The organism is Bartonella sp. CL25QHWL (genome assembly GCF_042195335.1).
Taxonomy (GTDB): domain Bacteria; phylum Pseudomonadota; class Alphaproteobacteria; order Rhizobiales; family Rhizobiaceae; genus Bartonella.
Genome location: NZ_JBHIOE010000012.1, coordinates 1 through 57,671, shown reverse-complemented (window position 1 = coordinate 57,671; position 57,671 = coordinate 1). Strand labels below are relative to the sequence as shown.

Annotated in this window: 32 protein-coding genes, 5 pseudogenes and 1 riboswitch (1 of these 38 running past the window's edge); of the genes and pseudogenes, 18 read left to right on the top strand and 19 right to left on the bottom strand. The window is 38.8% G+C overall.

Going from position 1 to position 57,671, the window contains the following annotated elements; translation table 11 throughout:
* The 4 genes and pseudogenes from ACFILY_RS07480 to ACFILY_RS07465 form a co-directional block, all read right to left on the bottom strand.
* A pseudogene (locus ACFILY_RS07480) lies at positions 1 to 110 on the bottom strand (integrase); its annotated part reaches 46 nt to the left of the window's first position; the annotation flags it as partial.
* Positions 111 to 655: 545 nt separating this feature from the next.
* Complete coding sequence (locus tag ACFILY_RS07475) at positions 656 to 1,315, bottom strand: methionine ABC transporter permease (protein WP_015856780.1); 660 nt, start codon at positions 1,313 to 1,315, stop codon at positions 656 to 658.
* On the bottom strand, positions 1,308 to 2,342 hold the full coding sequence (locus ACFILY_RS07470) for a methionine ABC transporter ATP-binding protein (protein WP_273791471.1): 1,035 nt from the start codon (positions 2,340 to 2,342) through the stop codon (positions 1,308 to 1,310). The genes ACFILY_RS07475 and ACFILY_RS07470 overlap by 8 nt, the downstream gene beginning before the upstream one ends.
* Before the next feature lie 69 nt (positions 2,343 to 2,411).
* Entirely contained in the window at positions 2,412 to 3,230 is an 819-nt protein-coding gene (locus tag ACFILY_RS07465) for a MetQ/NlpA family ABC transporter substrate-binding protein (RefSeq protein WP_273791470.1), read from the bottom strand.
* 503 nt (positions 3,231 to 3,733) lie between these two features.
* Here ACFILY_RS07465 and ACFILY_RS07460 point away from each other — a divergent pair.
* The gene (locus ACFILY_RS07460) at positions 3,734 to 4,372 is read left to right on the top strand and encodes an SH3 domain-containing protein (protein ID WP_273791469.1); all 639 of its coding nucleotides are present in this window, start codon (positions 3,734 to 3,736) and stop codon (positions 4,370 to 4,372) included.
* 283 nt (positions 4,373 to 4,655) lie between these two features.
* On the opposite strand, the gene ACFILY_RS07455 is transcribed toward ACFILY_RS07460, so the two are convergent.
* Together ACFILY_RS07455 and ACFILY_RS07450 are read right to left on the bottom strand one after the other, a co-directional pair.
* Complete coding sequence (locus ACFILY_RS07455; protein WP_273791468.1) at positions 4,656 to 5,687, bottom strand: aspartate-semialdehyde dehydrogenase; 1,032 nt, start codon at positions 5,685 to 5,687, stop codon at positions 4,656 to 4,658.
* Positions 5,688 to 6,864: 1,177 nt separating this feature from the next.
* Entirely contained in the window at positions 6,865 to 7,263 is a 399-nt protein-coding gene (locus ACFILY_RS07450) for a helix-turn-helix domain-containing protein (RefSeq protein ID WP_275065251.1), read from the bottom strand.
* A gap of 295 nt (positions 7,264 to 7,558) precedes the next feature.
* Here ACFILY_RS07450 and ACFILY_RS07445 point away from each other — a divergent pair, with 295 nt between their 5' ends.
* From ACFILY_RS07445 to ACFILY_RS07425, 5 genes are all read left to right on the top strand, one after another.
* Positions 7,559 to 8,740: a site-specific integrase gene (locus ACFILY_RS07445; RefSeq protein ID WP_015856774.1), complete on the top strand. Its 1,182-nt coding sequence runs from the start codon at positions 7,559 to 7,561 to the stop codon at positions 8,738 to 8,740.
* Positions 8,741 to 8,916: 176 nt separating this feature from the next.
* On the top strand, positions 8,917 to 9,117 hold the full coding sequence (locus ACFILY_RS07440) for an AlpA family transcriptional regulator (protein ID WP_015856773.1): 201 nt from the start codon (positions 8,917 to 8,919) through the stop codon (positions 9,115 to 9,117).
* Positions 9,118 to 9,216: 99 nt separating this feature from the next.
* On the top strand, positions 9,217 to 10,116 hold the full coding sequence (locus tag ACFILY_RS07435) for a toprim domain-containing protein (RefSeq protein ID WP_375637766.1): 900 nt from the start codon (positions 9,217 to 9,219) through the stop codon (positions 10,114 to 10,116).
* Positions 10,117 to 10,128: 12 nt separating this feature from the next.
* A complete protein-coding gene (locus ACFILY_RS07430) occupies positions 10,129 to 11,736 on the top strand; it encodes a YfjI family protein (RefSeq protein ID WP_375637767.1) in 1,608 nt (535 codons plus the stop codon).
* 595 nt (positions 11,737 to 12,331) lie between these two features.
* Entirely contained in the window at positions 12,332 to 17,302 is a 4,971-nt protein-coding gene (locus tag ACFILY_RS07425; RefSeq protein ID WP_375637768.1) for a DEAD/DEAH box helicase, read from the top strand.
* Positions 17,303 to 18,175: 873 nt separating this feature from the next.
* Here ACFILY_RS07425 and ACFILY_RS07420 read toward each other — a convergent pair.
* From ACFILY_RS07420 to ACFILY_RS07405, 4 genes are all read right to left on the bottom strand, one after another.
* Positions 18,176 to 20,812, bottom strand: coding sequence for a DUF6990 domain-containing protein (locus tag ACFILY_RS07420; protein ID WP_375637769.1), 2,637 nt, complete (start codon positions 20,810 to 20,812; stop codon positions 18,176 to 18,178).
* Between the two features lie 12 nt (positions 20,813 to 20,824).
* Positions 20,825 to 28,075: a DUF637 domain-containing protein gene (locus ACFILY_RS07415; protein WP_375637770.1), complete on the bottom strand. Its 7,251-nt coding sequence runs from the start codon at positions 28,073 to 28,075 to the stop codon at positions 20,825 to 20,827.
* A gap of 90 nt (positions 28,076 to 28,165) precedes the next feature.
* Positions 28,166 to 29,926 (bottom strand): ShlB/FhaC/HecB family hemolysin secretion/activation protein, encoded by a 1,761-nt coding sequence (locus ACFILY_RS07410; RefSeq protein ID WP_375637771.1) that lies wholly within the window; start codon positions 29,924 to 29,926, stop codon positions 28,166 to 28,168.
* Positions 29,919 to 30,098 (bottom strand): hypothetical protein, encoded by a 180-nt coding sequence (locus ACFILY_RS07405; protein ID WP_375631742.1) that lies wholly within the window; start codon positions 30,096 to 30,098, stop codon positions 29,919 to 29,921. The genes ACFILY_RS07410 and ACFILY_RS07405 overlap by 8 nt, the downstream gene beginning before the upstream one ends.
* A gap of 249 nt (positions 30,099 to 30,347) precedes the next feature.
* Between ACFILY_RS07405 and ACFILY_RS07400 the strand changes: the two are divergent.
* The 4 genes and pseudogenes from ACFILY_RS07400 to ACFILY_RS07385 form a co-directional block, all read left to right on the top strand.
* A pseudogene (locus ACFILY_RS07400) lies at positions 30,348 to 30,967 on the top strand (type ISP restriction/modification enzyme); the annotation flags it as partial.
* A 1,534-nt stretch (positions 30,968 to 32,501) separates the two neighbouring features.
* Positions 32,502 to 33,335: a hypothetical protein gene (locus ACFILY_RS07395; RefSeq protein ID WP_375637772.1), complete on the top strand. Its 834-nt coding sequence runs from the start codon at positions 32,502 to 32,504 to the stop codon at positions 33,333 to 33,335.
* 81 nt (positions 33,336 to 33,416) lie between these two features.
* A complete protein-coding gene (locus ACFILY_RS07390) occupies positions 33,417 to 33,995 on the top strand; it encodes a hypothetical protein (protein ID WP_375637773.1) in 579 nt (192 codons plus the stop codon).
* Positions 33,996 to 34,108: 113 nt separating this feature from the next.
* The gene (locus tag ACFILY_RS07385) at positions 34,109 to 34,888 is read left to right on the top strand and encodes a hypothetical protein (protein WP_375673303.1); all 780 of its coding nucleotides are present in this window, start codon (positions 34,109 to 34,111) and stop codon (positions 34,886 to 34,888) included.
* 2,331 nt (positions 34,889 to 37,219) lie between these two features.
* Here ACFILY_RS07385 and ACFILY_RS07380 read toward each other — a convergent pair.
* Both ACFILY_RS07380 and ACFILY_RS07375 read right to left on the bottom strand, forming a co-directional pair.
* A complete protein-coding gene (locus tag ACFILY_RS07380) occupies positions 37,220 to 37,426 on the bottom strand; it encodes a Trm112 family protein (protein ID WP_375631497.1) in 207 nt (68 codons plus the stop codon).
* 13 nt (positions 37,427 to 37,439) lie between these two features.
* Positions 37,440 to 38,102, bottom strand: coding sequence for an LON peptidase substrate-binding domain-containing protein (locus tag ACFILY_RS07375; RefSeq protein WP_273791465.1), 663 nt, complete (start codon positions 38,100 to 38,102; stop codon positions 37,440 to 37,442).
* Between the two features lie 448 nt (positions 38,103 to 38,550).
* Positions 38,551 to 38,648, top strand: a riboswitch (glycine riboswitch).
* A gap of 136 nt (positions 38,649 to 38,784) precedes the next feature.
* Here ACFILY_RS07375 and gcvT point away from each other — a divergent pair.
* From gcvT to gcvP, 3 genes are read left to right on the top strand one after another with little or no spacing between them, the layout of a single operon-like run.
* A complete protein-coding gene (gcvT, locus tag ACFILY_RS07370; protein ID WP_375631499.1) occupies positions 38,785 to 39,897 on the top strand; it encodes a glycine cleavage system aminomethyltransferase GcvT in 1,113 nt (370 codons plus the stop codon).
* Positions 39,898 to 39,903: 6 nt separating this feature from the next.
* Complete coding sequence (gene gcvH / locus ACFILY_RS07365) at positions 39,904 to 40,272, top strand: glycine cleavage system protein GcvH (protein ID WP_375631501.1); 369 nt, start codon at positions 39,904 to 39,906, stop codon at positions 40,270 to 40,272.
* 5 nt (positions 40,273 to 40,277) lie between these two features.
* A complete protein-coding gene (gene gcvP, locus ACFILY_RS07360) occupies positions 40,278 to 43,073 on the top strand; it encodes an aminomethyl-transferring glycine dehydrogenase (protein WP_375631509.1) in 2,796 nt (931 codons plus the stop codon).
* Positions 43,074 to 44,614: 1,541 nt separating this feature from the next.
* Here the strand turns inward: gcvP and alr are convergent.
* On the bottom strand, positions 44,615 to 45,730 hold the full coding sequence (gene alr / locus ACFILY_RS07355; RefSeq protein WP_375631503.1) for an alanine racemase: 1,116 nt from the start codon (positions 45,728 to 45,730) through the stop codon (positions 44,615 to 44,617).
* 803 nt (positions 45,731 to 46,533) lie between these two features.
* Here alr and ACFILY_RS07350 point away from each other — a divergent pair.
* Positions 46,534 to 47,361, top strand: a complete 828-nt coding sequence (locus tag ACFILY_RS07350) for a ferredoxin--NADP reductase (RefSeq protein WP_273791462.1) — start codon at positions 46,534 to 46,536, stop codon at positions 47,359 to 47,361.
* 19 nt (positions 47,362 to 47,380) lie between these two features.
* Positions 47,381 to 47,803, top strand: a pseudogene (locus ACFILY_RS07345) (ferredoxin--NADP reductase); the annotation flags it as partial.
* On the opposite strand, the gene eda reads toward ACFILY_RS07345, so the two are convergent.
* The gene (gene eda / locus ACFILY_RS07340) at positions 47,793 to 48,458 is read right to left on the bottom strand and encodes a bifunctional 4-hydroxy-2-oxoglutarate aldolase/2-dehydro-3-deoxy-phosphogluconate aldolase (RefSeq protein WP_273791461.1); all 666 of its coding nucleotides are present in this window, start codon (positions 48,456 to 48,458) and stop codon (positions 47,793 to 47,795) included. The pseudogene ACFILY_RS07345 and the gene eda overlap by 11 nt on opposite strands.
* Positions 48,459 to 48,573: 115 nt before the next feature.
* On the opposite strand from eda, the gene ACFILY_RS07335 reads away from it, so the two are divergent.
* The 3 genes from ACFILY_RS07335 to ACFILY_RS07325 all read left to right on the top strand — a co-directional run bounded on the left by ACFILY_RS07335 (position 48,574) and on the right by ACFILY_RS07325 (position 52,525).
* Positions 48,574 to 49,491, top strand: coding sequence for a rhodanese-related sulfurtransferase (locus tag ACFILY_RS07335; protein WP_273791460.1), 918 nt, complete (start codon positions 48,574 to 48,576; stop codon positions 49,489 to 49,491).
* A 1,241-nt stretch (positions 49,492 to 50,732) separates the two neighbouring features.
* Complete coding sequence (locus ACFILY_RS07330; RefSeq protein WP_273791459.1) at positions 50,733 to 51,866, top strand: type III PLP-dependent enzyme; 1,134 nt, start codon at positions 50,733 to 50,735, stop codon at positions 51,864 to 51,866.
* Between the two features lie 74 nt (positions 51,867 to 51,940).
* The gene (locus ACFILY_RS07325) at positions 51,941 to 52,525 is read left to right on the top strand and encodes a GNAT family N-acetyltransferase (protein WP_273791458.1); all 585 of its coding nucleotides are present in this window, start codon (positions 51,941 to 51,943) and stop codon (positions 52,523 to 52,525) included.
* A 1,141-nt stretch (positions 52,526 to 53,666) separates the two neighbouring features.
* Here ACFILY_RS07325 and ACFILY_RS07320 read toward each other — a convergent pair.
* The 5 genes and pseudogenes from ACFILY_RS07320 to ACFILY_RS07300 form a co-directional block, all read right to left on the bottom strand.
* Positions 53,667 to 55,238 (bottom strand): DHA2 family efflux MFS transporter permease subunit, encoded by a 1,572-nt coding sequence (locus tag ACFILY_RS07320; protein WP_273791457.1) that lies wholly within the window; start codon positions 55,236 to 55,238, stop codon positions 53,667 to 53,669.
* 20 nt (positions 55,239 to 55,258) lie between these two features.
* A complete protein-coding gene (locus ACFILY_RS07315) occupies positions 55,259 to 56,353 on the bottom strand; it encodes an HlyD family secretion protein (protein ID WP_273791456.1) in 1,095 nt (364 codons plus the stop codon).
* A 173-nt stretch (positions 56,354 to 56,526) separates the two neighbouring features.
* Positions 56,527 to 56,670 (bottom strand): annotated as a pseudogene (locus tag ACFILY_RS07310) (transcriptional repressor); the annotation flags it as partial.
* A pseudogene (locus ACFILY_RS07305) lies at positions 56,667 to 56,825 on the bottom strand (HlyD family secretion protein); the annotation flags it as partial. The pseudogenes ACFILY_RS07305 and ACFILY_RS07310, both read right to left, overlap by 4 nt.
* A 173-nt stretch (positions 56,826 to 56,998) precedes the next feature.
* Positions 56,999 to 57,391: a Fur family transcriptional regulator gene (locus ACFILY_RS07300; RefSeq protein WP_375612302.1), complete on the bottom strand. Its 393-nt coding sequence runs from the start codon at positions 57,389 to 57,391 to the stop codon at positions 56,999 to 57,001.
* Positions 57,392 to 57,671 lie beyond the last annotated feature (280 nt).

Sequence of the window (57,671 nt, the reverse complement as noted above, 5' to 3'; positions counted from 1 at the left end):
ATGGGATCATACCCATCACGTAAAACAGAACGCTTCAAATGGAATATACTTGCGTTGCCAATTCACGGGCTTATTTTAAAGAAACATCTCTCAACGCTTGTTACACCCATTTCGCAATGGCGCCTGTGAATGGTATAATGATAAAGCCATTGAGCACCCCTATCTTTTCTTTATGCTTTGTAAAGAAGAAAGCCGACACCATCATATTATATGCTAACCGCCAATGTTAAGACAGGTCTTGGCGCTTGAGATAATTCATAAGAGGCATGCCTTCCTTCCTTTCTTATATAGTTTTTACTCACCCAGCTCTTCCCGCTTGTAACGTGCAAGCGAGAGGTTTTGGTTGATTCTATATAAGTTCAATATGTTCTCTAAGGTTGGGAAAGGTCGTGACCAATGTCTTAATTTGACATGATAATTTATCATTTTTATGTTAAGAGAGAGTCTCACATACTGTGAGATCTCTTATTTTATCCCCTTTTATATTCAATCAATTAAAACTATTTTCTTTCATTTTACAAACGGATGGGGAGAGATAAAAACTGTTTAAGAAAAAAGTTCCTAATCTCTTATGAGCGTTTTCGATAGGCAAGGGGGAAGCACTTTGGAAGTGGCAAAGAGGATGATGGTATTGGCATGTGAAATTCTAAGTCTTTTAATGTTTTGTTTTATCAAGTTTTTGTACGATTTTATCAGAAGTCCATTGGGTTATAATATTGAGCATGATCAAAAGGATGATGACGATGGTCATGATGAAGGTATTATAGCGTTGATAGCCATAGCGGATTGCCATATCCCCTAAACCGCCTCCACCAAGATATCCAGCAAGTGAGGTGGCTCCTATGAGAGAAATGACCATGACTGTAAAACCTGTAATCAGGCTAGGGAGAGCTTCAGGAATAAGAACATGTCTGATAATTTGAAGACGGCTTGCCCCCATAGAGCGGATCGCTTCAATAAGACCGTTTTCAACGGTTTTAAAAGAGAGTTCCGCCATGCGTGCATAAAAAGGGATAGCTGAAATGGTCAGTATAAAAATTACAGCAGGCATTCCTATCCCTCTTCCTACAACGATACGCGTAACGGGAAGAAGATAAAATGCAAGAATAATAAAGGGAATGGCACGAATACTGTCAATGATCATGCTTAAAGGGCGATTGATGAGAGATGAGGAAAAAATCCCCCCGCGTGCTGTTGTGTGAAGAAGAAGACCAAGGGGAAGCCCTATAATAAATGCCATAAAAGAAGCACTAAGTGTCATCAATATTGTATCAATAACAGCTTGGGGAAGTTCATGAGACAGAACATTAAACATAGCCTAAGACCTCACAATATCGTCCTTTTTTCGTTAACCATTGAACAGCTTTTTCTAAAGCTTCTTTATCTTCTCCAGGAAGAGCCAAGAAGAGTCTCCCGATGGTTTCATCTTGAACTGTATCAATGCCACCATGCAAAATACGTGCTTTTAAACCACTCTCATTTTCTAGAAGATGAAGAAAAGGCTGCTGGGCAATTTCACCGGCAATATTAATTTCAATGACAGCTTCTCGTCCGATTGGTTTGAGATTTTTCGCAAATTTTTCAGGAAGTTGCGGGGTGACAAGCTTGAGCATGGCTATGGTTGTATCGTCTTGCGGTGATGTAAAGATGTCTTTCACACGTCCTTCTTCTACAATGTTCCCCTGATTAAGAACAACAACGCGATGCGCTATGGTGCGCACAACTTCCATTTCATGGGTGATGAGCACAATCGTGAGATTGAGGTGTTTATTAATATCAGCAAGGAGCTCTAGAATAGATTGTGTTGTTTCAGGGTCAAGAGCAGAGGTAGCTTCATCTGATAACAATATTTTAGGATTAGCAGCGAGCGCACGAGCAATGCCAACGCGTTGTTTTTGCCCCCCTGACAATTGTGCCGGATAGCAATATTCTTTCCCAGATAACCCAACCAATTCAATCAGTTCAAGGGCACGTTTGTGGCGTTGTTTTTTACTTACACCACTTAATTTAAGCGGCAATGCAATGTTATCAAGAATATTTTGCGATGAGAGAAGATTGAAATGTTGAAAAATCATCCCAATTCGTTGACGGTAAGGCGCCCATTCTATCTCTGATAGATTGGAAATATCAACACCTTCAAAAAAAATGGACCCTGCATCAATCTTCTCTAACCCATTTAAACAGCGGATAAGTGTTGATTTTCCTGCTCCACTGCGCCCAATAATGCCAAGGATTTCACCAGCATGGATATTTAAAGAGAGATTATTAATTACCGGAATACCAGCCGTTTTGTTAAAACAACGGCTGATGTTTTTTAAGGAGATAAGAGTAGGTTTTTCCATTCACAATTACTCGGACATTTGGCACAATTACTCGGACATTTGGCACAATTACTCGGATATTTGGCACAATTACCAAGATGTTTGGGCGGTTTTGCCAAAAATCTCTTTGATTTTTGCACGGATAAGATCGTTATTGTAAGCGGCAACTAATTTTTTAACCCATGGCTCATCTTTTTCGCTCGTGCGTACAACGATGATATTATCATAAGGATTATTTTTTGCGCTCTCCCATGCGACTACATCTTTTTCGAAGTTTAATCCGGAAACAATAGCCCAGTTTGTGTTTATAATTGCAAGATCAAAATCGTCAATAGCTCGCCCTAACATACCGGCATCGAGCTCACGAATTTGCAGGTTTTTAGGATTTTCGATAATATCAAGCGGAGATGCAAGAATATTATGAGGATCTTTTAATTTAATGAGACCTAAAGAATTGAGAAGAAGTAAGGCTCTTCCACCATTAGATGGGTCGTTCGGAATACCAACATGTGCACCATCACGAAGATCTTTTAAGTCTTTTATTTTGTGTGAATAAACACCGATTGGAGCAATAAATGTATAGCCGACAATTGAAAGTTTATAGCCACGTTGTTTCATTTGTTCATTAAGATAAGGGGCGTGCTGAAAAGCATTCGCATCGATCTCTCCTGCGTTAACAGCGTCATTAGGCAAAGCGTAATCAGAAAAATAAACGAGTTCAATATCTAAACCGTCTTTTTTAGCCTGTTCAGCAGCAGTTTTCCAAATAATCGCATCCCGCCCTTCCATAATACCAAGTTTGATTTTTGATTTGTCTGTAGCCATGACAAAGACCGTAGATAAAAAAAGAGCAAAGAGAGAGAGAAATAATCCTATAATCCGACTACGAGAAAAAAATTTTAATGTCATGTACTTTTAACTTTCTTTTCCAGGAGATTTTTTGAGGGAAGTGTCAATATGCTCTGTATTTTTTTAGGGAGATTTAAAGTTATACAAGCTTTAGAGAATATTCAATCACTTTTATTTTTTAAAGAGTATTATTTTTCCTTCTATTTTAGTTGTTTTGAGGGCTGATCATCATTCATTCTCAGAAATGCTCTGAAATTCGGGCAATCAATTCTTCTATTGCAATCATTTGTTGAGGGAACCAATGACACTTAAAAAACTTCTTTAAGGGACGATTGGTTGAAGAACCGGACAATCAGATGATGCTTTAGCCGTAAATTCATGAAGAACATACTGCGCAATCAAGATCAAAAGGCCGTGTTCGTGTAGGCGATAAAGAGAGATTTTGTTGCAATGTTGTGGGGTCTTTGGGGGGATAAAGGTTGCTGATCATTGGATTTAAACGCGGCAAATTTTTGTAAAGGCGAAATTTTGCCCTTCACATGTTTTAGAGAGGAAGAAAAATAATGTTAAGAAAGAAATTTTTATCAACAACAATGATTTTATGGGCTTTGGGAGCGTCAGAGGTGGCTGTGACTGCTTTTCACGCAGAAGCTGGAACCATTACAGGAACAGTTGCTCGTGTTGCATCAGGTCAGGTATCTTTACGCACAGGTCCTGCGACAGCTTATAAAGTTATCGCAATGGTTCCAATGGGAGCAAAAGTGCAAATTTATGGCTGCCTATCCAATAAAACTTGGTGTTCTCTTGGTTATCACGGAAAAGTTGGTTGGGCATCTGCACGTTACGTCAATGTTAACAATGTTCCTACCATTGCTTTTAAAAGGATGCCTGTAAAATCAAAAGCCATGGTAAAATCGCCAAAAGAAAAAGTAAAACAGGCTGTTTCCGACTTTAAAGCTCTTCCGGCGATTCAAAAAACACGGAAAAATATGCAAAAACTATACAGAACAGATGTGATTATCGATTCTACAGGTGTAAAAAAAAGGGATGAACGAACAATTTTAAATCCGTCGCAAAAAGCACAAGGCGTTTCTGTAAAGCACGTGAGTGCTTATAATCCCTCCTTTCCTAATAATGTCAATTACAAAAATTTTGAACGTAATGAAACGCGTTACCGTGTCGTGACCTATCCTGCTCGATAAGGGTAAAGTTAATTTCACAACCGGAATGACAAATAGGATCAGCAGCATAAAGCAAAAAATGCTTATGCTGCTGATCCTATTGTACCGTAAAATGGTATTAAGGCGGCAATGCTTAACTTAAGGTGGTGAGGCATTCAAGGATATTCAGAGTAAAATTTGTCAATACCTCGAATTACGGTTCTTTAGGATGGTGATATGAATCCTCAGCTGGAAAAGATTATACTGAAGAGAAGCCGGACTTTTGACAGACCGGTTAGGGCTCTTCATCTTTTCGGACAGGGCATTAATTTGCGGACTTAGGCTTTATCAAATTACGAGAAATGAGCAATTCAGCAATTTGAACGGCATTCAATGCTGCTCCTTTTCTTAAATTATCGGCGACAACCCAGAAAGCTAAACCATTTTCAACGGTGATATCTTCACGAACACGACTAATAAAGGTATCATCTTCTCCGGTACCTTCATAAGGTGTGGTATAACCACCATCTTCGTGTTTATCGATAAGCTGACAGCCTGGTGCATCGCGGAGGAGCGCTTGTGCTTCAGATGCGCTTAGTGGTTTTTCAAATTCAACATGGACGGCTTCGGCATGACCGATAAAGACAGGGACCCGAACAGCAGTGGCCGTTAATTTAATTTTCGGATCGAGAATTTTCTTCGTCTCAACCGTCATTTTCCATTCTTCTTTTGTATAACCATCTTCCATGAAAACATCGATATGAGGAATGACATTAAAGGCAATACGTTTAGTGAATTTTTTTGATGTAATTGGGTCTGCAACAAAAACTGCACGTGATTGTTCGAAAAGTTCGTCCATTCCTTCTTTACCAGCTCCAGAAACCGATTGATATGTAGAGACAACAACACGTTTAATGATTGCAGCATCATGGAGAGGTTTTAAAGCTAAGACCAGTTGAATTGTTGAACAATTAGGATTTGCTATAATATTACGCTTAGAAAAGGCATTTATAGCTTCGCCATTGACTTCAGGGACTATTAACGGAACATTGGCATCATAGCGCCACGTGGAGGAATTATCGATGACGACACAGCCGGCAGCAGCGATTTTAGGGGCGTATTCTTTGGAAATGCTTCCTCCCGCAGACATAAGACAAAAATCTGTGTCAGAAAAATCGTAAGTATCCAGTGCTTTTACTTTTAAAGTTTTATCTCCATAAGAAACTTCTTGTCCTAATGAGCGTCGTGATGCTAGAGGGACAATTTCATGCGCAGGAAAACCACGTTCTTCTAAAATTGTAAGCATTTCACGACCAACATTTCCGGTCGCGCCGACAATTGCAACTTTAAAACTCATTTTCTATATACTCCTCATGTCTCTCCACATTTATTCCCCGTGCTATACTCAGGAGAGAGTGAGTTGGTCAAGGAACATCATTAAATTATATTTTTGATTTTCAACAACTCAATTTTGTGCACAGCAATCATCATCGTTAGCACAATAAATTGTTTTATTTCAAATGATACGTCTTTTTTAATCTTTCAGAATTGAAAAAATTGAATATTTTACGCTAAGCTATTATCTCTTTAGAAAACACTTTAATTAAGTGAATTCCTTATCTTCTGTCAATTGTTTACCTTCACACTTTTGAATTTTTTAAAGATGGTATTACGTATCGCGTTGGTGGAATCTTTTAATACTTTATCTGTTAATTGTTGAATTATTTGATTTTCTCCCTATGCCTTTAAAAGCGAAGCTTCCTATTACAGTCTGTAAACAGCTAGATTCTAGCGGCTTCCCATTTTTCACTTAAACTAAAGGCTCAACAAGCAGGCCTAAAAATATTTAAAAAGATATTGGGTATCTAAAAAACATTTGAATGTTTCAAGGAGGTATGCGTGCTTCATGCCCTCATACCTTAAATGATAGAATTTATGGCACAACAGAATAAACTTAAGTATCCATATATAGATAAATTCTTATGAAAGTTATACATATATTTTTTTCGTGTCTATTTTTTACTTTATATTTCTTATTTTTACTTTAATCCTATTTTGCTATAAATATCAATCTTTGTAGTATGGTGGTATAAGATCTTTAATCTTTCTCGATATATTTAAGTGTTTTTTTAGTGTGTGGGAATATTCTTAGGCTTGTTTGGAGAGCCTTTTGTTTAAGTGAGTCATATGAGTGGAAAGCCGTTGAACACTCCCATATTTACGTTTAATAAAAGAGCAAGTTAGCACCATCATACATTTTTTTAGCACCCAATGTCGTTACAGCTCTTGGTATGTGAGACGATTCAATAAGAGGTATGCCTTTTTGTACGTTTTTACTCACACGCCAACTTTGCTTGTGTTGTGCAAACAAGAGATTTTGATTGATTCAATATAGAACACGTTTGAAATGAAAGAATTTTACGATATTCGAAACACTTATTCAATATCAATAACGTTAGATTATCATTATAAATCAACGTGCTATTTCTAAGTTAAACTCGTTAGAATTCGGATTATTTACAAATCAGATTAGATTAAGAATTTTCATTCTCATGAGGTGTGGGGAGACAGTCACAATTCTTGTCAAGATTATTAAGGACGTTGATTGTCCTTTCAGTGAATTTATGAAAATAAGGGGTCATTTTTTCATCAGAAATCAACTGCAAAATTGCTCTTTGTTTTTTGCGGGTCAGTATTCTGAAATTTTTTAAAAGTAAATATTCTGCTTTGCTTGCTATTCTGTCATCACAATGATAGGGGCTCTCTTCTTTTTTTGCGCTATCAGCATAAAAGAAGGAAACGGGAACATCTAATATATGAGCAATTTCCTGTAAACGTCTTGCACTTACGCGATTTAAGCCTTTTTCATACTTTTGGATTTGTTGGAATGTTACGCCTAAATGACTTCCTAATTGTTTTTGAGAAAAACCCATGACGTTTCTTCTGAAGCGAATTTTTTGGCCTAAAGAAATATCGTAAAAATGTAGATTTTTGGCTTTCACTTGATGTCCCCACCGGTTGCGAGCGCCCTCGCATTAGTATTCCGGGGTCTGGCAACACATTGATTTATAATAATAAATCATCATTTTTCAACTTGAATCATAACTCCGAATATAGTAAGATTTTCTCATCACAAACCCTCTCAGATTGAATCAATTAATATCACTTGCTTGCACGTCAAAAGCGGGGCTGGTGTGTGGGTAAAAATGAGGAAAGAAAGGAGTAAAAATGCCTCTTATGAATCGTCTTAATGCAAGGGCTGTCGCAACATTGGGGGCTGGCAAATATAATGATGGTGCCGGCTTGCTTCTCCATAAGCGTAAAGATGGTGGTGCTCAATGGCTTTATCGTTATACCATTCATGGTCGGCGCCGCGAAATGGGCTTGGGTGCGTTGCGAAATGTTTCTTTAAAAAAAGCCCGTGAATTAGCAAATCAATGGCGTTCTGTTTTGCATGAGGGGCGTGATCCCATTAAAGAACGTGAGAAACAAAAGCGTGAGGCAATAAGTAATCTCCATTATTTAAAAGACATTGCCTTAGATGCTTTTGAAAGTCGTAAAGCTGAATTAAAAGGAGATGGCAAGGCTGGGAATTGGTTTCTACCTTTACAACTTTATATTCTCCCCAAATTAGGCTGTATTCCTATTTCAGAAATTACACAAACAGAGATACGCAATGTTCTTGCTCCCATCTGGCATGCAAAAGCTGCAACCGCAGAGAAAGCAATAAATCGTCTTAATATTTGTCTCAAACATGCTGCTGCTTTGGGGCTGGATGTTGATTTACAAGCAACGATAAAAGCACGGGCTCTCTTAGGGAAACAACGCCATAAAGCACAAAATTTACCAGCAATGGACTGGAAAGATGTTCCTGCCTTTTATCAGTCACTCTGCAAAACAACAACAATGACACAACTGGCTTTGCGTTTTCTTATTCTTACAGGCGTTCGTACACGTCCTTTGCGCTATATGCATGAAGATCAGATTGATGGGGATATATGGACCATTCCTGCTGAAAGTATGAAAGGACGACGCGATGCTACAGAAGAATTCCGCGTTCCTTTATCATCAGAAGCACTAAAAGTGATTAAACAAGCACGCCTTTTATCTCGTAATGGGTTTCTTTTTTCTGCAACCGGTCGTGGTCCCCTTGCACAGAACAGCATGTTACAATACATGAAAAAAACAGGACTTGAAGCCTGTCCGCATGGTTTTCGCTCTAGTTTACGTGATTGGCTCGCAGAAACAACCAATGCCCCTTATGAGGTTGCTGAAACCATTCTAGGTCATACGGTTGGGGGAAAAGTGGAGCGTGCCTATCGTCGGACTGACTATTTAGAACAGCGTCGTATTTTTATGGATAGATGGGCTTCTTATGTTACTGATCAAAACAATAAAAGTTGTGGATAGCTCTATGTCTCCATTTTCCTTATTTTATCCATAACGGATAATACAATCACAAATTATTGCTTCTCTTGATAAAAAATCACAAGATATTGTTTTTTTGCTGGAAAAGTTTGCTACGAATTGCTATTTATATATAGTTAATAAACAGTGATTCTATCATTTAATATAAAGGGGATTCCATGATTCCAAACGGACCACTCCTCACAGTACGTGAGAGTGCAAAACTACTTAATATAAGCGTTTCAACACTTTGGCGGCGGGTCGCTGATGGCTCGGTACCAAAGCCTTTAAAGATTGGTTCCTTAGCGCGCTGGTTACAATCTGACCTTTGCGATGTAATCGAAAAGGCAAAAAACCAACGTGGCAACGACGCCGCCTAAAGAAAACTTCGCCTTATAGGACAGACAAAGTATTTCGACTTTCGCAAATCCCGAAATAACAGAATCTGTCCTGTAATGCAAGTAGCAGGAAGGGATTTTATGCATTTTACAAATGCTACAACAAGCAATGCTTATGCATTGCATACAACAGCTCAAAAAATTACTTGTGCATTACGTGGAGTTTGGCATGGGCGTTATGGAATAGCCCGTTGCCCTGCTCATGATGATAGGCTGCCTAGCTTATCCCTTGCCAATGGACATGATGGGCGTCTCTTACTCTATTGTTATGCTGGCTGCTCTTTTAGAGAGATCATACAAGCACTCATTAGAATTGGATTGCTTGGAAAACAAGCTTATGATCAGACGCTCTCTTTCTCCAAACAGTTTTGTGCTGATCTCAAACGAGCAAAACAGAAAGCAGAGAGAGCAAAAGCAATTTGGCAACAAAGCCAACCAATCAAAAATACTTTAGCAGAAACCTATTTACGCATGCGGGGTATTACATGTGATTTGCCTGCTGATTTACGTTTTCACGACAAGTGTCTATACCCCTCTGGGGGTACACTGCCCGCGTTGGTGGCTCTTGTTAAGGGCGCTGGCTCTTTCGCCATTCATAGAACCTTTTTACAAGCCAATGGCTGCAAAACAGACCAAAAACCAGCAAAAGCCATGTTGGGATCTGTAACGGGTGGTGGGGTGCATTTAAGCCAAGCCAATCCAAAACATTTGGTCATTTGTGAGGGCATTGAAACGGGTCTGGCTCTTTTGTCTGGGTTGTTATCTGAGCCTGTGAATTTATGGGCGTCTCTTTCAACCAGTGGCATGATGCGTGTGAATTTACCCCCTACAAAAGGGCGTCTCACCATTGCAATGGACGGCGATGATGCGGGTCGTAAAGCAGGTTTTACCCTCGCTGCGCGTGCCTATAACCATGGCTTTGAGGTCTTTATGATGCAAGCTCCAAAAGGAACGGATTTTAATAACGTATTACTTTCTTAAAAGAGGGAAACTATGAAAGATAGTAATTTACAAAACAATAATGAAAATACTCCCGTCAATGATAACGATAATGTCTCTTTAAACGAAAATACTTGTTTAAAAGCCATTCCTTATGAACAAGCCTTGCAACAAAATGGTTGGGGGCAATTAAAACCGATTGCTACGGCTCTCTTACCTGTCGAGCCTTTTAGCTTATTACAGCTTCCAATGCCATTAATGGACTATATTTATGAGGTTGCCGATCTTCAACAATCTTCTATCGATTTTATTGCTATCTCTGCTTTATGTGGCTTGGCTGCTGTGATTGGCAATGGCGTGCGGATTGCTCCCAAAAAACATGATAATAATTGGAAAATTGTTCCTAATCTCTGGGGTGCTCTTGTGGGGCAACCTTCAACACTCAAAACACCTACCATGCAAGCCGCTTTAACTCCTCTCTATGCCTTTCAAGAGGAATGGCATCAAGAATGGTTAAAGAAGAAAGAACAGCAAGAAAAGAAAGATATTCTTATTGAATTAGATAAACGAGAAAAGAAAAAACAAGCCTATAAAGCACTCAAAGATCAAGATGAGGAACAAGCCCTTGCCCTTCTTTCACAATCTATTGAACACAAAGAAAGTGATGATAACACTCTTGATAAACGACGTCTTATTGTCAACGATGTGACTGTCGAAAAGCTTGGGGAACTCTTAAAAGAAAACCCCCGTGGTCTCTTGATGGTACGAGATGAATTGGCTGGGTTTTTAGCTAATATGGAAAGAAAGGAATACCAAACAGACCGTGCCTTTTATCTAACAGCTTTTAATGGCAATACGTCATACACCTATGACCGTATTGAACGTGGAACCATTCATATTCCCAATGCAACCATTTCCATTATTGGGGGCATTCAACCCTCACGCATTATTCCCATTATTCAAGCCATGTGCCATGGAATAAATGATGATGGTTTCATGCAACGATTTCAAATGATTGTATGGCCCGACGAACGAAAAAAGCGGTTATGGACGGATAGACCTCCCAATCAAAAGGCATGGGAAAGCTATCAAGGGGTCTTTCGTTCTCTTTATGATAAACCGTTAGGCTCACCAAAGCATCCGATAACCATACACTTTTCTACTGATGCCCAAGAGATCTTTCGTGTATGGTGGGAAGATTTTCAGAAAAAAATAAATAGTGGTCATTTCTCTACAAATTTACAATCGTATCTTTTGAAAATGGATAAAACCATACCAACACTTGCGTTGATTTTTGAATTGACCGAAGGGGGTCGTTTTGAAATCAATAGAAATGCTCTTGAGAGAGCCTTGTATTGGGAAAAATATCTGTTAAGTCATGCCAAACGTCTTTATGCGGCGCATGATACATTAGCAACAGAAAGTGCAAACTTGCTTGTCAAGCGCTGTGATTGTTTACCTAATGTTTTTACTGCACGGGATGTTTATAAACGTGATTGGAAATGTTTAAAAGACAATGAAGCTGTGAAGCAAGCTTTAGAGCTTTTATGCCGTTGCAATTATATTCGTGAAATCTCTGGAGACAATAACTCCCAAGGCGGTCGACCTACCATACGCTATGAATGGCATCCTTTAGTGAAAAGTCATAAAACATTTCAATGAATGAATTTTAAATTCCAATAAAACATATAACTTATGTATTCATAAAATGAAACCTTCAAAACACTTCCCATCTATTGGTTTTGGAGGTTTTGGGGGTTTTGGAGGTGCTTTTTATTCCCCTCTTTATATATTTTAAAAATCAAAATAAAAGTCACTATATTTCAATATGTTAATTTTTATCAACTTTTCAAAAAACAATCTATATCAACATTACAACCTGTAAATTCAACTTATAGCATAGGTTTTGTAGGGGTTTTGGGGGTATAGGGGGGGTATATGCTTTTTATCTTTCTTACAAAGCAAGCAATAAAAGCCTATCAAAACATACATTCTGATATCTTAAAAGCACATATCAAATTTGTCTTTTTTCCATAAAACGAACAGCAAATTTCACTATTTTGCTGATTTTACCTCATGTCATAGGCTGTGGATAAGTAGCCTTTAATAAAATTTCTTTTTAAGCAGGTTATGGGTCTTTAGCACCCTTTTTTTATTTTATTATTGCTATTTGTTTTAAATAGATCTAGCAGATTCTATTTAAAGTTTTTTGACACCTATAGATCAACGCTTATAAAGCGGTGGGGTTTTATTATAAATGCTTCAATCTCATAACAAACCACTGACATTACGCTCTCTGTTACAATCCTACCGTGATCATACAGAAAGTGCGCGCGATAGAGGAACTTCTTTTGAAAAGTTTGTAATTGCTTATTTGACGCAAGACCCTCTACAATGCCAAGAATATGAAAAGGTTCAAACCTATTGTGAATGGGCAAAAGAGCATGGAGAAGATGGGCGTGATATCGGCATTGATCTGGTTGCTAAAATTCGTGATGAAGAAGGATATGCCGCTATTCAATGTAAGTTTTATAGTGCAAATCATCAAATCAAGAAGGAAGATATTGATAGCTTTATTGCTGCCTCGGGAAAAAAGATCTTCACACGCCGTATTCTGGTTGATAGCACCGAAGGTAATTGGAGTAACAATGCCGATCTCACCTGTGAAGGACAAGGAATCCGCATTCAACGGATTAATCTTTTTGATCTGGAAAACAGTCAAATAGATTGGTCAACCTTTGAAAGCAAAGGGGAAGCTACTCTTAAGAAAAAAGAACCGAAAAAGCTTTTAGATCATCAACAAGAAGCGCTTAAAGCTGTTTGTGAAGGGTTAAAAGAAGCAGACCGCGGCAAGCTGATTATGGCGTGTGGAACGGGAAAGACCTTTACCAGTCTGAAGATAGCAGAAGCTCTTGCTGGTCAAGGTAAACGTGTTTTATTTCTTGTCCCCTCTCTTTCTTTAATGTCACAAACAATAAGAGAATGGACAGGAGATACAGCAATACCCTTGCGTTCCTTTGCGGTGTGTTCTGATACACAAGTTGGAAAACGTCGTAAAGCCCAAGATGATGCCGCCGAACTCGATGTCTCGGATCTCGCTCTACCAGCAACAACAGATTCTCAAAAGCTTGGAGAAAAAGCCAATAAGGTTTCTCCTGATGCCATGACAGTGGTCTTTGCTACCTACCATTCGATCCAAGTGATTTCGGATGCGCAAAAGAAATATGCTTTACCGGAATTTGATCTGATCATTTGTGATGAAGCACACCGTACCACTGGAGCTGTGTTAGGAACAGACAAGAGTGAATCTGAGTTTATCAAGGTTCATAATAATAGCCTTATTCGGGGCAAGAAACGTCTGTATATGACAGCAACCCCTCGTATCTTTAGTGATAATGCCAAAAAACAAGCTAATGAGATTGATGCTGTTCTGGCTTCTATGGATGATGAAGAGCTTTATGGCAAAATCTTTTATTCTTATAGTTTCTCCCATGCTGTAAAAAATGGACTTTTAACGCCTTACAAGATTATCGTTTTAGGTGTTGATGAAGGAGAAGTGAGTAAATCTATCCAGCATCTGATGACAGATGAGAATTATGAACTTATTCTTGATGATAGAACAAAGATCATGGGTTGTTATCAAGCTCTTACCAAAATGGATCTGAAAATTGATCTTGGGGATGATACAAGACCCATGCATCGGGCTTTGGCTTTTTGTAGAGATATTGATACTTCTGAACGCATATGTAGAACATTCAACGATGAAGAAGTTAAGAAAGATTTACGTAATCTTCATGAAAACCATAAAAATATTCCCCCTCTTAACTGTCAAGTAGATCATATTAATGGAAAATCTGGTGCCAAAAACCGTACGATAAAACTTGATTGGTTGAAAGAAGATGCGGGTGAGAATGTCTGCCGTATATTAACCAATGTACGCTGCCTTTCAGAAGGTGTTGATGTTCCTTCCCTTGATGCGGTTATGTTTTTACACCCGCGTAAAAGCCAAGTGGATGTGATACAAGCAGTGGGACGTGTGATGCGTCGTGCAAAAGGCAAAAAGATGGGCTATATCATTTTGCCGGTTGGTGTTCCTGCTGGTGTTTCACCAGAAGAGGCATTAAAAAACAATAAGAGATACAGTGTTGTCTGGCAAGTTCTCAATGCTTTGCTTGCCCATGATGAGAATTTTAGTAAAACCCTTAACCAGATGGTCTTAGGACAAGACGTAAGCTCTATCATCGACATTGTTACAGTTTCTAAAAAGACCGAATTAGAGAATGTCACCACGGTTATTGACGAAATCACGCTCCACGAAAAATCAGAAAAATCCGGACTTCGTATTGGGACACAAGCTCATGAACCGCACCAAACATATGAAGGACAAGGAAGATTGCCCTTTTTTGTTGAGTTTCCCAATGCTCTCAAAACACTGATTGTTAAAAAATCTACCATGAGTGATTATTGGGGCATTTGGGCTGGCAATGTTGCTGAGATTGCACAAAACCATATCACACGCCTTCAAACTATGCTTTCTGATCAGACAAGCGAAGCTTATCATGCCTTTGATACGTTTTATAAAGAATTAAAAAACAACTTAAACAGTGAGATAAAGCAAGAAGAAGCGATTGAGATGTTAGCGCAACATCTTGTAACGCGTCCCGTGTTTGAAGCTTTGTTTGAGGGCAATGAATTTGTGCAAAACAATGCCATTTCGCAAGCAATGGAAAAAATCTTAACAGAACTCGACAAAACCAATATCGAGGAAGAATCCAAAGAATTACAAGAGTTTTATGACAGCGTAAAGTTCCGTGCCTCTGGCATTACAGAACCACAGGCAAGACAAAATCTTATTATCAAACTTTACGAAGATTTTTTTACCAAGGCATTTAAGAAAACCACGGATAGGCTTGGGATTGTTTATACCCCCGTTGAGGTCGTGGATTTTATCATTCATTCTGTTGATGATGTTTTACGCAATGAATTTGGAAAAAGCTTGGGGTCACGTGGTGTTTCTATTCTTGACCCTTTCACTGGAACGGGGACCTTTATCACAAGGCTTTTACAATCAAAGCTCATAAAACCAGAGGATATGGAATATAAGTTCCGTCATGATATCCATGCCAATGAGATTGTTTTGCTAGCGTACTACATAGCAGCCATTAACATTGAATCGACCTATCATAGTATCATGAAAGGACATTATATTCCTTTCAAGCATATTGGTTTAACCGATACATTCCGGATGCTTGAAAAACAAGATCTGATGAGAGGTTTACTAGAGAAAAACAGTGAATATTTAGAACTTCAGAAAAACCTCAATATTGAAGTTATTTTTGGGAATCCTCCTTATTCAGTAGGGCAAAAAAGCGAAAATGATAATGCAAAGAACAGCCCTTATCCCATATTAGATGAACGTATCCGTAAAACTTATGCTGCTCAATCGAAAGTAACGAATATACGAGCACTTTATGACAGCTATATCCGTGCCATTCGTTGGGCAAGTGACCGTATTAGTAATGCTGGGGTAATAGGCTTTGTTTCTGGTTCTGGTTACATAGAAAAGCCAACAATGGATAGCTTACGAAAATCTTTAGCCAAAGAGTTTACGAGTATTTATGTGCTTAATTTACGGGGGGATATTCGTAAAAATATGTTAAGCGATGGGAAAGCTCAAGAAGGTGAAAATGTTTTTGGCAATGGTAGTATGACTGGTATTGCTATAACATTGTTTATCAAAAATCCCAATGCTTCCGGAGATTGTAAAATTTACTATCATGACATTGGTAATAATTTCACGACAAAAGAAAAACTTACAGCTCTTGAATACTTTGGTAGTATTGATGGCATTACACGTGAACAAAGTTGGCAAATGATCACGCCGGATGAACATGGTGATTGGATAAATCAACGTGATGAGAGTTTCAAAACATTCCTAGCCCTAGGTGATAAGAAAAGTCATGGTAAAAAGCTGTTTGAAAATTTTTCTCGCGGTATTATGACGAGTCGTGATGCTTGGACATACAACTCAAGCCCTGAAGCTCTAGCAAAAAACATGAGTAATATGATTGCCTTCTATAACAGTGAAGTGGAACGTTTTAATGATACTTATGCACACACTGACCGTAAAATACATACCAATGTTGTAAATAATTTTGTAAATTCAGATGAAAGTAAGATAAGTTGGAGCCGTGGACTTAAACAAGAGTTGACAAAAAGAAAATTTTTTGAATTTGAAGAGACATGCCTCATACCAAGTCTGTATCGTCCTTTTACACAACGATGGCTTTATTATAATCGTACCTTCAATGATATGGTTTACCAAATGCCGCGGATATTTCCTATAGAAAAAGCGACTGAAAATAAAGTGATACAAGTTTCTTCTGTAGGAGCAAGAAGTGGATTTTCTATCTTGATGACTAAAAATGTACCTGATGTGAGTGTAATAGATACAGGTCAATGCTTTCCACGCTATATTTACAAAGATGATACGGTTTCAAAAAGTAAAAATGAAAAACAATCCCATTTATTTTTAATTTCTACAGAAGAAAGTAAAACAGCTGATTTACAGAGGCGTGATGCCATTACTGATGAAGGATTAGCACATTTTAAAGCAGCTTATCCGAATGAAAAAATCACTAAAGATGATTTGTTCTATTACGTCTACGGATTGTTACATTCGGAAGATTATCGTGCTCGTTATGCTGATAACCTCTCTAAAGAATTGCCTCGCATCCCTTGTGTAAAAAGCGCTGAAGATTTTTGGAAGTTTGTTAATGCTGGACGTGAACTAGGGCATTTGCACGTGAATTATGAAACTGTAGAGCCTTATCCCGTGACCTTTAAAAAGGGTAATCCAAAATTAACTGACATCTCTAATCCCGAAAAGTTTTATTACGTTACAGAAATGAAATTCGCAAAAGCAGGTAAAGAGAAAGATAAATCGATTGTTTTTTATAACAGCAATATCACAATAACAGATATCCCTCTTGAAGCTTATGAGTATATCGTCAATGGCAAGCCCGCTCTTGAATGGGTTATGGGGCGTCAATGTGTAAAGACTGATAAAAAGAGTGGCATTGTGAATGATGCCAATCACTATGCTGTTGAAACCGTTGGCAACCCTGCTTATCCATTAGAGTTGTTTCAAAGGGTTATTACCGTAAGTTTAGAGACAATGAAAATCGTTAAGAACCTACCAAAACTAGAAATTAGAGAAACTGAATAACTTAAAAGCGTGCTCACATAATGGGTATGATAAACTCACAACGGGTATAAGGTTTTATACCTATAGGTTCTATGCCCCTTTTATAAATTGCTTACATATAATCTTTAAAAGAATATTTTATATGCGTTATCATAAAAGATAAGGCTTTGCACTTTTTAACACTGTACTTTGGATTGCTTTAAGATTTTTAATAAATCCCATCTTAAAGTGAATACGCTTCTTTTACATTGCCTTTAAAAGATTATACCGTAATCTAAAATGATAGCTTTATTGTTATCAGAAGCTTTGTTTAAAGAGAGTTATGTATATTCATTTTCTTATATTACTTATAGGTTTTGAATGTTTCTCAAACCCCCAAAACACCTACAAAACCCTCTTAAATATATATTAAAGATTGTATTTATGTTTTGTGTTTAATATAGGTTGTTTATTTGAAAGATTAACTTATTGAAATATAATGACTTTTATTTTTTATTGAAAAATATGTAAAGGGGGGAGCGTAAAAAGCACCTCCAAAACCCCCTAAACCTCCAAAACTCATAACCATAATGGTCTTGATAGCATCTATTATGATTATAATCCCTTTCTTTTGAAAGGCTTAAAGGATCATATGCTTTTCATAAAGCACATTTTAATCATTCACTAAAATCATAAGATTCGTCTGTTAAATAAACTGACATAACCGATAAAATAGACAAAAGCCCATAAAAAGTAATTTTAATAATCTATGAAATAATAGGCTGTTTCATTAAAATCTTGCACCAAAACCATGATCAGAGCCACACTACTGTTGAGTTTCTCAACTAGTGATCAAGGCTTTGGAGCGCGTCTTATTTTCTAAATTTCTGAAATCTTTTCGATATTTTTTAGGTGCTATTTCTTGTCTTTTTTTCCGATAAAATTGACTATTTTCTCTTTCCACGAGCGGGGTTGCTCCTTGCTGGTAACCTCTTGTGGATCATCAAGCTTTTCTGCCACCTGTTTAATCAAAGCGTAACTCACTTGCTTCACCTTTGCTACTTCTTTGGCTAAAGCTAATGCACGTTCAAGGTGGGTTTTGTTGATGCTCTCGTCAAAACCTAGGTGATCACCTGCCGTAAAGCTTTGCTGATAAGATTGTAAGGTCTCAACATCACCCAACAAAGCAAGAGCGCCAAGATGAAGTAAAGCATAATCCGTATCGTTTGCTTTAGACGTAGCGCCTTTTTCCCAAGGAGCTATACCATAATCAGAGCGTAGCCTTTTAGAAAGGTCAATGTCTTTGACTGACCATTTTAGCGCATCATCAAGTGCTTGCTTTAAGCGATCCGCAGTGACTTCTGGTTCAAAGATTTCTAATCCCTTGGCTTCAAAATTAAGCTGTATATCTGGAATATCTTCCGTGTGGGTAGGATCAATGAATTTACAAGCGGTGGAAAGAATGCCCGTGCTAATCAAAAAGGCGCTATCAAATTGTGGGTAGTCTTTGGCAATTTCGTCGTTATAAAGAATATCTACTTCACGATCAGCCAATTGATAGCTTGCCATATGGTCATTCTCATTGATTTTCTCGGTTGACCAGCCTAGGATTTTTAAAATTGCATGAGCACTTTCCATGGTGAGACGATCATCAGTGTCATCCGCTTCATCCACTTCCTCTGCCACTTCAACAGAAGTTGTTTTAGAAGCAACAGATGCTGTTTGCGTATCCAAGCTTAAAATCGGAGCATTTTTAGGAAAACCAGTCCGATAACGGCGTGCAAGAGTAAGGACGTTATCAATAATATGTGCTATGTTTTCCCTTATCAAAGCTGAAAAGTTTTTATCCTTCAAACTTTCCTTATAAAATTTGAGTTTTTCAACATCCCCAATAAGAATAAGTGCAATAAGGTGCAACTTCGCAAAATCATATTCACTGTCTGGGGACAAAGCCGCATAATCATAGATGATTTGATTCACATTTTGTCGATCAGCCCAGCACAAAATATCCGCACAGATCTGCTTCAGTTTACCTTCATCCAATTCAGTACTAGAAACTGTATAAAATTCTTCTGCCTCTTTGAGAGCTATATATTGGGGCAATCTAGGAAACATCTCTCTATGAGCAGTAGAAAAACTAAGTGTTGAAAGGGAAGCCTTAAATACAACAATCGGCTCTTCTTCATCACTTTGAAGGTTATACATTATATTGATGATAAGGTCTTTACTTACAAAATAAGCATTGCGATCATAGTTCTTATCTCGATAAACTGTCCACCCCATCCTTTTTAAGTCTTCAGAAACTGTATTAAGAAAAGACAAATCTTGCAAACTAAGACGATCATCTATGGCTTTTCGCTCATTAAAGATTTTCAGATGTCTTTCTGCAAATTCAACAGCGTGATTAACATACCCCTCCAGTTCTTCATCAAGATTTTGCAAATGCTCAGGAATCTTATCCTCTGCAATAGAATCTTGATAGGATTTTAGGACATCAATTTGACCTGTCAATGCTAAACAAGCCAAATGCCAAATCACAGCTGGATAATAGCTATATTTTTGGATAAGCGTTTTGCTTTCTATTGACGCTTGTAAATCTTGGGCACGTGCCCACTGTATCACCCGCTCAGAGATTTTTGTCAACTCTTGCTCATTCAATATCTCTACACAAATATCAATTCCTTTATCAACCCCACGAAAATTCTCTCCTCCAATCGTATTAAAAGATCGATAAATATCCGTAGGTCGTACAAGATTACGTTGTCCACAAAAATGAATATACAAGCAAGCCAAAGAAATCTCTTCATTAGATATTTCAGCTTCGAGATGAATATTGTACTGATCATAGAGATGTACAAAGCCAAAATCTAACTTAATAAAACGATCCGGCAAAACCAACCACATTTTCCCAAGCTCTGTGGCAAACCACCCTTGAATTTTAAAAATGCGAGTTGCTGCTGTAAGACTCATCGACCACTGTTTAGGTTTTTTACGCGCTAAAATGTCATCTAACTCCCCGTTTTTATAAGCTTGCGCAAAAAGAATGAGGCGCTCAATCCACCCTATTGTTTTGTAATCTGAAAATTCTGGTACATGTAATTGGGGTGTAAACTTAGAACTTTTTAAAGCCTCAATATCACCAAGTAATGCTTCTGCAACAGCAGAATGATTGGCTGCTTTTTCACGTAATTTTTGTTCAATATCTTGTTCTTTCGCCCAAGCGATAACCCTATTTAAAGATTCCTTAACATGGCTTTCTGAGAGATCTGAAGCTGTAACATCGAAATCCTCTTTCGCAGAAAACAGCGTATCTTCATACTTATCCTGTGATACTTCACCACTAGCATATTCCCAAGCAAGGCAATAAGCAGCAGTGGTAAGATCAGCCGATAGCCGAAATTTTCCCCCATCCTCTCCATAATCTACAACATCATAACTAATGCCTACAATGCGATCGGGAAGATGATAATGCGCAAACATACTACCATCTTCAGCACGATAAGGTTCCCAGCCAAGCGTTTTTAAAATCTCTGTCACGTCTTTAGTTCGCATCGCTATTCACTTTCATTCAAAAAGTCCTGGATAATGAAAAACGTTAACGTCAGTTTTGTCTAACTTATTATTCAATTGTTCTTTAATCCATTTTCTATTCTCATTTTCCAATTCTTTCTTACTTCCTTTAAAATCTTTGAAATCTTTTTGATATTTTTCTAAGAACTCTTTGTTATCTTTAAGAAATTCCGTAAATTTGCCTTTTGTGGGCTCTGCATTTCCTTCTTTATATGCCTCTTTTAAAATCTTTTGTTGTTCACTTAATTTAGAATTCTTCCCCGTTTTTACCTCGCCAATTTTTATTTTACCATTCTCTATATAAACAATATCCGCACGAGATCTTACTACCCCCTTATCCGTCTTAGTTTTGAATACTATTTCTGTTTTGCATGTTCTACATCCTTCATCCTTTAATTCTTGTTTTTTCTCATCGCGTTTTTTATCATGATGCTTCCTGACTTGTCCAAGTATGTTACCCGTTCCATCATTATTGTTTTGTGGTTCTTTATTGTTTCCGTTTTTTTTCTTATTTTTACTTTCCTTCTGAGAATCTTTATTTTTTTCTTCTTGTGAGTTTTGATTTGTTTTTTCGCTATCTTCTGCAGAATTTTTCGATGCAAACCAATAGGTAAGGAAATCAGCTATAGCGGTTCTATTGTTAGGAGATTGAACAATAGTTGCTCCACCAGCCATAAAAAGAGACAGAGCTGCCAACTCTTGTGGCGTAAGCGACACAATGAACGCTACAGCAGCTGCTACCGCAGGAAGAAAATTATTTTCGGCAGCATTACCTGCGGCATCAGCGCCAGTATTGACATCACCACCAGCAAGGGCAGCAGCAAAGCCCCCCGCTATGCGCGCGATATCAATGGCATGATCATTAAAATCAGAAAACTGTGCTTCAATCTTTGCATTGATACGCGCTTGTTCTTCTGCCGTTGGAACACGACCATCCAATGCTGCTATTTCTTTTTGTATAAAATTTTTGGTCGACAGTTTAAACTGGAGCATGGCTGTGGCTTCGCCCACAGCACCCCCCACAGCACCGGCCGTGCAAGCACCACTCGCAACAGCGCCTTTTAAGCAGCCAAGACCAGCGTGGGCAACGATCTGTGTGACCGTATCTATTTTGCCTTCTGCCTTGGCGGTACCGATTTCTTCTGCCAACGATTTGCCAACCGTATCAGACAGGGCGATGCGCAGATTGTTAAAAAAGTTCTTGTCAAGAGAGCCGCCCTCAAGAGCCGTCTGCACGCCTGTGCCAATGGCGGCTTTGATCAAGTTCTTTTTCGCTTCAAGGGCGATACGATCGACAAAAGGAGCGGTTTTTGGCAAAGATTGTCCAACACCTGCCATTTCCGTTAGTTGGCTGGTTAAGCCCGCCGTTAACATCGATGAGACAATGCTGAGAACATTCTTTGAAGAGCCAAGCTCATGCAAGGCGCCGGCAATGTTGCCGCGATTATTGACAAGAGCCACAGCGCTTTTGTTAATCAGTGCTTGGACACCTGCCTGTATCGCCGCATTCATGGCGGTACTCGAGCCAAGCCCCAAAGCACCGGTAATGGCACTGGCAGCGCCCGAGGCTGCTCCGCCCGTAACCGCCGTGACAGCCAAGGCCACGATAGCCGCACCGGCTTCTGTCAGCCCTTGGGCTTTATAATCCCAGTCTTTAAATTCAGCCTTAACTGCTTGCCAATCCACTTGCTTGGATAATTCTGGATCATCACGCAGTTGCTTGATCCATGCCATGCCTGGAGAGCGAGACAATTGCTCAAGAGATTTGTCTAAATCACCAGTTGCCTCATACTCAACAACAAAGCCATCACCCGCATCAAGCTTTATGCCACCCTTAGCATCTATGGTGACATGTTCGATGGTCTCCTTAAGGTAACCTTTATCGCTCTCACTCCACCACACAAGGTTTTCATTACGCTGATAAACATCCTTAAAATCTTGATCCTTGTTGGTCAGAAACTTGATTTTTCCCGTATCTGATGCCAAATGCGTCTGACCACCACTTGATAGCCCTGCCGCACCAAGTGTGAGATGCCCATCTTTGGCATGCATGGAGAGGTCGCCCTCTGCTTCTATCGTGGTTTTGTTTGTAGTAACTTCTGTTGATTGTTGACGAAACTTATTCTTTTGCTTCGATTTGTCGCCTTCTTTGCCCCTATCATCCAAATCAGAACTGTTAAAATCTTGCACCGAAGTCACGGTGAGAGCGCCACCACTGGTGAAATCACCATTGCCCTTGGCTTTAAACTTTCCCTCAAGGTTCAGTTCACCACCTGTGACAATGGTCAAATCTCCATCACTTTTGACTTCTGTCAAACGGTGCTCACTGCTTTGGGCGTTATAATGCCCTTTTTCCAATGTCTCCTTATGGTCACTCTCTAGCACTAATGAACCAAACGTAGCAGAACCACCGACAATCACCGTCATCGGACCGCCGCTGGTGAATTCCCCACCCTCTGAGCCAAGATCACCAAGGGATTGAATGTTTAATTCATGATCAGAGAGAATTTGTCCCTTCTGCCCAGCTCGATCAACAAAACCATATTCATTCGTGTCACGGATTTTAGCGGTACTATTGACAATCGTATCACCCGTCATGGTAACCGTATCACCATGAATAACACCGGAAGAATTCGCTAAAAGACCGTTACTGGTGAGTTCTACAGCACCTCTGGCATCTAAAAAACCACCATCATTAAACAATGTTTGCGTGGTCGAAACGTGCAGTGCATCATTACTTACCACAGCACCGCTATTGGTAAGACGGTCCGTCTCTATAGTGACGCCATTGCCTTTCAAACGCGCACTGGCAAGGTTTCCTTGCAATCCTTGTGCGTTTTTTATCCCTTGTTCTGAAGAGGAGGTTGGCGCCAAATAAACGTGGGGCACTAAGACCTCTTGTCCGTCGACAAGGTGAGTTTCAAGCCAGATCATATCCTTTTTGATCCCAGCAATCTGCTGAGGCGTTAAGGGCTTGCCTAGCACTAACCCCAAAGGACCCTGCTGCTCCACAGCATTGTCATAAAGCCTTTGCATTTGAGCGTTAGGATCTTCAACATCAAGAAGAGTGCGATTGCCTGTCAGTTCAAAGATTTGCTCACCCACCAGACGATATTCAAAATAAGCATCCCCCAATCTTTTAAACACGTGCTCAGGCTTATAATTGCCAATCTTTTTTAAGTAATAGTCCGATCCTAAAAATTTACTTGGGTTGATAAAATCCTGTCGCGTCTCAACTAAAAACGGCACATCCGGTGATTGGCTGCCAGCCAACTCTGTCTTGACAGAGTTAAGCCCATCTTGCGTTGGCACTTGTATGGATTCTGGTGCGGGTGTTTTTGTGCTTGGTGCAAAAAGTCCTTTGTGCCCTTTCAAACCATTGATGATGCCGTCCAATCGATCATCACTAATCAGTGGTTTGGAACCGTCAAAATCGGTGTTTTTAACACCAGCCAAACCTTTATCGCCAGAGCTTAAGCCAACTTGCTCAACCCCCTCACGCACCGCATGATTGTCAATATAGCCTGTCAACTTGGCATCAAGCGTGCCACCAGCTTCAATCGTGCCATAAACAGCATCATAGGTACGTTTGGGTGTTTGGGTAAAAGTAGGACCATCCCATTCTTCTGCACCTTGCCCTATACATGCTGGATTTGTGATACTACATTGCTTATATCTGTAGCGTGTTTCAGTTACAATCTTGGTTGTTTCAATTAAATCACGCCCCTCATTGAGCAGCGTATCACCCTGCATCTCAATGTTGCCATTAGCAGCAATCAAACTATAGCTATTGCGGATATCACCGGCATGGACCGTGAGATGACGCCCTACCAAAATCTGTGCCGCATTATTGGTAAAATGAGGCTGCTGACGAATGATCGTAGTGTCGATATTTTTCTTGATCCTTGTGTGTTTATCAACATTTGGGATATTTTCCCATTCTCCTCGCACGTAACTGTGAGAAATCACTTTATCGCTAACTTCAACCCCACCTTCGCGCATGTTGGTGAGAGCTGAGACATCGAAGGTCATATCGCCTGACACGGCTTCTAAAAGACCCGAGCTGTTGATTACATGACCAGCCCGCTCTCCACTTAAACCACGGATGATGAGATTGTCTTCAGCAATGACATCGGCAAACTTATTGATAAAATCCCCATCTAAGGAGAAAATGGCAGATTTCTTGGCATAAATCAGCCCGCTATTGCTCAGATCAGCGCTCACATTGAGCGCAACCCCATCACCACTTGAACCAATACTGCCGGCATTGTCCAAAACATCTGCGGTTAAGACAAAAGCACCACCACTTTTGAGAACTCCGTCTTCACCATTTAAAACCAGAGCAACTTGCCCCAATGACGGATCATGGCTTTCTGCTATAAGCGTAAAACTGTCACTGGCTAAAAGCTGACCGGAATTGGCTAAAGACCCGAGAGTTGCATCAACAACACCGCCCACCATGATACCGGAATTGCTTAAAACATCATGGCTGTTGAGAGTAAGTACTCCGCCTTGCGCTTCCACAAGCCCATCTTGGGTGAGTGTGCCTGCCTTCAGCGTTACATCATAGGCGCCAACCTCACTTGTCTCGCCCAGCGTCAAGATGCCATCACTGGAAAGCTCTATCCGCTTTTTAGAGACAATGCGCCCCGTTTGGTTCAGAGTGTTTTGCGCATGCAAAGCAATGGTATCATTGCTTTCTATTGTGCCACTATTGCTTAAATCACCGTGGCTGGTCAGTTGAAGGTCACCACGCTCAATCTCTATGTGCCCTGCTTGGATCACACTATCAGCAACAATATTAACTGCCCCTTGCGTAGAAATGAGACCATCAACATTCTCAAAACTGCCCACATCAATGCGCAAACCATCCCGCGCTAAAACATGCGCACCTTCATCATGTGTAGCGTTTTGTTGGTCTGAATTTGTCGTTTCAGCGCTTTTATTGACAAAAGACGTTGCAACAATCTTCATCTCACCGGCTAAAGCACTGAGAAGACCAGCCTCATTATTTATATGACCAGCACGTATCTCTTTCAGCCCACCAATGCTGAGAGCCTCTTCAGCAATAATTCTGCCCTGTGTGTTGGTTAAATCACCATCACTGAATAGATCCATAGATTTTTTGGCGTAAATCAGCCCGCTATTGCTGACATTTCCTGCCACATTGAGGGCAACATTCTCACCACTAGAGCCAAGCACACCGGCATTGTCTAATTGCCCTGCGATCACAACAAAAACACCACCACTTTGAAGGACACCTTCGGATGTATTCTTCAGAAAGGCTTGTTGCGGATCGGCGCCTTCTTGTGTGCTTACCATCAAATGCAAATCATCGGTTGCAATAAACGTCCCTTGATTGGTAAATGCACCAATATGAGCATCGACACTCTCACCGCGCATTGTGCCGTTATTTGCAACCCCATCACGCACTTGAAGGGTTAATGCTCCTTCTTGAGCTTCCACAGTCCCTGCTTGGGTTAAAGCATCAGCACTTAAAACCACATCATAACTTAAAATCGTGCTCTCTTGACCGGTTGTGAGCATGCCACCCGCTGTCAATGCAACCTGCTGCATACTGATAATATCACCCGTATGATTGAGGGCACCATGGGCATCCAGCGTTATCTCCCCATTAGACCAGACAGTGCCTTCTTGGACAAGATCACCGCTACGCGCATAAAGGTCAATTTTTTGCTCTGCCACTAAGCGCGCACGTGATGTAAGCTCTGCCGCTTGCACCAAAAGAGAGCCGCCGGCGCTATAATGTCCAGCGCCTACAGTGAGCGCATCATCGGCGCTCAAGACAATATTCCCCTTGGCACCAATATGGTTGTTTAAAGCGGTGATTTGATTGGTTTTAATGATCAAATCGCCAAGGGAAGAAACCCCTGTTTGATCATTGTCTTGCATGCGGCTTAGATCAATTGTTGCTGCTTGGATCTCTAAAAGATCACCGGCGGCTATCCGCCCATTCCCCGCCTCAAGCTTTGCTGCCTGTAAATGCAAAGAACCCGTCGCTGACTGTTGACCATCACTCCCAATACCGCTTGCTAGAAGAGCATGGGACTGGAGCTTGATCACATCGGCGTGCACATCAACAGCACCGCTTGCCGCAACGCGAGCTTGCTCAGCCAATTCAACATGTTTCAAAGCCTTCAGTTCAACCGCTTCTTCTGAAAAAAGCAGATCTTTCACGTGCACACTATCGTGGTGCGAATGAGCCTTCACCGCACCTTTGGCACGTGCTTTGGCAATCACCAGCTTGCCATCACTTGTCAATCTCATGGCGCCTGCATTGGCAACCATGTCTCCGCGCATTTTAACGCCGGCGCCTTTATCATTGGCAATCACGCGGATCTGCCCCGCATACATTCCACCAAACTCACTGGAATCAATCGCCAATTCTGGCTCTTTGCCATCAGAACCAAGAGAAGTTGCTTCGCGCTTGTGATAATCAAAATGATTGTGACCAGCGATAACAGCCAAATCTCCTTTGACCTGTATAGGACCCCCGACACTGATCTTGCGCGAAACAAGATCAAAAATATCTAATGAACTCCCATCAGCACCACGAGCGCCTATGGTGATATCACCACCCTCAACACGCAACCCACTCAAAGCGCCATCGGCTCCAATGATCGGTTGTCCGGTCGATAAAGTCACCCGTGGGGTATTGATAAAGCCACAACCGTTACAGGTAATCCCATTGGGGTTGGCGATAATAACATCCGCCATTTGCCCGTGTACTTCGCTCACACCTTCAAGACGCGAGCGATTGGCACTCACCACTTCATTAAGGATAACCTTTGCTGCACCGCTATAACGCAAATTGCCGTTGCCTGGCACCAATCCCCCAAGCTGTGAACGCGAGACTTCCTCAGTCGAATTGTTCAAAATCACGCCATGGGTATCAACATTGAAACTGTCATATTTGTTATGAGAAAGACCTTGTCCATTGGGGCGAACAATATCAATCAGCGGCACATCATTGCCAGCTTTCCCCACCGTGGGGCGGAAAACAGAGCCAACCCCATCAGCTGCTTTAATCCCTTGGCTCTCTTGTGCAACAGGACTTCGCGCTCCAAGCGCTTGTGCTTGCAACAACAAAGGCTGAAAAGCTAAGCAAAAACTTAAAACCAGTGAAAGCCCCTTATGGATCCCTCGCTGCAAAACACAAAGAACGCGCTTTCCTCGCTTGTATCCATATCCCAATCTATGCTTTTGATTTTTCAATCCCCGCATTTTTAGCTCCTCATAAAATTCTTTATCTCTTAAAAAAAACAACCCATATGGGTGTAAACAGCGCAGCGATATTTTTACCGCCCCTTTGCTCTAAAATCTCAATAATGCCCGTACTTGAAATAACCCTGTCGAATTTCCCTTTTCTCGCACTGTCGATTGGGTTAAAATATTCGAATAAGATACATCAATATCCGTAATGTCTCCGGTTGCATGGAAACCAAGAGTTGCCCCAACGAGGCTCCCGCCAAAACTGTTTTTGTTTGCATCATTGGCTACAGCCCCCAGATCAAGCGCCATATAAGGGGCAAATTGGCTCATAAATTTACGCCCCATTCTCGACGAAAAACCTGGCAACAACAGCGACAATTCATTGCGCCAAAACGCCCCATTATTGCCGTAATAAATCGCCTCACGCACCCCGCGCACAGAGGAACTACCACCAAGCGATATTTGCTCTGAACTAAACAACGTGTCGGGTGATAATTGTCCTGAAAACAGTGTGTTATAGCGAAAGTTATATTGTTTGAGCGAAAAAGGACGCACGTAGCCTAGGGAAAAAGACAATTTGGAAAATTGCCCTTTGGGTGAATTTTTTGTTGCATTCTCTTGCTCTTTATCATCATAAGCGCCAAGAATTGCCAACCCTTTATGAAACCCTATATGCGCGCTTAACTCTCCTCCAAGCCACTTGCGCGAATGATCAAGCTCAAAGGTTGCAATAGCCAGTTTACGGCTGGAAACATCAACCCGACTGCCCATAATAAAATTATCAGAATATTTCCATGTTAAGCGTCCCGTAAGCCAGGTCTTTCCCTCTTGATCACGGTCAATAACCCGTGAAATCCACGGTGTCAGCGATAAAGACTTACCCTCAGTCATAATATCGGAAAATATCCCCTTAACACTCGAATGATATTGGCTCCACGTCCCATCAAAACCTGTTGTCCAAGTGCCATAGGGAAGAGAAAATGATCCCGTTAGAGTATCACTATTGGGACGCTTGTGAGAAAAATGATACGGACTACCATCCATAGAACGCTGATAGCTAAACGACCATTGATCATTGATCCCTAACAGATCATCAAAAGAAAGGCTCAAGCGCGTTTGATAAAGCCCTGTTGCTTTAGCGCCAAGATTATCGCTGGAAAGCGTAATAAGCCAAGGTTTCTGTTTTTCAATATGAACATCGAGTATCGAACCACCCGAATTGCTCCCCGCACCAAGATTAATGGTGGCTTGGCGTGAGAAAAGCCGATTGATTTGATCAAGCCCTTGCTCTATCTGGCGCAGATTGATCGGCTTTCCAATAAGGTTTGGAAAAGCCGTGGTGATTTCTCCTTGAAGTCTCCTCTCAACTTTATGCCCATCAAGGGTAATATCTTCCATCATGCCTTCAACAACAACAATCTTGAGATGACCGCCGCTTAAATCTTGCTCAGGCAAATAAGCCCGCACCGCAATATAGCCGCGCTTCATATAAAGCTTGGTCACCGCTTTGAGCACTTTGTTGATTTCGGCAATCCCCAAACACCGCCCTTCCCAAAGAGAAATGGCTTCATGAAGGTCGGTATGAGAAATCAACTGAGCATCAACAAATTCAATGCTTTTGATCAGCAAACAGGTTGTACCAGACGAAGCACCATAGGCAGATGTGGTATCATCGTCTGGCAAAAATACCCCATGGGTTTCGTTTCTACGGTGCAATCGTTGAAAACGCTGTTCTTGCGTTTGTTGTCGTTGGATGCTCTCTGATTGATTAATCGCTTTCTCACGAATGTTTTGGGCAAAACTCGGCAACGAGAAAAGGCACAAAATAGCCGCAAAAATAAAAGTGAAAAAAAATCTATGCATTCATTGTGCCCTCAAAGTGAGCAACCAAATGAACCATATCATCAGCGTCACAGAAAAAATCGCCAACCGCGTAACAATTTTTTAATTTTTTGATGAGAGTAATACTTATAACATCTGAGAGAAAAGCATAGACTGTACTGTATACACTTGCTTTATGTGTTGTGCAAACCATATCATTTCCCCCGCTTGTGAAGATTTTACAATGACACTGTTAAATGACAATCATATGCTCTATATGCTTCTTAATTTTAAGGTGTTGCATGTAATATAATCTTGAGCTTAAAGTAAAGACTCTTATTCATAGAATAGACCAAATTTATTGGAACTGTTACATATTAGAGACAACAAGAGACACTCCATTGATTGTCGCTTGATAAGAAAAATAGTATGACAATAGCTTATTTACTAAAATAAGAAAATGCGTAATGCCATAACTGATGAAGAATTAGCATATTTTAAAGCCGCTTATCCTAATGAAAAAATTACTAAAGATGATCTATTTTATTATGTTTACGGTCTCTTGCATTCAGAAGATTATCGTGCTCGTTATGCTCATAACTTATGCAAAGAACTGCCTCGTATCCCTTGTGTAAAAACTGCTAAGGATTTTGGAAATTTGTAACAGCAGGGCATGAATTGGGTCATTTGCACGTGAATTATGAAACTGTAGAGCCTTATCCTGTGACCTTTAAAAAGGGTAATCCAAAATTAACTGATATCTCTAATCCAGAAAAGTTTTATTATGTGACTGAAATGAAATTCGCAAAAATTAAGGATAGTAAGGAAAAGAATAAATCAACAGTTACTTATAATAGCAATATCATCATGACAGATATCTCTCTTGAATGGGTTATGGAACGTCAATGTGTAAAGACAGATAAGAAGAGTGGCATTGTTAATGATGCCAATCGCTATGCTGTTGAAACCGTTGGCAACCCTGCTTATCCATTGGAGTTGTTTCAAAGGGTTATTACCGTAAGTTTAGAAACAATGAAAATCGTTAAGAACTTACCAAAATTAGAAATAAGAGAAACTGAATAGATTTGGCATGCTCAGATGATAGGCATGTTAACCTCACAAGGGGTATAAGGTCTTATAACCTATAGGTTCTATACCTCTTTTGTTAAGTTGCTTACATATAATCCTGAAAGGATAGTCTATATGCGTTATTCTAAAAAGAAGAAACTTGCAATTTTAGATACTCTTATTTGGATTGCCTTTAAAAGATTATATCGTAATCTAAAATGATAGCTTTGTTTAAAGAGGGTTATGTATATTCATTTTCTTATATTACTTATAGGTTTTGAAGGTTCTTAACCCCCCCAAACCCCCTACAAAACGTATGTTATTGATTGAATTTAAAGGTTGTATTATTGATATAGGTTGTTTTTTTGAAAAGTTGATAAAAATTAACATATTGAAATATAATGACTTTTATTTTGATTTTTAAAATATATAAAGAGGGGGCGTAAAAAGCACCTCCAAAACCCCCAAAAACCCCTAAACCTCCAAAACTCACAACCATAATGGTCTTGATAGCATTTATTATGATTATAATCCCTTTCTTTTGAAAGGCTTTAAAAGATCACATACTCTCATAAGACACGTTTTAATCATTCACTAAATGATCACTTTTGTCGATTCAATGTACTGACACAAACTGACAAATATATATTTATAGTTGTATTTATTTGTTATGGTTGTTTTAATAAGTTGTATTTTGAAAAATTCATAAAACTTAACTTGTTGAAATATAATGATTTTAATTTTTTATCATTTAAAAAAAATGATATAGGTTCTAAAAAGAACTGACAAAAATGACAAAAGTTTATTAAAAGGGATTTTGCTCATCTCTATAATGATCAGTTTCTATTGAGATGTTTTCATAACAAGCAATAAATCACAATTATCCTATTTATCATTTCTCTTATGAACATGAAAAATGATACCATGGCTATAAAGAACATAACAGCTATAGAGAAAGCAAAAATGCAAATGAAAGCATTTGTTATAAGAGCGCAGTGCTATTAAGGTCGTTTAAATTAAAGCCCCTTATAAACAAAATTCACAAAAAATTTAAAATTCATTTAGTAAAAAAATGATAGGTTATAAAGCTAAAAATACGCATTATGAGAGCGTTTTTAAATATTATAAATGTATAGATTCAGAAAATAACGCAATCGTTTCATAAAGCCCATAATATAGCTTTAAAAGCACATAAATATAAAAGAAGCAATTAATAAGCATAAGATATTATCAACACATAACGTATTTAAAAAATATCAAAAAAGATAAAATAATAATTGACAATAAATACGTATTTTGTTATATGAATACTTAAGTGCTTAACAACACTAAACAGTAAGCGAATAGGTTGCGATAAACCTAATCCTATTAAAAACTGACTATCTTTTATGCTTTTGTTAGCATATATAGTGATTTTGTCGGGTGTAGTTACACCATACAATACCCATTTATGGGAAAAGTGTAACGACGGACTTACTGCCGTGTTTGTTAGCACCCGGCGCCTCTATAGAGGTGTCAATAACAAACATTTAATCAGTAAGGTTTAATTATGAAAAATACAGTAAAAAACATCCCCGTTATCTCTAATATTGCAAACGAAATCACATCTGTTAATCAACAAGAGCCTGCAAAAAAATACGAATTTACCAATGAAAAATTCACTTTTGATGGTCTTACTTTACACCGTATACGTGCTCTAAGAGATTTTGATGATGTTAAGGCGGGGGACCTCGGCGGTTTTATTGAAAATGAAAGTAACTTATCCCATGATGGCAATTGCTGGGTCTATGATAATGCCGCGGTTCTTTTCAATGCAACTGTTTATGAAAATGCTAAAATTTATAATGACGCTAAAATCTTTAGAGGTGCCAAGGTGTATGGCAATGCTATCGTTAATGGCAAGGCATTGGTTTTTGATACAACCGCTCATATTTATGATATTGCAAAAATTCATGATAACGCTAAGGTCTGTGGGCATGTTTATGGTAATGCCGTAATTAGTGATAATGCTACTATTTCTAATGGTGCCAAGGTTTATGACAATGCCCGTGTCTATGAAAGTGCCTATGTTTGTGGCTATATTTTTGGCAATGCCCATGTGTATGGCAAGTCACGCATTTATGTCTGGGCGCGCGTTTATGATAATGCCCATGTTTTTTGTAATGCCTGGATTAAGGATTATTCAAGTATCTATGGTTATGCCAAGGTTTCTGGCTCGGCTCGTGTTGGTTGCTTTGTAAGGATTTATGATAATGCCAAGGTCTATGGCAAATCAAATATTGATCATCATGTGCAAATTTATGGCAATGCTGTTGTCAATAGCCGTGCAAAAATTCGTAATGATATCTGTGATGATAATCAGTCACTAAAAGACGCTGCTTAAATAACGCGTGGGCGCAGCGGGGGCGCCCTCCTTTAAATATCTCATTTAAAAATTTAAATCTCTTTATGAAGGAATTGTGCTATGCAAAAGAAGTTTGCACTCACAAATGAAACGCGTGTATTTGGTAATCATACCCTTTATCGCATTAAAGCATTAAAAGACTTTTCTGATGTTAGAGCTGGTGCCTTGGGTGGCTTTATTGAAAAGGAAGATAACCTCTCTCATGAGGGAAATTGCTGGGTGTATGATGAGGCTCTTGTGTTTAAAAATGGTCACGTTTATGAAAATGCAAGAGTTTTTGGCAATGCTGTCACTTGTGGTCATATCTATGGTCATGCGCGGGTTTATGACAATGCTATCATTGCTGGCTATGTTTATGATAATGCCCATGTTTATGGCAATGCTGTTATTTCTGATAATTCCCGTGTCTATGGTAATGCTCATGTGTATGGCAAGGCTATTATTTATGATAATGCCTATGTTTATGACAATGCTAGGGTTTATGAAAACGCTCGTATAGCAAATAACGTACATGTTTATGAAAATGCCAATATTCATGGCATTGCTGTTATTCGTGAAAATGTCGGCGGGTCTACTAAAATAAAAACCTATACTGAACGTCTCTCTCCTTATGGTGAATTAGAGATTGTCTGGGTCTAATCAATAAAGCAGTGTAAATGAAAGCACGGGCGCGGCGGGGGCGCCCCTCTTTCAAATTTTCCCATTTCAAATTTTAGAAAACGTTTATCACATTAAATTGTGAGGGTATCTCTATGTGCAAAAAATATGAATTAACCAGTGAAATCAAAAAAATCAAACATGCTCTTACTCGAAATATTATAAACCTTTATCGCATTAAAGCTTTAAAAGATTTTGATGATGTAAAGGCGGGGTCCTTAGGCGGCTTTATTGAAAAGGAAGTTAACCTATCCCATGATGGTAATTGCTGGGTGTATGATGAGGCTTGTGTCTATGGTCATGCAAGAGTGTATGAAAATGCAAAAATACGCCATTTTTCTCAAGTCTGTGGTCAAGTTTATGGCAATGCTGAAGTCTATGGAAAAGCTTTTATCTCTCAATATGCTAAAGTTTATGACCATGCTTTTGTCTATGGCAATGCTCATGTTTATGGCAATATTTATGGTAATGCTCATGTGAATGGTAGTGCCCGCGTTCTTGCTGATGCTCATATTTATGACCATGCGCATGTTTCTTATGATGCTACGGTTTTTAGTTATGCACGCGTTTATGGTCATGCCAAGGTTTCTGGCTTGGCTTGTATTTATAGCCATGCAAAAATTTATAATTATGCTGTTATTAATGGTCGTGCAAAAATTTATGGCAAGGTTTATGGGAATGCTTGTGTGAGTGGCTCTTGTGAGATTTATGGCTCTGTTTATGGCAATGCTAAAATCTCATATTGTGCAACAATCTGGGGGCGTGCTTATGGCAATGCAAAAATCAACAAAAAAAGCAAAGTAAGGTTGGTTCCAAAAAATTGTGAGGTTTATGAAAGCGATAATGTTGTCAATATAACTAATAAAACAGAATAAAGAACGGCGTGGGGGGCGTGCATTCTTTATGGTTATAAACGCATATAAAATGCATTGCTATAAACATATCATAAAAGAGAGGGTAAAATAAAAAAAAAAGCCGTGCCAAGTGATATGACGCGGCTTTCAAATGTCTATTCTAATGATTAAAATGAATCATCCACAATGGAGTAATGAATGCATATATACAAAACGTATCATATTGCAAGCGCTCTATGAGAGATATGAAAACTTATCAAAAGGAACGTAAATGTGCGTATGATCTTTAAGCACTCATTTGAATTATAGAGCCTATAAACGCTTTCATAGCTATCAAACGTATCAATCATAACGTCTTTATCTTAAGCACATTATCAAAACGCTTGGTAGCTTTAACAAAACCCGTTTTTTACATTTACGAGCATTGGTTTTCAAAACCATCTCTCATAAGACAATAAACAACCTATTTTATCAAACGCAAGGCTTTAAAAACTGTTATAAACATCAGTTTCAAACGTTTAAACGTGCATTTAGAAAAGCTTTCATAAGCGTATTTTCATTTTGCACTCAAATGTAACTTCTTTGCAAATTAATCGCTCTATATTTGGCTAGCAAAATTAAGTAAAATCCCATGCCTTATAATGTTAAATATTTTTGAATTTTGCTTGCTTATCTTTGTCTCAATAGCTGCCCCCAATTTTGGGGTGAGTAAATCACTCAGTCCATATTTGGCTCTGTGCTTTTAAACGGTAACTTTTAAAACGTTTTCTAGTACCATGTCTAAGTAGATAGTATTTTACTGCTATTGCATTGTTCGTTTCCATTTTTTTGTGGAAGCGAATACAGTTTCGTTTTTAAAATTAGCATAGCTGTTGTGATGATACTATATTTATGCTTCTTACTTATCGTTCTAAATTTTTAGAAAGCGTTTTTAAAAGCGATCTTGTCTTTAAATCCTTTTATGCAATCTTTATAAATTAAACCTATAAGCTTATAAAAGTTTTAAATGATTACCTTCTTATAGGATAATCTAATGTTGCGATAACATCTTTAGATTTTACGCTTCTCAATTTTGAGAACTGTAATTTTATGTTTTTATCATGGGATTAACAATCCAATCATTAAAACAAGATGTGATCTTTAAACGTATGTTATCGATAATTCCAAACAACTAAATTTTTAACAGTGTAATTTGTGCTGTGATAAAAACGTATCATAAAATTTATAAACTGTTATGAATGATATCGGCTTTTCATTTCGTCTGAATGCACACATGCGTTATAATATTTGCATCATGCTTAGCTTTTTAGGGTCTATTTATACATGGCAATCTTATATAAAAAAGGGTCAAATGGATCATGTATAAAAGTGTGGATTCTTAAGTGGATTCATATAAAATAATTGCATATAACACACTGAATTTATTATGTTTTTATGGAATAAGCGTTTCCGGGGTCTGGAAGTGCTGACTCAAAACAGCCCCTTGCTTTTAGTGCTGAAAGCACTTGGACATAACAAGAGCCCTCGGAAATTCCGGGATATCCGCAAAAGCGGTTTTATTTCTAGTTTGAGTTTTTCGGGCTTCCAGACCCTATTTGATTATCGCGTATACAACCAAAAACACAAGCCTCCTTCATAAGGCAATGACTTTCAATCGTCAATTGAAATTACAACAGTGTTTCTTGTTTGTTTTTTCAAGTTTTCACGTAATTAATGCGTATATTATACATAAAAATATTGCTTGAGATACTTTAGATACTTGTAAAAATTGTAAAGCGAAATTAAAGGGTGATGGCAAGGTAATGGGGTGATTTTCTCCTTTACGATTTTATGTTTTCTCCCCAAAATTAGGCTGTTTCCCCGCTTTGAAAAGTAAACAAACAGATAAATATTCTTGTCCCGATATGGTATACATAAGATGATACAGCTTATCGTTTTTCTTCATCTTAAATCGAGGTATCTCAAACATGTTGCTCGTGAAGGGTATAACGTAAAGTTCATGAAATATAACAATCTTATATTTAATAAATAAATTTCATTTACCTGAGTTGGTTCAAAATGTTATTATAATTCTTGCTTTTAAGAAGTTCAGAAGAGCCATTTTTATTCCCTTTTTTAATTGTTTTTGTTCAGATGCTTGTGTGGTGCAAGCGAATGGTTTTGATTGCTTCAGTATGAACAGGCTGGAATGAGATAAATCTGATGATATTTTTGGCTTTTGTTACAAGGTGTAAAGCGATATAAATATCTTTATTGTAAAACTCTTTTTTCAGAAATCGTAGATATTGAGATATCATATTGATAGAGGATTGATAGCAGTGGGCTTGTAGAGGAAAATTGCATGAGGGTTTTTTATTTTTTATGCGTTATTTCTTCATTGTTTTGCAAAGGGCGCGCTTCTGAGGCAAGCATAATGGGAACGCCATCACGAATAGGATAGGCAAGTTTGGCTTTGAGAGAAATGAGTTCTTGTGTTTTTCGGTTGAAAGAGAGAGTGCCTTTCGTTATTGGGCAGACGAGCAATTCGAGCATTTTGGGATCTGTGGTCATTTTTTTCATGTTGGGACATTCATTAGTTTAAGCGGTAATCTGTTCTTGTTTGTTTCATGAGTGAGCGCTCTGTTAATGCAAGAAGAGTTTGGGCACGGCTTTCGATATCTGGAGCTTCAAGGAGAGCTTGTTTTTCTGCTGGTGTAAAGGGGATAAGGGCTGAAAAAGCATTAACCAATATAGGTGTAGGGGCTTCTATGATACTGCTCCAATTATATTCCATTTCATGTATGGTTAGATATTTTTCTACAACGTCGAGTAAGTTCTCTCGGTTAATGTTTTCTTCAATATCAAATTCTTGCAAGTCTTTTATGTTTGATTGGATGAGAGCTGTTCGATAGGATTTTGTGTTTGTCAATTCTTGTTCTAAGGTGAAGCGGCAAACACCTTGTAAGATAATGAACAGTTGTCCATTTCCTGTTTCACTGTAGTTTGTAATGCGCCCTATACAGCCTGTTTTATAAAGTTGTGTAGAGAAGCGGTCTGTATCCGATGAAAGTGGTTGAATAATGCCCAATAGACGATCAGTTACCATAACGTTTTCAATCATTTCAAGTGATTCTGGTTCAAAAATGTTGAGTGATAAAAAACCACCGGGTAGTAAGAGTGCACCTTCTAAAGGAAAAAGAGCAATTTGCTTTGGAAGATCATTTTCGCAATTGTAAGAGATATTACCAGCTTTCATGAGTATTTTGTCACCTTTGTTCGGTAGTTTTAGTCTGTAGATAGTCGCAATTTATGACACTATGGAGTAAAGCAGAAAAACCACTTCTTGTGCATTAAAATCATACTTATAAAATACTTGAAGTCCTTAATTCTAAAAAAGAATATGAAACCCTATCTTTAAGGTTGAACTGCGCGCGAAAGAATATTGCTTTGCGATCTTTTTAGTGTGTGACGTTTTGCATGATTTTCAAGAGGTATTTTTGTTTATAGCTTTTGATTTTTGTCTTAAATTTCCTAAAATGTGTTCCTTGCAATTTTTGTAAGGTTCAAAAGGACACTATTATAAATCTTTTGAAGCAGCTTATGCAAGTTTTAAAATGAGAACATTTTCATCACTTTACTAATGACAGTGTGATAAAGATAGGCTATAGGTTAAAATATGCTGGAAAGAGCGTTATTGTTTCTTTCATTCTTTTGCGGGAGAGTGCAGATTGCAAATTTTCGCATTGCCGCCGAAGGGGAAATAGCCCATAATCTCTCAGGCTTTAAGGACCGTAAAAGGAAGAAGGCAGATCTGGAAAGTCGGGAGAACCCGCGCCGAAGGTGTAAGCGAAAAATCTTTTCGCGAGTCTCTCAGGTTGATGACAGAGGGGGCAGAGACGGCCATATTCTGTGGGCGTTAGCGCAGCTTTGGAGTTATTATGGGCACAACACAAGAAACATCTTTTTTAAAAACACTTCCTTTATATGATTTGCATGAAAAAGCAGGAGCAAAATTTGGTGCTTTTGCGGGCTGGAACATGCCTTTAACTTATCCTCTTGGCGTTTTGAAAGAACATCTTCATACGCGTGCACATGCAGGACTTTTTGATATTTCTCATATGAAATTGATTGCTGTTGAAGGGGCACAAGCCGTGGAATTTTTGTCCTATGCTTTTCCCATTGATGCAGCAGCTTTAAAGATTGGGCATTCACGGTATAATTATTTGCTTAATGAGCAGGCTGGTATTCTTGATGATCTTATCATTACCCGTTTGGAAGAGGGCCGTTTTATGTTGGTCGCCAATGCTGGGAATGCACAGGCTGATTTTGTAGAATTGGAAAAGCGTGCGGTTGATTTTGAATGTCAAGTGATTGCCCTTGAAAGGGTATTGCTTGCTCTTCAAGGTCCTGAAGCGGCAGCTGTTCTTGCTGATGCCGATTTACCAGGGAATGAATTGTTCTTTATGCAAGGATTCGAACCACAGCAGGATTGGTTTATAACGCGTTCTGGTTATACGGGAGAGGATGGTTTTGAAATTGCTTTGCCTATAGGGCATGCGCATATGTTGGCTGAAAAATTGCTGAGTGATTCTCGTGTTGAGTGGATTGGACTTGCAGCACGCGATAGCTTGCGGTTGGAAGCAGGGCTGTGTTTGCATGGAAATGATATTACCCCTGATACGACACCTATTGATGCGGCTCTAATATGGGCTGTTCCTAAAAATGTTCGAGAAAAAGCACAATTTTATGGTGCAAAAGCTTTTCTTGAAGCACTGCAAAAAGGACCTGCTCGTTGTCGTGTTGGATTAAAACCGCAAACGCGTCAACCTATTCGTGCCGGTGCGGTACTTCTTGATGATCAAGGTAATGAGATTGGCGTTGTAACATCAGGTGGTTTTGGTCCTTCTTTTGATGGTCCTGTCGCGATGGGTTATGTTCCTGTTGATTTTAAAGTTGAAGGGACACAAGTCTTTACAGAACTGCGAGGCAAAAAGATTGTACTATCAGTTCATTCACTTCCCTTTGTTGAACAACGTTATTTTAAAGGATGATTTTTTATGTCTAAAACTTATTTTACACAAGACCATGAATGGCTTAGCGTTGAAGGGCAAGTGGTGACTGTTGGGGTTACGCATTATGCGCAAGAGCAATTAGGGGATTTGGTTTTTGTTGATTTACCACAAAGTGGAACAAAACTTTCCAAAGGAGAGGCGGCGGCTGTTGTGGAATCAGTGAAGGCGGCTTCAGATGTTTATGCTCCTCTTGATGGTGAAGTGGTCGAAATAAATGAAGCCTTGGCTGATAATCCTGAACTGGTGAATCAGAAATCCGAAACAGAAGGCTGGTTATGGAAAATGACATTGCAGGATGAGACACAACTGGAAGGGTTGTTAGATAAAGATGCTTATAAGGCTTTGATTGGATGAGTGGCATGATCGAGCGTTCTTTTTCTTCTCGACATATTGGGCTTCGTCCTGATGAAACACAAAAAATGCTTGATGTTTTAGAGCTTGATTGTGTTGATACACTCATTTCTCAAGCTGTTCCACACTCTATCCACTTGGGACGTTCATTGAATCTTCCAGAGGCTGCTAGTGAAGGACAAGCCTTGGAAGAACTCTCCAAGATGATGGAGCGTAACCATGTGCACAAAAGTTTTATTGGACAAGGATATCATGGAACTTATGTGCCTCCGGTTATTTTACGAAATCTGTTTGAAAATCCGGCTTGGTATACTGCTTATACGCCTTATCAAGCAGAAATTAGCCAGGGTCGTTTAGAACTTTTGTTTTATTTTCAGACATTGGTTAGTGAACTAACAGGTTTGCCTGTTGCTGCTGCTTCTCTTCTTGATGAAGCAACTGCTTTAGCTGAAGCCAATGCCCTTGCTTTTCGCTTTTTCCGTGAGAAAAAAACAAAAATTTCTCTTCAGAGTCTTTTACATCCTCAGATTTTGAGTGTTGCACAAACGCGTGCTGAAACACAAGGGATTCAGATTAGCCAAAATGGCGAAATTGCTTCTGATACAGCAGCAATTGTTTTATCTTGGCCAGATACAAAAGGTGCTTTTCATGATTACAGTGAGATCATAAAAGAGGCAAAGGAAAAGGGAGCTTTAGTTATCGTTGTGGCTGATCCTTTAGCGCTTACCCTTATGGAGCCACCGGCTCAATGGGGGGCAGATATCGTTGTTGGCTCTATGCAGCGTTATGGCGTTCCGATGGGATTTGGTGGTCCACATGCTGGTTACCTTGCCGTGAGTGATGCGTTAACGCGGCTTATTCCAGGGCGTATTGTTGGTCAATCCGTGGATACGAGAGGGCGTGTTGGTTTTCGTTTAGCTTTGCAAACACGCGAACAACATATTCGGCGCGATAAAGCGACGTCAAATATTTGTACAGCGCAGGCTTTATTGGCTAATATGGCAACCGCTTATGCTGTTTGGCATGGGCCAAAAGGCTTACAAGAAATTGCGCAGCGAATTCATCATTTAACATGTCGTTTTGTTGCTGGTTTAGAAGCAGCAGGGGTTCATGTTGAAGGGAAAAGCTTTTTTGATTGTGTGAGTATTTCTGTTAAGGGAAAAGCGCGAGAGATTGCGCATCAAGCCAAAATAGGTGGACGCCTTATTCGTGTTCTCGATGATGACACTATTGCAATCAATTTTGATGAATTATCGACAGAAGAAGATGCTGGTGCTTTAGCGCAGCTTTTTGGGGCACAATTAGGCGATCAGGTTTCTCCACAGCTCTATGGAAAAAAACGGGATGCTGCTTTTCTTTCTCAGCCTTTTTTTCATGCTGTTCATTCAGAGACAGATATGATGCGCTTTTTGCGTCGTTTGGCGGATAAGGATTTGGCGCTGGACCGTGCTATGATCCCTCTTGGTTCTTGTACAATGAAGCTTAATGCCGCGGCTGAACTAATGCCTGTAAGTTGGGCGAGCATGGCCAATATACACCCCTTTGTTTCACAAGAGGATGCAGCGGGTTATTTGGAGATGATCAATCAGTTAAATGCGTGGTTGTGCGAAATTACAGGATTTGCGCAAGTTTCTTTTCAGCCAAATTCTGGTGCTCAAGGTGAATATGCTGGGCTTTTGGCTATCCGACGATATTACCAATCACGGGGAGAACATCAACGTACAGTTTGTCTTATTCCTGCATCTGCGCATGGTACCAATCCAGCTTCGGCCCATATGGCAGGGATGGAAGTCGTTGTGGTAAAATGTTTAAGCGATGGTGATGTTGATGTAGACGATCTCAAAATGAAAGCGCAATTGCATAAAGATAAATTGGCTGCTCTCATGATTACTTATCCTTCAACCCATGGTGTTTACGAGGAAAGCATTAAGGAAATTTGTTCTATTATTCATGAAAATGGCGGACAAGTTTATTTTGATGGTGCTAATCTCAATGCCCTTGTGGGTCTTGCTCGTCCTGCGGATATTGGCGCTGATGTTTGTCATATGAATCTTCATAAAACATTTGCTATTCCTCATGGTGGTGGTGGTCCTGGTATGGGACCAATTGGAGTTGCTGCGCATCTCAAACCATTCTTACCAGGTCATGAACAGGATGGGACAACACATGCGGTTTCTGCTGCTCCTTATGGAAGTGCATCTATTCTTGCGATTACATGGATGTATATTCGAATGATGGGGGCTGATGGCTTAAAATATGCAACACAAATAGCCATTTTAAATGCCAATTATATTGCTGCACGTCTTTCAGCCGCTTATTCCATTCTTTATCGGGGCAAGCATGGACGTGTTGCGCACGAATGTATTGTGGATACACGCGTGTTGAAAGAGCAGTATGGGGTGAGTGTTGATGATATTGCAAAACGTCTCATTGATTATGGATTTCATGCGCCCACGATGTCGTTCCCTGTTCCGGGAACTTTGATGATTGAGCCAACGGAATCAGAACCAAAAGCAGAGATTGATCGTTTTTGTGATGCTTTACTCTCTATTGCTGAAGAAGCTAAGAAAGTTGGTAGCGGGGTTTGGCCAAAAGACAATAATCCATTGGTGAATGCCCCTCATACAGTGGCAGATACTTTAGATGATGCTTGGGCACGACCCTATTCGCGACAAGAAGCTGCTTTTCCCAACAGTTCTCTTGATCCAGCCAATAAATATTGGCCTCCTGTATCGCGTATTGATAATGTTGCGGGAGACAGAATGCTCATTTGTTCGTGCCCGCCATTGGGAAATACCTATTAAATAACAAATATGTATTTAATTTATTTATTTGCATAAACAAAAAAAGCCCACACATTTTGTGTGGGTTTTTTACTTGTTGATCATGATGGCGTTATTTGTCTATTTTCTAGAATTTTGCATTGTTTTTTTACAACATGAGCAAAATCGAAAAAGTCGACAAAAAAGCTGTGTTTTGTCGGCAATAGGCATGCTCTCCTTTGTCTTCTACTGTATGACATGGTTTTAGTGACTAGTCGGCATCGGTCTAGCCAGCTAATTCATGTAAACGAGAGTGAAACCTATGAGGATAGGGGCACGTCTGTTGCATGTGTTGTGATATACTACTTCTCACTAAGGTGACGACGACCGGTTGTAGAAAGAATAAAATCAATTTTAGTGTTTTTGATGATAAAGACACGCGAAACTCTGTTGTTGTATCTTTTCGAGTCAAGAATTGTCTAAATATTTCTCTTTAATCTGCTTTTTATAAATATGACGCAAAAATATGTAAGAACACCTGTCAGAATGAGCAAACGCAAAGCCAAATGTATTATGGTTGTTTTTTACAAGGGGTCTTATAAAAGCCGGCACATCTTTCCACTTCATTGCAAGTCAGTTTGTGACTTTACGGCGCTGTTTTTCTAAGAGCTCGTGTTCTTTCGCTGTTACCTGTAAATCAACATCCAAACTTAACGCAGCGACATGTTTTAAGTTAGAGATTGAGAAAAAAAGAGCTTTATGAGTCGTTCCTGCTTTTGTCTGTCAGATGAGGGCGGGGGGATTGTGTATTTCTGTTGACGTAACCTTTGAAACTGGAAGACAATCTAATTTTGGGAAAATGTAAAGCCGTAAAGGTGAAAATCAATCCTCAGTTTGTCATCTCCTCTTAATTCAGCTTTGCGGCTTTCAAAAGCATTTAAAGCAATATTTTTTTAATAATGGGGATTACACATTGCTCCATACCTTATATTTATTGTGTTCTTTAGTGGGGGAATGATCCTCATGTAAAACAGAACGCTCCAAAAAGAATATACTTGAGTTGTTAATTCACGTGTTTGTTTTAAAGAGACACTTCGCTCCCAATCCCATTTCGCGACGGCGCTCGTGAATGGTGTAAGGGTAAATCCATTGATTCCCCACTATCTTTACGCTCTATGAAGAAGGAAATTGGCACTATCATACACTTTTCCAGCTCGTGGGTGCTGCTTACAGCCCTTGGTATTTGAGGCGGTTCGTTAGAAGCATTATTCTTTTCTTAAATCATTTTTATCTACACATAGTTCAGCTTGTGGTATGCAAGCGAATGATTTTAATTGGGCAGTTAATTTTAAAAACTTTGTAGTAGATGCTTTTTTGTCAATTTATGGGGAAAGGCTAAGTTTTTGTATTTTGGGTGAAAGCTACTTCCATAAAACAGTCCATCAACTTGTCTGTTTTGAGATTTCTGTGAATGCACGGTGTCTATGACCATTCTATGTGGTTGATTGTTGTAAAATCTTTTGTAAAAGCCCCTCAATTTTCTAAAAGGATGATTTTTATCAATTTATTTTTTTTAAGAGTTTTTATGTGTAAATGTATTTATAGCGGGAGCCAAGAGATGTTAGAATTTCATTGGGAAGGGTATCGGCATCTATAGATACTTTTTCAAGTGTTTGATGGGGGCCAATGAGTTCTACCCAGTCACCTGTTTGAGGTTTTTGTTCAAGATCGGTCGTATCTACAATAATGGAATCCATAGAAACCCGCCCAACCATGGGAAGTTTGTGCCCGTTGAAATAAACTGTTCCTTTATTCGAAAGAGCACGGAGCCAGCCGTCTGCGTAGCCTATAGAAATGGTTGCAAGAGTGCTTGGTCTGTTGGTTATAAAGCTTTCTCCATAACCAATAGGTGCTCCTATATCAACAACGCGGCTTTGAATGACTTGGGCTTCAAGTCTTAAAACAGGTTTTAGAAGGGATGTGTGTTTTTCTTGGGGGGCGATTCCGTAAAGTGCAATACCGGGACGAACAAGATCAAAATAAAAATCTGATCCTAGAAAGATACCTCCAGAATTGGCAAAGGAAACTTTGCAAGCAGGCAGTTGTGCAAGGATCGTTTTGAAAGCAGTCAATTGGGCATAATTTGATGGGTGGGTATCATCTTCTCCGTTAGAAAGGTGACTAAGAATATATTTTATTTCTGCTTTTTCGAAAATTGTAGGGTGTTTGATGAGTTTTTGTAATTCTTTTTGATTAAGTCCTAATCGGTTCATATGGGTATCGATTTGAACAATTGCTGGAAATTTTTTATCTTTTTTTTGACAAATTTTTTGCCAATTTTCAATGGCATTCCAAGAGTTTAGAACAGGAACAATACCAGATTGTGCGACAAACTCTTCTGCTAAGTGTGGAAGTCCATTCAGAAGGGAAATCGTGACATTTGATGGTAAAATGCTTTTTAATTGGAGTGCTTCTATGATTTGGGCGACAAAAAAAGTGCGACAACCAGCTTGATAAAGGGCAGGAGCAATTTTGTGAGCTCCTAATCCATAGGCGTTTGCCTTTACAACTGCTGAACATTGCGTTGGAGCTACACGTTTGGCTAAAGTGATATAATTGGCAACAATGGCACTGACATCGACGGTTGCTACAGCTGCATAGAGTGATGTATCTATTTCATCATTAACGGATTTTTTCATTTTAAAAGCTTATCTGTGTTCGTGAAATACGGGTTTTTTTGGTTATTTCATTGAGGTTCTTTACGATATAGGGAAAGGCACTATTTTCTATGGTCAAAATCATAAGAATCCTATACTGCCATTAAAGTCGTTTTTTATGTAAAATGCTACTTTGGATATAAGAGATACTTTAGTTTTATTTGTGTTGTTATCAACATGGTATCTTCTAATAATTTGTAAAACATAAACTTTTTACTTATTTTCCCTAGTTTAGGCATATAAAAAATAAACATAGTTTATTGTATTGTATCATTTTGAAGAGTGCAATATTAGGCTGTTGTTGCTGGTGCGATTGTTTTGATTAAATATTGCACTGGCTGCTTATTCAGAGAAGATAAAATGATTAAATTAACCACGTTAAATCAATGCATTACAAGTTTTTTACCATGAGGGGAAAGATCACTTATCTGTGCAATTTTGGATGTCGTCTTATGCACTTAAAATTATTTTTGTTAAATGGAAAACAGTGTGTAAACATTTTCTGATACATTAAAAACTGTTGACTTAGAAAACCCGTTGATTTGGATATTATTTCTTTTCAAGATGGATTGGGTATCCAATATTTACTTTCTAGTCTTTGATTGGTTTTAAGTGAAATCAATTTTATCGCTGATAGAGCGCGCTAGATTCATTTATTTAATTTTGACATAAAAGTGTTAACCTTGAGGCTTTTGTTTTAAGAAAATTGTTGGCAGATGGTTGTGCAAGTACTATATCACGTCAAGGATTCGAAATTTAACGTTCAATAAAATATAGGGAAGAGTATGAATACGTCTGCTACCAATGTTCCGTCAAGCATCAGCAGCGTTGCAAATTTTCCGATTCCTGAGAATGTGTTCGCCCTTACTGTCCAAGAGGTTTGTCACTACACAGATCGGTTATTTAAATTCCGTCTGAATCGTCCGGAAAGTTTTCGTTTTCGTTCGGGTGAGTTTGTTATGATCGGTTTGCCAAATGCAGAAAAGCCGATTTATCGCGCTTATTCGATTGCAAGCCCCTTTTGGGATGAACAGCTTGAGTTTTTTTCGATAAAAGTTCCAGGGGGACCTTTAACCGAGCATCTCCAAAAAATTAAAATTGGTGATACAGTTCTCATGCGTAAAAAATCTACAGGAACGCTGGTTCTTGATGCTCTTATTCCTGGAAAACGTCTTTATCTTCTTTCAACTGGGACGGGAATTGCTCCTTTTGCAAGCCTTATTCGTGATCCTGAAACTTATGAAAAGTTTGCAGAAGTTGTCCTTATTCAAACAACGCGCGAAAAGAATGAGTTAATTTATGCAAAAGATCTTGTTTCCTCTTTGCAACAAGATCCACTCATTGGAGAATATGCACAACAGTTGAGATTTTATCCTATGACTACTCGTGAATCTTCTGAGCATATGGGGCGTATTACGACTGTTATGGAAAGTGGGGACTTTTTTGAAACAACTGGCCTTCCTAAAATTCATCCTGATGAAGATCGGGTGATGATTTGTGGTTCCATGGCAATGTTAAAAGATTGCGCAAGGATGTGTGAAAGCTTTGGTCTTGTTGAAGGGGCCAATAATGCTCCTGCTACTTATGTTGTAGAGCGCGCTTTTGTGGAGTAATTAGGTGGGAAAATTGGTGCTTTATCTTCTTTCAAACCGGTACGGGGTTTTTCCTTTTGCAAGCTTTATTCGTGATTCTGACACTTATGAAAAATTTTCAGAAGTTGTTCTTATTTAAATAACGCGCGAAAAGAATGAGTTAATTTGTGCAAAAGATCTTGTTTTCTCTTTGCAACAAGATTCATTCATTGGGGCATATGCACAACAGTTGAAATTTTATCCTATGACTACTTGTGAGCTTTCTGAGCATATGGGGCGTATTACGACTGTTATGGAGAGTGGGAGCTTTTTTGAAACAATAGCACTCCCCAAAATTCATCCTGATGAAGATCGGGTGATGATTTGTGGTTCCATGGCAATGTTAAAAGATTGCGTAAGGATGTGTGAAAGCTTTGGTCTTGTTGAAGGGGCTGATATTCTTGCACTTTATATTAGATTGTAGAAAGAGCTTTTTTCGAGGGAGAGGGAAGTTGTGATGCGGTATATGCTAATGCAGTAATCGAATCCCAATCACTTATTGCAATGAGTTGTTGGGGCGCTATCCAAGAACCACCAACGCAGAAGACATTGGGCAGTTGGAGCCATTGTGTTGCACTTTTTTGTGTAATACCGCCTGTTGGGCAAAACCGGATATCAGAGAAGGGAGATGCTAAAGCTTCAATGAAGGAAATACCTCCAGCAGCTTCAGCAGGGAAAAATTTAAGATATGAATAGCCTTTGTTTAATGCTTGCATGAGTTCACTTGGGGTCATTGCAGCGGGAAGAAGGGGAATTTCACTATTTTTTGCACAATTGATTAGTTCATTGGATAATCCGGGGCTTACAATAAACTTGGCTCCAGCTTGTTCGGCTTTTTCGTAATGTGTTGTGTTGAGAATTGTGCCGGCTCCAACAATTGCTTCAGGGACTTCTTGTGTAATTTTCTGAATTGCTTTGAGGGCATTTGGTGTTCGCAAGGTGATCTCAATTGTTTTTAATCCACCTTTGACAAGAGCGCGTGTTAAGGGTACAGCACTTTGTAGATTGTCAATGAGCAAAACAGGTATAACAGTTTGTCCTTGGAGATATAATAAAAGCTTTTCTCTTTTTTGGCACATGATATTTTTTCTTCTTGGAGATGATATTGTTTGTATCGTTTGATTAAGCACAATATGTTAAAGAGTACATGAATAAATCTTGAAATTGAATGAAACGCGCGTTATGGCAAAACACATGGAAAAGAATTTTAAAGTTGCTGCACTTTATTGCTTTGCAGATTTGAAACATTATCATCAATTACAAAAACCTTTGCAGGAATTATGTCAAGCAAAGGATATCAAAGGCACTCTGCTTTTAGCACAAGAGGGAATTAATGGAACAGTTGCTGGTTCTTGTGCGGCAATTGAGGCATTGGTGGACTTTATTATGGCTGAACCAGCGTTTCAAACGCCGGAGATTAAATATTCATGGGCATCAAAAATGCCTTTTCATCGCATGAAAGTGCGGTTGAAAAAAGAGATTGTGACAATGGGGGTTGAAGGGGTTGATCCGCTAAAAGTTGTTGGTACGTATGTGGATCCTGAAGATTGGAATGCTCTTATTCAAGATGAAGAGACAATTTTGATCGATACGCGTAATGATTATGAATATGCAATAGGGAGTTTTCAAGGAGCGATTGATCCGCAGATTAAAACATTTCGCGAATTTCCTGAATGGGTGCGTAAACATGAGGCTGAGTTAAAGAAAAAAAAGAAAATTGCCATGTTTTGTACAGGTGGTATTCGGTGTGAAAAATCAACAGCTTATGTTCGTGATCTTGGTTATGAGCAAGTCTACCATCTAAAAGGAGGTATTCTCAAATATTTAGAAAAAATTCCAAAAGAGAAAAGTTTATGGTGGGGTGAGTGTTTTGTTTTTGATGAGCGTGTTTCTGTTCATCATGGTCTTGAAGAATGTGGACGCGAATTATGTCGCGCGTGTCGTTCTCCTCTTAATGCTGAAAGCAAATTATCGCCTCATTATGAGGAAGGTGTTTCCTGTGATGCTTGTTATAACACGCGTAGTGAAGCCGATAGAGAGCGCTTTCGTGAGCGCCATAGGCAGTTTCAATTGTTGAAGTTGCGTGCAATTGATTCTCATCAAGGGACATAAGGATATCGCAGTGTAGGGCTTTAAATTGTAGCGTTTTTCTCTTAAATTTAAGAGAGAAGAGTTTTTTAATATTAGTAGAAAAATATTTTATAAGACCGGATATTATTCGGTCTTTTTGTTTATGTTAAATTATTTGACTTATAAGTAATCATTATAGATTGTTTACTTTCTTTGACTTTATAGGATTGAGTATTTCAAATACTTTTCATTTTAAAATAGAAAAGTCATTTACGAACAATTTAGCACATTGATTTATAATAATTGGCTATTTACATCTTGAATAAGAGATCTAAATATCGTCAGAATTCTCTCATTCCAAGCCTGTTTCTATGGTTGAATCAATAAAAACCATATCTCTTCCACGTTACAAGCGGGGAAAGTCACGTGGAGTAAAACAATACAAGAAGGACGTGCCTCTTATTAATCGTCTCAAATGTCAAGGGCTGTCACAACATTGGGGGCTTAGTGTGTGATGATGATCAGCTTGCTCTTTTATGAAGCCTAAAAATAGTGGGTTCAATAGATTTTATATTATTTTATTGGGGGTACTATTCTATCATTTATGGGCGCTGGTGTGAAGTTGGCTCGAGCACTTTAAGAAATGTTTCTTTAAAGAAAGTACGTGAAGATACAACCCAACTATATTCCGTTTGGGGTATTCTGTTTTACATGAGGGGAGTGATCCCATGAAAGTGGATGAATGACCTTGTTTGGTGGGGGAGAGTGTTGTTTTTTCGCATCATTTTATCTTTAAGAATTAAAAAATGTTTAAAATTAAAAAAATGATTGAAATGAGAAAGAATTCGTTTTATAGGATGCCTTGCCCAAAGTCGCACGTGCCTGTGGGTGTCCGCTGGTTCTCAAATGGTGAGATTAACCGGTACGGTACCTGGAACTAACCGCTCCAGTCATTCTTACAGCCAATTGCAAGAATGAGGACATCTTGAAGCAACGACGGTGCGGGCCTTTCTGGTGTCTTCCAGCTTTTAAATGCTGGGATAACTATAGAGGCACACCTCATTGCCTTCAGTGCGGAAGTGGTTTTCTCAACTCCAATCAAAAAGGCATATAAAATAGAATAACGCGGTTTCGCGCTGTTCTTTCGCAGCATGCAATGCTAATTTCTGGTTTTTTGTAATCAGAATGGGGATGGTTGTTGTGTGTTTTTTGTCCTTTAGCTTTTGGCAGCTTTGGCTGTCTAAGCATAGAGTGGGGGAGCGTTCCCTCAAGGAGAATTGCAGATGGCAACGCAACGTATTCGCGATTTTCTTGCAACACATCGTTCTGAAGGTCCATGCTTAATTGTTGACCTTGATGTTGTTCGTGATAACTATTTAAATTTTGAAAAAGCTCTGCCGCAGTCTCGTATTTTTTACGCAATAAAGGCAAATCCAGCTCCTGAAATCTTGCGTTTGCTAAGTTCTTTAGGATCTTCTTTTGATGCGGCTTCTGTTGCAGAAATTGAAATGGCTTTAAAAGCAGGAGCAACGTCAGAGCGTATTTCTTTTGGAAATACGATTAAAAAAGAGCGTGATATTGCACGAGCATATGCATTGGGAGTTTCACTTTATGCTGTTGATTGTGTTGAAGAAGTGGAAAAAATTGCGCGTGTTGCTCCAGGAGCACGTGTTTTTTGCCGTGTTCTTACCGATGGCAAAGGTGCAGAGTGGCCATTGTCACGCAAATTTGGTTGTGTTCCAGATATGGCGGTTGATGTTCTAAGACGGGCACACCAATTGGGTTTGCAAGCCTATGGTGTTTCTTTTCATGTTGGATCTCAGCAGGTTGATTTGAGTGCGTGGGATCGTGCTTTATCGGATGCTTCTACAGTTTTTAAGCGTTTGGAACAAGAAGGAATTTCACTAAGGTTGGTGAATATGGGGGGCGGTTTTCCAACGCGTTATTTGAAAGATGTCCCTACAGAACAAGCTTATGGTACAGCAGTTTTTGATTCATTGAAAAAGCATTTTGGTAATCGTATCCCTGAGACGATTATTGAGCCAGGACGTGCGATGGTTGGCAATGCTGGTGTTATTCGTACAGAAGTTGTTCTAATATCTAAAAAAGCTGATAACGATAATGTACGATGGGTTTATCTTGATATTGGGAAATTTAATGGTCTTGCTGAGACTATGGATGAAGCCATTCGTTATCCTATTGAGACACCTCATGATGATAAGGTGATGGAGCCTTGTATTTTGGCTGGACCGACATGCGATTCGGCAGATGTTCTCTATGAAAAAACACCTTATCCGCTTCCTCTATCCCTAACGATAGGAGATGAAATATTGATTCATGGAACGGGTGCTTACACAACAACTTACGCATCGGTTGCTTTTAATGGTTTTGAGCCTTTACGATCATATGTGATCTGACATTTCCTTTTAACTATAGTTTTTTAGATTTTTTGCTATGCTCGTCATGGCGCTGTAAGAGGGCGGTTATAGAGATGAACATGATTAATTTTCAAACAAAAGATGGGGCATGTTTTACACTTTTATTGGAGCAAGAAGCCGATAAGCCTTATCGAGAAAATTTGCTTGATTCAATGATGGGGTATGGACGTAAACGTAAATCATCAGAGGTTTTACGTCGTGGTCGTTTGGCTGCTCAAGGGCTCTCTTTTGTGGTTAAAAATGTGCTTGGAGAGCTTGTGGGAAGTGTCCGTCTTTGGCATGTTTCTTTTTCTAAAGAAAAAAATGAAACACAACATGCTTTACTTTTAGGCCCCTTGGCTGTTGCGTCTGAATGTGCTGGTATGGGAATAGGATCAATTTTAGTCCGCCATGCAATTGAAACAGCAAAAAAATTGGGATATGGCGCCATTTTGCTGGTAGGGGATTTTGAATTTTATCAACGTTTTGGCTTTTCAAATAGTTTAACAGAAAATTTGGCAATGCCTGGTCCTTACGAAAAACATCGCTTTCAAGCGTTGGAACTGATACCACATTATCTTTCTGGGTGTTATGGCACTTTGGTTCCTAGTGGAGAACGAGAAGTTTCAAATCGTTTTCAGCATCATAAAGTCGCTTGAAGATAGTGTTTATTTCGTTTTTCAGCAGCTGCCATTGAGAAGAGCATACCGTTTTGACAGTGCCAAGGTATTTAGCGGTACAAAGTTTTGGGGAGTTGTATTGCGATTTTATTATATGGCTTTTTCTTTATGGGGCTGGTTTCTTATTTTTGATAATTTCAGTTAAGTGAGTAAGAATATATTTTAAGCTCATTTTTTGAAATAGTGTCTTATTTTATAATACTGAAGGAACCGGATTTTTGAGTTGTCTTGTGTTCTTTTAAAGTCGCTATCATCATACAGTTTTCCAGTTTTCAATATCGTTGATAAATCTTGCATCAAAACGGTTGGATATTTTACTTTTTTCTTAAACAGTTTTTATTTCTTTGCTTTTTATGTGCAAGGGAATGGTTTTGATTGATTCAATAGAGAGATATTTTGAGAAATTTTATACCATTTCAGCTCTTGTTGAAAGAGAAGGGGCTTAAGAAAGAAAAATATGTAGCAGTAGAATCAAAATTGTAAGTATCAGCTTTTTTTAAAGAGTGTAAAAAAATAAAATTACATGTTTAAAAGCAGCTTTTTTGAAAAAAATATATCATTACTTTTTTGCTATAAAGGTAAATCGTTTTGCAATTGGCATGAGAGTATCAAATACAAAATGATTTTCTCATGTAAAATTTTGCATTCAGAATCAAAAAAACGTTATCCTACACATTATAAGAGAAATATGTGCGTGAATAAAAATCACAAGAATCATAAATCTTTTATGAATATTCTTGTAAGAATCAAAAGAGTGAAGGGCACAGAATCTTAACAAAATAGTTTTTATGAGGATAGTAGCGTAAAAAGGGGGTAGATAGATGAGAGATTTAATGTTTTTTACCCTATGGTGATAAATCAAAAATCTTATAGAAATGGCTGCTTTATCTTTATGGTGTGGAGCACTTTAGATAAGCTCTTTGTTTATTATCATCTAGAACAATTTTTGTATGCGAGAAGTTGTTTTTAAGTGCGGAAAGAGCCCGCATTAAAAGAATTTTTATCAGAAGAATCATTTAGAATCATATGTTTATTTATACTGTCTCTTGAGACAAGATAAAGTGCATAGGAAACGAGCAAAGTGATAAGGATAAAAAATATTTCTCAATTTTAATTAAGTTTAGTGATTTGGTGGTGAATCCATGAGAGGTGGTATTTTTTTGAGAAACATGGTCATAAATGTCAAAACACCAAAAATGATGGTTATGATAAAGAAAATATCACTAATAGCCATAATGGTTGCTTGTATGCGTACCATACCAAACAATTGAGAAAGAGCCAGAGTATAGGAATCAAAGGTTTCTGTTTTGAATAATACAGTAAGATTTGAAAGCATTTCAGTTGCTTGTCTGTTTGCGTAGTTAAGAGTTTCGGCTATTCGTTCATGATGGAAGTCTGTGCGTTTTGTTATGAGAGTGTTGATAATGGCAAGCCCTACAGCCCCACCTAGATTCCGGGTGAGATTAAAGAGTCCGGAAGCATTTTGCATCCGTTCTGGTGGGAGTGTTCCCAAGGCAATATTATTAATAGGAACCATACATAACATTACAGAAGCACCACGGAAAACTTGCGGCCAAAAAAGCTGCCAAAAATCCCAGTTATCTGTGATAGAGCTCGCCATCCAAATACCTATTGCAAAACCAAAAAGTCCTATTGCCATCATTAAACGTGCATCCATTCGTGCTGAAAGAAATCCAGCAAGCGGGGCAGTTAATAACATGACGAATCCTGAAAGAAACAATGTTTCTCCAATCATGAGGGCATCAAAGTGGCGGATTTGGCTTAAATAGACAGGATAAAGGTACGTGAGTCCATAAAGGCCTATTCCCAATGAAAAGGAAAAAATGGATGCAGCTGAAAAATTAAAATTAGAAAAAGTAGAGAGATCTACAATGGGTTCTTTTACTGTAAAAGCACGCCAGAAGAATAAGGCTGCAGCAAGAATCATGGTAATGAACAAATCCCGAATCAGCGTATCACTCAGCCAATCATGACGTGCTCCTTCTTCTAGAATATACTCTAAAGTTCCCAAGAAAGTAGCCATAGAAATGAATCCTAACCAATCAAACTTCTTCATTAAAGAGGGATCAGCTTTATCAAAATCAATTAATTTCCAAGCGAGAATTGAGATGATAATCCCGCAGGGTACATTGATGAGAAAGAGCCAATGCCATGATGAAAGATGACAAATATAGCCTCCCACGGTTGGACCAATGGTGGGGGCCAATGTTGCTACTAGTCCAACAATAGGGGTAACAATTGGGCGTTTGGAAGGAGGAAAAAGAACATAAGAGGCGACAAAAACGCTTGGGATAATTCCTCCACCAATAAAACCTTGTAGTGCGCGATACAAAATCATCTCTCCAATAGATGTTGCTGTTGCACAAAGAACAGAAGTAATCGTAAACCCGATCGCTGATATGGTGAAGAAAACACGTGTTGAAAGCAATCTTCCTAAAAATCCAGAAAGCGGCAACATGATGACTTCAGCGATGAGATAGGAGGTTTGAACCCATGAAATTTCTTCAGAGCTTGCTGTAAGACCCGCTTGAATTTCAGCTAAAGAAGAGGAAACGATTTGGATATCTAAGATTGCCATAAACATGCCAAAAGACATAGCAATAAAAACTACAATTTTGCGCATTCCTATGCGTTCTTGAGACTGTATGAGCTCTGGTATGGAAGATGTCATAGTAAGATCTTCTACTTTTTTTATAAGAGACTTTTATCTTGTGGCTTTGTACGTGTATCAATTTTCACTGAAACACTCATTCCTGCTCGGATATGTCCGGTTTTTAAGACTTCTTCTGGAATAGAAATACGTACGGGAATGCGCTGGACAATCTTTGTAAAGTTACCGGTAGCATTTTGTGGAGGCAGAAGAGAAAAAACAGCGCCTGTTGCGGGCGAAATAGAAAGCACTGTTCCTGTAAAAACATCATCTTCGAAGGCATCAACAGAAATATAAGCTTTTTGTCCGGTATGAATGTCTTGTAGCTGTGTTTCTTTATAGTTTGCTTCAATATAAAGTGCATGTATGGGGACTAACGCCGCAAGACGTTGGCCATTTACAACAAAATCTCCCGTTTTTGCTGTTAAATTTCCTATAACTCCATCAAATGGCGCTCGTATAATGGTCGAATCAAGATCACGTTGTGCTTTTTTACGCGAGAGCTCTAAACTCTTTGTTTCGCTTTCTGTTTCACTTCGTTGCGCTTCTAGCACTCGGATATTTGCACGTGCTGAAGCCATTTTTGCATCCGCTCTGTTAACATTCGCAATGGCTTGTTCATAAGCGGATTTGGCATCATCAACATTGGATTGAGGAGCATAACGATTGGCTTTCAGTTCTGTTACACGTTTTAAGGTGAGTTGTGCATTGGTTGCTATGGCTGAAGCGGCTGCTTTTTGTGCTTTTGCATCATCTAAAGAACTACGAGCGGCTGTGATTTGCGCATCAATGCGTAGAAGTGTTTTTTTCTGTGTGTTAAGATGCGCTTCTGTTTGATCCAAGGCTATTTGATAATCACCATTGTCTAGGTAAAATAAAACATCGTCCTTTTTTACAACTTGGTTGGCTTTAATGGCAATTTTTTCAATATATCCATTTAATTTAGTCGCAATAGCGGCTATATCTCCTTGCACATAGGCATCTTCAGTGGACAGCATATAACGCCATTGCGTCGTCCACTTATAGCTAAACCAAAGTACAAAAAGCGCAAAGACGATAAGAAGAGCCTTGATTACTTTTTTTCGTTTCGTTTTATCGAGATTTTTTGTTGAAAAAATGGTCTCAGATACGGACATGATTTTATACTTTCAATATTTATGTTCTAACGAGTATAATAAGCCTCTCACTCTAGGGTAGGGTGATATATGCACGGACGATAAGAGCTTTTCCAACAATAAGGCGATCCCTGCTACATAATACTAAATATATAAACTTGCAAGTTAGAGATCTTATTTTCAAGTTAGATGTCTTATTTTATTGCGCATTTTTTACAAAGACCTCGTACTTCTAGGGTGCTTTTGTGTGCTTGGAAGCCAACCGCTTGAACCATCTGTTTTAAACTTGATACAATCGTTTGATTTTGTATTTCGTTGACTGTGCCACAGTTTAGGCATCTTCAGTGGACAGCATATAACACCATTGCGTCGTCCACTTATAGCTAAACCAAAGTACAAAAAGCGCAAAGATGATAAGAAGAGCTTTGATTACTTTTTTTCGTTTCATTTTATCGAGATTTTTTGTTGAAAAAATGGTCTCAGATACGGACATGATTTTATACTTTCAATATTTATGTTCTAACGAGTATAATAAGCCTCTCACTCTAGGGTAGGGTGATATATGCACGGACGATAAGAGCTTTTCCAACAATAAGGCGATCCCTGCTACATAATACTAAATATATAAACTTGCAAGTTAGAGATCTTATTTTCAAGTTAGATGTCTTATTTTATTGCGCATTTTTTACAAAGACCTCGTACTTCTAGGGTGCTTTTGTGTGCTTGGAAGTCAACCGCTTGAACCATCTGTTTTAAACTTGATACAATCGTTTGATTTTGTATTTCGTTGACTGTGCCACAGTTTTCGCAAATTATAAACGTTGTAAGTTCATGTTGACAGTTTTCAGGGTGTAAACAGACCATAAAGGCATTTACACTTTCAAGACGATGAATACACTTTAACTGTACGAGTTTTTCTAACGCACGATAAACTTGGAGAGGTGCGCGAAAACCTTCTTCGCGTAAGTGATTGAGAATCGCATAAGCACTTAAAGGCCCTTTTGCATTTTTTAAAGTATTTAAAACCAATGTTTGGTTACGCGTCAGTTTAGATGACATGGACATCTTCCTTTTGCTCCCATGGAAAAGCATAAAGCGTGTAAGATATTTATGCAATGGTGATTATAGAATATGTACTCTAATCTTTAGCCGTTTACATGACATCATTGCGATATGTAAGAAAAGTTGCAACCGTTGTGAGGGGAGGGGTATTATAATCTGAAAGCCGCTGCTATCCAGCAAGAAACTTTTATACGCTTCTTATTTTTCCAATAATGTCTTGAAATAGGATTTTTTGTTACAATATTTTATTGGAAATGTTTGGGTTATTTTATTTAAA

Coding starts and splice junctions, on each gene's coding strand:
- ACFILY_RS07475 (WP_015856780.1), bottom strand. CDS start 1,315: ATGTTTAATGTTCTGTCTCATGAACTTCCCCAAGCTGTTATTGATACA.
- ACFILY_RS07470 (WP_273791471.1), bottom strand. CDS start 2,342: ATGGAAAAACCTACTCTTATCTCCTTAAAAAACATCAGCCGTTGTTTT.
- ACFILY_RS07465 (WP_273791470.1), bottom strand. CDS start 3,230: ATGACATTAAAATTTTTTTCTCGTAGTCGGATTATAGGATTATTTCTC.
- ACFILY_RS07460 (WP_273791469.1), top strand. CDS start 3,734: ATGTTAAGAAAGAAATTTTTATCAACAACAATGATTTTATGGGCTTTG.
- ACFILY_RS07455 (WP_273791468.1), bottom strand. CDS start 5,687: ATGAGTTTTAAAGTTGCAATTGTCGGCGCGACCGGAAATGTTGGTCGT.
- ACFILY_RS07450 (WP_275065251.1), bottom strand. CDS start 7,263: ATGGGTTTTTCTCAAAAACAATTAGGAAGTCATTTAGGCGTAACATTC.
- ACFILY_RS07445 (WP_015856774.1), top strand. CDS start 7,559: ATGCCTCTTATGAATCGTCTTAATGCAAGGGCTGTCGCAACATTGGGG.
- ACFILY_RS07440 (WP_015856773.1), top strand. CDS start 8,917: ATGATTCCAAACGGACCACTCCTCACAGTACGTGAGAGTGCAAAACTA.
- ACFILY_RS07435 (WP_375637766.1), top strand. CDS start 9,217: ATGCATTTTACAAATGCTACAACAAGCAATGCTTATGCATTGCATACA.
- ACFILY_RS07430 (WP_375637767.1), top strand. CDS start 10,129: ATGAAAGATAGTAATTTACAAAACAATAATGAAAATACTCCCGTCAAT.
- ACFILY_RS07425 (WP_375637768.1), top strand. CDS start 12,332: ATGCTTCAATCTCATAACAAACCACTGACATTACGCTCTCTGTTACAA.
- ACFILY_RS07420 (WP_375637769.1), bottom strand. CDS start 20,812: ATGCGAACTAAAGACGTGACAGAGATTTTAAAAACGCTTGGCTGGGAA.
- ACFILY_RS07415 (WP_375637770.1), bottom strand. CDS start 28,075: ATGCGGGGATTGAAAAATCAAAAGCATAGATTGGGATATGGATACAAG.
- ACFILY_RS07410 (WP_375637771.1), bottom strand. CDS start 29,926: ATGCATAGATTTTTTTTCACTTTTATTTTTGCGGCTATTTTGTGCCTT.
- ACFILY_RS07405 (WP_375631742.1), bottom strand. CDS start 30,098: ATGGTTTGCACAACACATAAAGCAAGTGTATACAGTACAGTCTATGCT.
- ACFILY_RS07395 (WP_375637772.1), top strand. CDS start 32,502: ATGAAAAATACAGTAAAAAACATCCCCGTTATCTCTAATATTGCAAAC.
- ACFILY_RS07390 (WP_375637773.1), top strand. CDS start 33,417: ATGCAAAAGAAGTTTGCACTCACAAATGAAACGCGTGTATTTGGTAAT.
- ACFILY_RS07385 (WP_375673303.1), top strand. CDS start 34,109: ATGTGCAAAAAATATGAATTAACCAGTGAAATCAAAAAAATCAAACAT.
- ACFILY_RS07380 (WP_375631497.1), bottom strand. CDS start 37,426: ATGAAAAAAATGACCACAGATCCCAAAATGCTCGAATTGCTCGTCTGC.
- ACFILY_RS07375 (WP_273791465.1), bottom strand. CDS start 38,102: ATGAAAGCTGGTAATATCTCTTACAATTGCGAAAATGATCTTCCAAAG.
- gcvT (WP_375631499.1), top strand. CDS start 38,785: ATGGGCACAACACAAGAAACATCTTTTTTAAAAACACTTCCTTTATAT.
- gcvH (WP_375631501.1), top strand. CDS start 39,904: ATGTCTAAAACTTATTTTACACAAGACCATGAATGGCTTAGCGTTGAA.
- gcvP (WP_375631509.1), top strand. CDS start 40,278: ATGATCGAGCGTTCTTTTTCTTCTCGACATATTGGGCTTCGTCCTGAT.
- alr (WP_375631503.1), bottom strand. CDS start 45,730: ATGAAAAAATCCGTTAATGATGAAATAGATACATCACTCTATGCAGCT.
- ACFILY_RS07350 (WP_273791462.1), top strand. CDS start 46,534: ATGAATACGTCTGCTACCAATGTTCCGTCAAGCATCAGCAGCGTTGCA.
- eda (WP_273791461.1), bottom strand. CDS start 48,458: ATGTGCCAAAAAAGAGAAAAGCTTTTATTATATCTCCAAGGACAAACT.
- ACFILY_RS07335 (WP_273791460.1), top strand. CDS start 48,574: ATGGAAAAGAATTTTAAAGTTGCTGCACTTTATTGCTTTGCAGATTTG.
- ACFILY_RS07330 (WP_273791459.1), top strand. CDS start 50,733: ATGGCAACGCAACGTATTCGCGATTTTCTTGCAACACATCGTTCTGAA.
- ACFILY_RS07325 (WP_273791458.1), top strand. CDS start 51,941: ATGAACATGATTAATTTTCAAACAAAAGATGGGGCATGTTTTACACTT.
- ACFILY_RS07320 (WP_273791457.1), bottom strand. CDS start 55,238: ATGACATCTTCCATACCAGAGCTCATACAGTCTCAAGAACGCATAGGA.
- ACFILY_RS07315 (WP_273791456.1), bottom strand. CDS start 56,353: ATGTCCGTATCTGAGACCATTTTTTCAACAAAAAATCTCGATAAAACG.
- ACFILY_RS07300 (WP_375612302.1), bottom strand. CDS start 57,391: ATGTCATCTAAACTGACGCGTAACCAAACATTGGTTTTAAATACTTTA.